This is a genomic window from Thauera sp. AutoDN2, from assembly GCF_051280715.1.
Classification (GTDB): domain Bacteria; phylum Pseudomonadota; class Gammaproteobacteria; order Burkholderiales; family Rhodocyclaceae; genus Thauera.
Genome location: NZ_JBNCAR010000024.1, coordinates 1 through 56,939, shown reverse-complemented (window position 1 = coordinate 56,939; position 56,939 = coordinate 1). Strand labels below are relative to the sequence as shown.

Annotated in this window: 43 protein-coding genes and 1 pseudogene; 21 read left to right on the top strand and 23 right to left on the bottom strand. The window is 65.5% G+C overall.

Translation table 11 applies throughout. From position 1 onward, the window contains the following. Positions 1-97: 97 nt before the first annotated feature. Positions 98-610: pseudogene (locus tag ACPT9U_RS12960) on the bottom strand (methyl-accepting chemotaxis protein); the annotation flags it as partial. A gap of 260 nt (positions 611-870) precedes the next feature. Between ACPT9U_RS12960 and ACPT9U_RS12955 the strand changes: the two are divergent. Next, complete coding sequence (locus ACPT9U_RS12955; protein WP_418365273.1) at positions 871-1,323, top strand: c-type cytochrome; 453 nt, start codon at positions 871-873, stop codon at positions 1,321-1,323. A gap of 125 nt (positions 1,324-1,448) precedes the next feature. On the opposite strand, the gene ACPT9U_RS12950 is transcribed toward ACPT9U_RS12955, so the two are convergent. The 6 genes from ACPT9U_RS12950 to earP all read right to left on the bottom strand — a co-directional run bounded on the left by ACPT9U_RS12950 (position 1,449) and on the right by earP (position 11,688). After that, on the bottom strand, positions 1,449-2,135 hold the full coding sequence (locus ACPT9U_RS12950; RefSeq protein ID WP_435751235.1) for a cytochrome b/b6 domain-containing protein: 687 nt from the start codon (positions 2,133-2,135) through the stop codon (positions 1,449-1,451). A gap of 114 nt (positions 2,136-2,249) precedes the next feature. Next, positions 2,250-7,931 (bottom strand): excinuclease ABC subunit UvrA, encoded by a 5,682-nt coding sequence (uvrA, locus tag ACPT9U_RS12945; protein WP_435751234.1) that lies wholly within the window; start codon positions 7,929-7,931, stop codon positions 2,250-2,252. Positions 7,932-8,031: 100 nt separating this feature from the next. Continuing rightward, positions 8,032-9,201: a glutaredoxin family protein gene (locus ACPT9U_RS12940; protein ID WP_435751233.1), complete on the bottom strand. Its 1,170-nt coding sequence runs from the start codon at positions 9,199-9,201 to the stop codon at positions 8,032-8,034. Beyond that, a complete protein-coding gene (locus tag ACPT9U_RS12935; RefSeq protein WP_435751232.1) occupies positions 9,201-9,731 on the bottom strand; it encodes a hypothetical protein in 531 nt (176 codons plus the stop codon). The genes ACPT9U_RS12940 and ACPT9U_RS12935 overlap by 1 nt, the downstream gene beginning before the upstream one ends. 146 nt (positions 9,732-9,877) lie before the next feature. After that, positions 9,878-10,435, bottom strand: coding sequence for an elongation factor P (efp, locus tag ACPT9U_RS12930; RefSeq protein ID WP_418365277.1), 558 nt, complete (start codon positions 10,433-10,435; stop codon positions 9,878-9,880). Between the two features lie 65 nt (positions 10,436-10,500). After that, positions 10,501-11,688, bottom strand: a complete 1,188-nt coding sequence (gene earP / locus ACPT9U_RS12925) for an elongation factor P maturation arginine rhamnosyltransferase EarP (protein WP_435751231.1) — start codon at positions 11,686-11,688, stop codon at positions 10,501-10,503. A 355-nt stretch (positions 11,689-12,043) separates the two neighbouring features. Between earP and ACPT9U_RS12920 the strand changes: the two genes are divergently transcribed. Continuing rightward, positions 12,044-13,006 (top strand): hypothetical protein, encoded by a 963-nt coding sequence (locus tag ACPT9U_RS12920; protein WP_435751230.1) that lies wholly within the window; start codon positions 12,044-12,046, stop codon positions 13,004-13,006. Between the two features lie 13 nt (positions 13,007-13,019). Here the strand turns inward: ACPT9U_RS12920 and ACPT9U_RS12915 are convergent, their stop codons facing one another. Further along, positions 13,020-13,754 carry a 16S rRNA pseudouridine(516) synthase gene (locus ACPT9U_RS12915; RefSeq protein WP_435751229.1) on the bottom strand — a complete coding sequence of 245 codons (735 nt, stop codon included), beginning with the start codon at positions 13,752-13,754 and terminating at the stop codon, positions 13,020-13,022. A 60-nt stretch (positions 13,755-13,814) separates the two neighbouring features. Between ACPT9U_RS12915 and ACPT9U_RS12910 the strand changes: the two genes are divergently transcribed. The 6 genes from ACPT9U_RS12910 (at position 13,815) to ACPT9U_RS12885 (ending at position 18,626) form a co-directional block, all read left to right on the top strand. Next, complete coding sequence (locus tag ACPT9U_RS12910) at positions 13,815-14,282, top strand: SRPBCC family protein (protein WP_418365281.1); 468 nt, start codon at positions 13,815-13,817, stop codon at positions 14,280-14,282. Positions 14,283-14,329: 47 nt separating this feature from the next. Beyond that, positions 14,330-15,328 (top strand): recombination-associated protein RdgC, encoded by a 999-nt coding sequence (locus tag ACPT9U_RS12905; protein WP_435751228.1) that lies wholly within the window; start codon positions 14,330-14,332, stop codon positions 15,326-15,328. A 352-nt stretch (positions 15,329-15,680) separates the two neighbouring features. Then, a complete protein-coding gene (locus ACPT9U_RS12900; RefSeq protein ID WP_418365283.1) occupies positions 15,681-16,124 on the top strand; it encodes an NfeD family protein in 444 nt (147 codons plus the stop codon). Positions 16,125-16,151: 27 nt separating this feature from the next. Further along, the gene (locus ACPT9U_RS12895; protein WP_435751226.1) at positions 16,152-17,015 is read left to right on the top strand and encodes an SPFH domain-containing protein; all 864 of its coding nucleotides are present in this window, start codon (positions 16,152-16,154) and stop codon (positions 17,013-17,015) included. Positions 17,016-17,087: 72 nt separating this feature from the next. Further along, positions 17,088-17,468: a hypothetical protein gene (locus tag ACPT9U_RS12890; protein ID WP_435751225.1), complete on the top strand. Its 381-nt coding sequence runs from the start codon at positions 17,088-17,090 to the stop codon at positions 17,466-17,468. A 354-nt stretch (positions 17,469-17,822) separates the two neighbouring features. Next, positions 17,823-18,626 carry a nidogen-like domain-containing protein gene (locus tag ACPT9U_RS12885; protein WP_435751224.1) on the top strand — a complete coding sequence of 268 codons (804 nt, stop codon included), beginning with the start codon at positions 17,823-17,825 and terminating at the stop codon, positions 18,624-18,626. Between the two features lie 51 nt (positions 18,627-18,677). Here the strand turns inward: ACPT9U_RS12885 and ACPT9U_RS12880 are convergent, their stop codons facing one another. From ACPT9U_RS12880 to ACPT9U_RS12870, 3 genes are all read right to left on the bottom strand, one after another. Continuing rightward, a complete protein-coding gene (locus ACPT9U_RS12880; protein ID WP_435751223.1) occupies positions 18,678-20,285 on the bottom strand; it encodes a peptide chain release factor 3 in 1,608 nt (535 codons plus the stop codon). Between the two features lie 132 nt (positions 20,286-20,417). Continuing rightward, positions 20,418-20,642, bottom strand: coding sequence for a glycine zipper 2TM domain-containing protein (locus tag ACPT9U_RS12875; RefSeq protein ID WP_418365288.1), 225 nt, complete (start codon positions 20,640-20,642; stop codon positions 20,418-20,420). Positions 20,643-20,833: 191 nt separating this feature from the next. After that, complete coding sequence (locus ACPT9U_RS12870; RefSeq protein ID WP_435751222.1) at positions 20,834-22,216, bottom strand: class II fumarate hydratase; 1,383 nt, start codon at positions 22,214-22,216, stop codon at positions 20,834-20,836. 172 nt (positions 22,217-22,388) lie between these two features. Here ACPT9U_RS12870 and ACPT9U_RS12865 point away from each other — a divergent pair, with 172 nt between their 5' ends. The 5 genes from ACPT9U_RS12865 (at position 22,389) to ACPT9U_RS12845 (ending at position 28,278) form a co-directional block, all read left to right on the top strand. Beyond that, the gene (locus ACPT9U_RS12865) at positions 22,389-23,540 is read left to right on the top strand and encodes a glycerate kinase (RefSeq protein WP_418365290.1); all 1,152 of its coding nucleotides are present in this window, start codon (positions 22,389-22,391) and stop codon (positions 23,538-23,540) included. A 26-nt stretch (positions 23,541-23,566) separates the two neighbouring features. Continuing rightward, the gene (ppc, locus tag ACPT9U_RS12860; RefSeq protein ID WP_435751221.1) at positions 23,567-26,341 is read left to right on the top strand and encodes a phosphoenolpyruvate carboxylase; all 2,775 of its coding nucleotides are present in this window, start codon (positions 23,567-23,569) and stop codon (positions 26,339-26,341) included. Positions 26,342-26,443: 102 nt separating this feature from the next. Further along, the gene (locus tag ACPT9U_RS12855; RefSeq protein WP_435751220.1) at positions 26,444-27,379 is read left to right on the top strand and encodes an AEC family transporter; all 936 of its coding nucleotides are present in this window, start codon (positions 26,444-26,446) and stop codon (positions 27,377-27,379) included. 51 nt (positions 27,380-27,430) lie between these two features. Then, positions 27,431-27,613 carry a hypothetical protein gene (locus tag ACPT9U_RS12850; RefSeq protein WP_435751219.1) on the top strand — a complete coding sequence of 61 codons (183 nt, stop codon included), beginning with the start codon at positions 27,431-27,433 and terminating at the stop codon, positions 27,611-27,613. A 305-nt stretch (positions 27,614-27,918) separates the two neighbouring features. Next, on the top strand, positions 27,919-28,278 hold the full coding sequence (locus tag ACPT9U_RS12845) for a hypothetical protein (protein ID WP_418365301.1): 360 nt from the start codon (positions 27,919-27,921) through the stop codon (positions 28,276-28,278). Between the two features lie 7 nt (positions 28,279-28,285). Here the strand turns inward: ACPT9U_RS12845 and ACPT9U_RS12840 are convergent, their stop codons facing one another. The 4 genes from ACPT9U_RS12840 to mscK form a co-directional block, all read right to left on the bottom strand. Continuing rightward, the gene (locus ACPT9U_RS12840; RefSeq protein WP_435751217.1) at positions 28,286-30,139 is read right to left on the bottom strand and encodes a putative bifunctional diguanylate cyclase/phosphodiesterase; all 1,854 of its coding nucleotides are present in this window, start codon (positions 30,137-30,139) and stop codon (positions 28,286-28,288) included. Then, complete coding sequence (locus ACPT9U_RS12835; RefSeq protein WP_435751216.1) at positions 30,136-30,705, bottom strand: YfiR family protein; 570 nt, start codon at positions 30,703-30,705, stop codon at positions 30,136-30,138. Before ACPT9U_RS12835 ends, ACPT9U_RS12840 begins: the two co-directional genes overlap by 4 nt. Continuing rightward, positions 30,693-32,702: a TonB-dependent receptor plug domain-containing protein gene (locus tag ACPT9U_RS12830; protein WP_418365304.1), complete on the bottom strand. Its 2,010-nt coding sequence runs from the start codon at positions 32,700-32,702 to the stop codon at positions 30,693-30,695. The genes ACPT9U_RS12835 and ACPT9U_RS12830 overlap by 13 nt, the downstream gene beginning before the upstream one ends. Before the next feature lie 132 nt (positions 32,703-32,834). After that, on the bottom strand, positions 32,835-36,161 hold the full coding sequence (gene mscK / locus ACPT9U_RS12825) for a mechanosensitive channel MscK (protein WP_435751215.1): 3,327 nt from the start codon (positions 36,159-36,161) through the stop codon (positions 32,835-32,837). A gap of 177 nt (positions 36,162-36,338) precedes the next feature. Here mscK and ACPT9U_RS12820 point away from each other — a divergent pair, with 177 nt between their 5' ends. The 5 genes from ACPT9U_RS12820 (at position 36,339) to ACPT9U_RS12800 (ending at position 42,488) form a co-directional block, all read left to right on the top strand. Next, complete coding sequence (locus ACPT9U_RS12820; RefSeq protein WP_435751214.1) at positions 36,339-37,550, top strand: YbfB/YjiJ family MFS transporter; 1,212 nt, start codon at positions 36,339-36,341, stop codon at positions 37,548-37,550. 163 nt (positions 37,551-37,713) lie between these two features. Further along, the gene (locus ACPT9U_RS12815; protein ID WP_418365307.1) at positions 37,714-39,954 is read left to right on the top strand and encodes an NADP-dependent isocitrate dehydrogenase; all 2,241 of its coding nucleotides are present in this window, start codon (positions 37,714-37,716) and stop codon (positions 39,952-39,954) included. A 259-nt stretch (positions 39,955-40,213) separates the two neighbouring features. After that, positions 40,214-41,140 carry a 1,4-dihydroxy-2-naphthoate octaprenyltransferase gene (menA, locus tag ACPT9U_RS12810; protein WP_418365308.1) on the top strand — a complete coding sequence of 309 codons (927 nt, stop codon included), beginning with the start codon at positions 40,214-40,216 and terminating at the stop codon, positions 41,138-41,140. Continuing rightward, positions 41,141-42,034 carry a bile acid:sodium symporter family protein gene (locus ACPT9U_RS12805; RefSeq protein ID WP_418365309.1) on the top strand — a complete coding sequence of 298 codons (894 nt, stop codon included), beginning with the start codon at positions 41,141-41,143 and terminating at the stop codon, positions 42,032-42,034. An 88-nt stretch (positions 42,035-42,122) separates the two neighbouring features. Next, positions 42,123-42,488: a hypothetical protein gene (locus tag ACPT9U_RS12800; protein WP_418365310.1), complete on the top strand. Its 366-nt coding sequence runs from the start codon at positions 42,123-42,125 to the stop codon at positions 42,486-42,488. Positions 42,489-42,545: 57 nt separating this feature from the next. Here the strand turns inward: ACPT9U_RS12800 and ACPT9U_RS12795 are convergent, their stop codons facing one another. Continuing rightward, complete coding sequence (locus ACPT9U_RS12795; RefSeq protein WP_435751213.1) at positions 42,546-43,874, bottom strand: ferredoxin reductase family protein; 1,329 nt, start codon at positions 43,872-43,874, stop codon at positions 42,546-42,548. 208 nt (positions 43,875-44,082) lie between these two features. Here ACPT9U_RS12795 and ACPT9U_RS12790 point away from each other — a divergent pair, with 208 nt between their 5' ends. Then, the gene (locus ACPT9U_RS12790; protein WP_418365312.1) at positions 44,083-44,856 is read left to right on the top strand and encodes a polyprenyl synthetase family protein; all 774 of its coding nucleotides are present in this window, start codon (positions 44,083-44,085) and stop codon (positions 44,854-44,856) included. 77 nt (positions 44,857-44,933) lie between these two features. Here the strand turns inward: ACPT9U_RS12790 and gpmI are convergent, their stop codons facing one another. Both gpmI and ACPT9U_RS12780 read right to left on the bottom strand, forming a co-directional pair. Further along, positions 44,934-46,574 (bottom strand): 2,3-bisphosphoglycerate-independent phosphoglycerate mutase, encoded by a 1,641-nt coding sequence (gene gpmI / locus ACPT9U_RS12785; protein ID WP_435751212.1) that lies wholly within the window; start codon positions 46,572-46,574, stop codon positions 44,934-44,936. Positions 46,575-46,667: 93 nt separating this feature from the next. Further along, positions 46,668-46,892 (bottom strand): hypothetical protein, encoded by a 225-nt coding sequence (locus ACPT9U_RS12780; protein ID WP_418365314.1) that lies wholly within the window; start codon positions 46,890-46,892, stop codon positions 46,668-46,670. A gap of 221 nt (positions 46,893-47,113) precedes the next feature. On the opposite strand from ACPT9U_RS12780, the gene katG reads away from it, so the two are divergent. Next, a complete protein-coding gene (gene katG, locus ACPT9U_RS12775; RefSeq protein WP_435751211.1) occupies positions 47,114-49,288 on the top strand; it encodes a catalase/peroxidase HPI in 2,175 nt (724 codons plus the stop codon). A gap of 107 nt (positions 49,289-49,395) precedes the next feature. Here the strand turns inward: katG and ACPT9U_RS12770 are convergent, their stop codons facing one another. Next, positions 49,396-50,658 (bottom strand): OprD family porin, encoded by a 1,263-nt coding sequence (locus ACPT9U_RS12770; RefSeq protein ID WP_418365316.1) that lies wholly within the window; start codon positions 50,656-50,658, stop codon positions 49,396-49,398. 291 nt (positions 50,659-50,949) lie between these two features. On the opposite strand from ACPT9U_RS12770, the gene ACPT9U_RS12765 reads away from it, so the two are divergent. Beyond that, on the top strand, positions 50,950-52,560 hold the full coding sequence (locus ACPT9U_RS12765; protein WP_418365317.1) for a GGDEF domain-containing response regulator: 1,611 nt from the start codon (positions 50,950-50,952) through the stop codon (positions 52,558-52,560). 144 nt (positions 52,561-52,704) lie between these two features. On the opposite strand, the gene ACPT9U_RS12760 is transcribed toward ACPT9U_RS12765, so the two are convergent. From ACPT9U_RS12760 to ACPT9U_RS12745, 4 genes are all read right to left on the bottom strand, one after another. Beyond that, complete coding sequence (locus ACPT9U_RS12760; protein ID WP_418365322.1) at positions 52,705-53,337, bottom strand: RluA family pseudouridine synthase; 633 nt, start codon at positions 53,335-53,337, stop codon at positions 52,705-52,707. A 676-nt stretch (positions 53,338-54,013) separates the two neighbouring features. Next, positions 54,014-54,463, bottom strand: coding sequence for a MaoC family dehydratase (locus ACPT9U_RS12755; protein ID WP_418365318.1), 450 nt, complete (start codon positions 54,461-54,463; stop codon positions 54,014-54,016). 286 nt (positions 54,464-54,749) lie between these two features. After that, the gene (locus ACPT9U_RS12750) at positions 54,750-55,526 is read right to left on the bottom strand and encodes an SDR family NAD(P)-dependent oxidoreductase (protein ID WP_004257394.1); all 777 of its coding nucleotides are present in this window, start codon (positions 55,524-55,526) and stop codon (positions 54,750-54,752) included. A 16-nt stretch (positions 55,527-55,542) separates the two neighbouring features. After that, a complete protein-coding gene (locus tag ACPT9U_RS12745; protein ID WP_435751210.1) occupies positions 55,543-56,814 on the bottom strand; it encodes a TRAP transporter large permease in 1,272 nt (423 codons plus the stop codon). Positions 56,815-56,939: the final 125 nt, after the last annotated feature.

Sequence of the window (56,939 nt, the reverse complement as noted above, 5' to 3'; positions counted from 1 at the left end):
ACTACACAATTTATGACGTTGTGAACAGAGGCCTCGCAAGGTCATGAAAGTTAACGGGATTTTAGATGAGGCTATGCGAAGTAGGTGCGATTGCCCTGGTTCCTTCGCTGGTCTGGTGACAGAGGATACAGTCCTTGCCCAGCCAGTTCTTCGATGCAAGCGAGGGAATGACGACGCGCAGATGCTCGCCATGCTCGGCGCTGTGTTCTACACGCAAGGTACTGCGGCCTTCACTCAGGGCGGAGCGCTCGTCGGCATCGACCGCTACCGCGCCGCCGCCCCCGTCGCCATACACCTTGCTCACGGCCTCGCCACGCAACACGGTCAGATCGCGCACCACCGAGAGCTCCTTGATCTGGTCAAGGAAGACGTCGCGCTGCCCTACGGTGCCGGTGATCATCATTCCGGTCAGCCCGGCCATGGTCATCTCGTTGACCGCCGCAGCGAAGTCCTTCGCCTGATCGATCGCCGTCTCGCGGTTCACCTTCGTTTCCCAGGCGATCATGCTGCCGAAGGCGAGCACCATCATCAGCCAGATGACTCCGGTGAGCCGAAGCCAGATCGGCGTCGAGGAGACACGCTTTGTCGAGTTTTGCTGTCCGACGTTCATTTGGGAACCTTACCTTTCCTGATCGATCAACATCCGCTTCAACGACCGAAATGCAGGATGCTTTAGGCCGAAAAAGCAATATTCTGGCGAGTAAGCATGACCCACATCAATGAATTTTGATATAAGGTTCTCGTGATATGAGCCATACGTATGCAGTACAGCCCCGGACCAGAGGCATCCCTTGCAGCGCGAACGCATGTTCGGGCGGCATATCGCGGCACCACTGAAGACTTCTCCAGCAACGAACCAGGAGGTTCCACATGAAAAAAGCAATCGCTCTCGGCATCATCTCCCTGTCCCTCGCGACCGCCGCTTCGGCCCAGGTCAAACCTGAGGACCAGATCAAGTACCGTCAGGCCGGCTATAGCTTCATGAGCTGGAACATGGGCAAGATCAAGGCCAATCTCGAGGGCGAATACAATGCCCAGCAGGTTCAAGCCGCAGCCGCGGCCATCGCCGGCATCGCCGGTTCGGGCATGGGTGCGCTGTACGGCCCGGGCACCGAAAAGGACATCGGTAACGTGAAGACCCGCGTCAAGCCCGAATTCTTCGAGAACATGCAGGACGTCGGCAAGATCGCCACCGAGTTCAACACCAACGCCGCCGCGCTCGCGACGGCCGCAGCCAGCGGCGACAAGGCCGCGGTGCAGAAGGCTTTCGCCGACACCGGCAGCAGCTGCAAGGCCTGTCACGACAAGTACCGCATGGAGTGATCCTGCACACGCCGACGCGGGCACGAGCCTCGTCGGCGTACACGAAAAAGCCACCCCGCGTCAGGGGTGGCTTTTTCGTTGACCGCAGCGGTCGGGCAGCTTGCTGGCAGGCCCGCCTCGCGTCCTTACCACGCCGCGGGCGGCGGCGGGGGCGGCGGCTCGATGAAGCTGCCGGTGGCGAAGTAAAGCACAGCTGCGGTGAGCGCGAGGGCGACAATGAAGGCCACCGTGCCACCGCCACGGGCGGGCTCGTGCGCCGGATCGGCGACTTCCTTCACGCCCGTGATCATCGGCTTGACGAGGTCGTCCTTCTTCACCAGCGCGTAGAACATCACCGCGCCGACATGCAGCGCGACGAAGACGATGATCACCCAGTAGTTCTGCCTGTGCAGACCCGAGAGCTGGTCGCTGGTCGCGGAACTCACCAGGTCGCGCAGCGGGCCGGAGAAGGCGATCTCGTCGTTCGAGAACAGGCCGGTAACCGCCTGGAAGATCATGATCGCAAGCAGCGCAAACACCGACAGCGCGCCGAGCGGATTATGGCCGGGCCGGTTCCACTGGCCGCGCAGGTAACTGCCGATGCGGCCGGGCGTGGGCACGAAATCCGCAAAGCGCGCGTAGGTGGAGCCAACGATGCCCCACACGATGCGGAAGGCGAGCAGGCCGGTGATCGCCACGCCAGCGCGCCCATGCCATTCGATCATGCTGCCACCCATCTGGCCGGTGACGTAGGCGGCGACCACGAGCACGACCAGCAGCCAGTGGAATAGTCGGGTGGGCAGGTCCCAGATGCGGATCTTGCGTGTGTTCATTGCTTTCTTCCCTTCATCGATACCGGTTCGGCGGCCAAGCCCGCTCCCACGGAAGAAGCGGCGCCCATGACGAACCATGACCAGGACATCATGCCATGGTTCCGCTGCACTGCATCATCCGGCCTTGCGCTGGGCCAGGAACTCGCGCAGATGGCATCCGGTATGCGATTCCGGCGTTGCCATCGCCACCTCCGGCGGGCCCTCGGCCACCACGCGGCCGCCACCGTCACCGCCTTCCGGGCCTAGGTCGATCAGCCAATCGGCCTCGGCCATCACGTCGAGATCGTGCTCGATCACCAGCACGGTGTGGCCGGCGTCGGTCAGGCGGTGCAGCACGCGGATCAGCTTGTCCACGTCAGCCATGTGCAGGCCCACGGTAGGCTCGTCAAGCACGTACAGGCTGTGCTTGTCGGCCGGCAGCGGCACGCCACCAGTGTCCTCGGCGTCGCCCGGGCGGCGGCGCACCTTGGCGAGTTCGGTGACGAGCTTGATGCGCTGCGCCTCGCCACCCGACAGCGTCGGGCTGGGCTGGCCCAATGTCAGGTAGCCGAGGCCGACGTCCTGCAGCAGCTGCAGCGGGTGAGCGATGGCGGGGTGGGCGGAGAAGAAATTCACCGCCTCGTCCACTGGCATCGCCAGCACTTCGGCGACCGTCCTGTCCTTCCAGCGCACCGACAGCGTCTCCGGGTTGAAGCGCGCGCCGCCGCAGGCCTCGCAGGGTGTCTTCACGTCGGGCAGGAAGCTCATCTCGACGGTGGTCTGGCCAGCGCCGTCACACACCGGGCAACGGCCGGCGCCGGTGTTGAAGGAGAAGCGCGAGGCGTTCCAGCCGCGGGTGCGGGCATCGAAGGTGTCGGCGAAGAGCTTGCGGATCGCGTCCCAGAAACCAACGTAGGTCGCCGGGCAGGAGCGCGGCGTCTTGCCGATCGGGGTCTGGTCGACTTCCAGCACGCGGCCGACCTGCTGCCAGCCGTGGAGGCCCTTGCAGCCGACCAGCGCCTGGTCGACCTCCTCCGGCTGCGCCTGGCCGCGTCGGCGGGCGCGGGTGGCCTCGGGGTCGCCGAGGCGGGCGCGCAGGTTGGCGTGGATGACGTCGCGCGCCAGGCTGGACTTGCCCGAGCCGGACACGCCCGTCACCACGATGAGGCGCGCGAGCGGGATGCGCACCGAAATATCGCGCAGGTTGTGCAGGTTGGCACCTTCGATGCGGATCGCGGGGTGGTCGTCCGCCACCGCGTGGCGCGGTCGCAGCGGATGCTGCAGCGGGTGACGGAAGCATTCGCCGGTGGCGGATTCGGGCGCGGCCAGCAGGTCGTCGATGCGGCCTTCGGCCACCACCCGGCCGCCGCGCACGCCGGCGCCGGGGCCGAGGTCGATGACATGGTCGGCGCGGCGGATGGTGTCCTCGTCGTGCTCCACGACCAGCAGCGTATTGCCGCGGTCGCGCAGCGCTTCCAGGGTGTCGAGCAGCAGGCGGTTGTCGCGTGGGTGCAGGCCGATCGTCGGCTCGTCGAGGATGTAGCACACGCCGCGCAGGTTGGAGCCGAGCTGCGCCGCCAGGCGGATGCGCTGCGCCTCTCCCCCGGACAGCGTAGGCGCGGCGCGGTCCAGCGCCAGGTAGCCGAGGCCGACGTGCTGCAGGAAGGCCAGCCGCCCGCGGATCTCGCTGACGAGGTCGCGCGCGATATCGGTTTCACGCTCGTTCAGTGCCAGATCGGCGAAGAAGCCGGCAGCCTTGTCCACGGGTTGGGCCGCGAGCTGGTGCAGGCCGAGGTCGCGGAAGCGCACCGCGCGCGCCACCGGATTGAGGCGCGCGCCGTCGCAGGCGGGGCAGGGCTCGTCGCTGACGATGACCTCTTCCGCATCGCCGAGGTCGAGCGCGTCGGGGTCCTCGATGCGCGCCGCCGTCTTCAGCCCGGTGCCGTAGCACTTGGGGCACCAGCCATGCTTGGCGTTGTACGAGAACAGGCGCGGATCGGGCTCGGTGAAGCCGGTGCCGCAGTTGGGGCAGGCGCGCAGCGTGGAGAAGGTGACCGGCACCGCGCCGAGCTTGCCGATCTCGAGCACCTTGATCACGCCCTTGCCGATGTCCAGCGCCTGGCGCACGAACTCGCGCAGCGTGGCCTCGTTCTCCGGCTGCACCACCACCATGCCGGTGGGCAGCTCGATGTTGTGCTCCTTGTAGCGGTCCAGCCGCGGCCACTTGGCGGTGGGCAGGTATTCGCCATCGACGCGCAGCTGCGCGTGGCCCTTGCCGCGCGCCCACTTGGCGAGGTCGGTGTACAGGCCCTTGCGGTTGACCACCAGCGGCGCCAGCACTTCGATGGACGCGCCACGCAGCTCGCGCTGGACCTGGGCGACGATGGCCTCGAAGCTCTGCGGCGTCACCGGCACGTCGCAGTCGGGGCAGAACTGCGTGCCCAGCTTCACGTACATCAGGCGCAGGAAGGGGTGGATCTCGGTCAGCGTCGCCACCGTGCTCTTGCGCCCGCCGCGACTGGTGCGCTGCTCGATCGCCACCGTGGGCGGGATGCCGAACAGGCCGTCGACGTCGGGTCGGCTGGCCGGCTGGACGAACTGGCGCGCGTAGGCGTTGAGCGACTCCAGGTAACGGCGCTGCCCCTCGCCGAACACGATGTCGAAGGCCAGCGTGGACTTGCCCGAGCCGGACAGGCCGGTGATCACGGTGAACTGGTCGCGCGGAATCTGCAGACTGACGTTCTTCAGGTTATGCTCGCGTGCATGGCGGATCTCTATCGCCGGTGCAGCAACCGGGCGATATTCCACCCGCGGCTCGGCGGCGACCCGCGGCGCCGTGCGCGTCTTCTCCAGTTCCGCCGCGTAGTCCCGCAATGCCCTGCCGGTATGCGAGCTTTCATGCCCGCGCACGACCTCCGGCGTCCCCTCGATCACCACCGCGCCGCCGCCTTCACCCCCTTCCGGGCCGAGGTCGATGATCCAGTCGGATGCAGCGATCACGTCGAGGTTATGCTCGATGACGATCAGTGAATGGCCGGCCTGCAGCAGCTTGTCGAATGCCCCCAGCAGCTTGGCGACGTCCTCGAAGTGCAGGCCGGTGGTGGGTTCGTCGAACAGGAACAGCAGACCGGGTTCGGGCGCGTTTTCGGCGTTGCCAACAGATTTGCCAACAAAGTTATCCACAGCCCTGGCTTTGCGTACAGGCTTCCTCTGTGCCGCCTCGGCGAGATGGCCGGCAAGCTTCAGACGCTGCGCTTCGCCACCCGACAGCGTCGGCACGGGCTGGCCGAGGCGCAGATAGTCGAGACCGACATCCGCCAGCGGCGCCAGGGCGGCGAGCACCTTCGGGTGTTCGCGGAACACGTCCAGCGCCTCATGCACCGTCAGTTCCAGAATATCCGCGACAGAACGCCCATTCCATTGCAGTTCAAGGACTTCCGGGCGGTAGCGCTTGCCGTCACAGTCCGGACAGCGTAGCCAGACGTCGGACAGGAACTGCATCTCGACATGTTCGAAGCCCGAGCCGGTGCAGGTCGGACAGCGGCCGTGGCCGGCATTGAAGCTGAAAGTACCGGGGGAGTAACCCCGCTGCTTCGCCTCCGGCAAGGCGGCGAACAGATTGCGAATCGGGTCCCAGGCACCGACGTAGCTGACCGGGTTGGAACGCGAACTCTTGCCGATCGGCGACTGGTCGACCATGACCACACCGCGCAACTTATCCACACCTTCGAGGCGGTCGAAATCGCCCGGTGATTCGGATGCCTCGCCGAAATGCTTGGCCAGCGCCGGAAACAGCACGTCCTGGATCAAGGTCGATTTGCCCGAACCGGACACGCCGGTCAGGCAGGTCAGGCGCTGCAGCGGGAAGCCGACGGTCAGGTCGCGCAGGTTGTGCTGGCGCGCGCCGACCAGAGTCATGCGCGGCGTGGCGTCATCGACCGGCCGCGGCGGACGATCGACGTCGATGCGCTTCCTGCCCGCCAGCCAGGGGCCGGTCACCGAGTCCGGGTTGGCGGCGATCTCGGCCGGCGTGCCGCGCGCGACGATGTTGCCGCCACGCTCTCCCGGGCCGGGGCCAATCTCGAGCAGTTCGTCAGCGGCGACCATCACCTGCGGGTCGTGCTCCACCACCACCAGCGTGTTGCCGGCATCGCGCAGCCGTGTCATCACGCCGAGGATGCGGCCGATGTCGCGCGGGTGCAGGCCGATCGAGGGCTCGTCGAGCACGAACAGGGTGTTCACCAGCGAGGTGCCGAGCGCGGTGGTCAGGTTGATGCGCTGCACCTCGCCACCCGACAAGGTGCGCGACTGGCGATCGAGCGTCAGGTAGCCGAGGCCGACGTCGGCAAGATAGTTCAGCCGGCTGCGGATCTCGCCCAGCACCAACTCGGTGGCTTCGTCAGACACGCCAGGGATGTGCAGCGCGGCGACGGCGTCGCGGATGCGATCGACCGGCATTGCCATCAGCTCGTGGATCGCGAGACCTTTGTCACCCACCGGCAACCGCCACAGCAGCGCATCCGGCTTCAGCCGCGCGCCGTGGCAGGCCGGGCATTCCGTGTAGCTGCGGTAGCGCGACAGCAGCACGCGGATGTGCATCTTGTAGGCCTTGGTCTCCAGCCAGTCGAAGAAGTGGCGCACGCCGTACCAGTAGCGCGGCCACGAGCTGTCCCAGTTCTTCCACTTCGGGTCGCCCTCGAACAGCCACTGACGATGTTCCGGCGGCAGGTCGCGCACCGGTATGTCCATGGCGACGCCGTACTTCTTCGCCATCTTCTGGAGGTCGGCCTGGCACTCGCGGTAGCTCTCGGTCTGCCAGGGCTTCACCGCGCCTTCGGCCAGCGTCTTCGACTCGTCCGGTACCACCAGGCCGAAGTCCACCCCGATCACGCGCCCGAAGCCGCGGCAGGTCTCGCAGGCGCCGATCGGCGAATTGAAGGAGAACAGGCCGGGCGTGGCGTCCGAGTAATGGATGTCGCAGTCGGCGCAATGCAGGCCGGACGAATAGCGCCACACCGCCTCGCCCGGTGTCCCCGTCCCGTTCCTTGTTTCCGACTTCACGCCCTCGCCCGAGGCATACACCGACAGCCGGCCATGACCGCGATGCAGGGCCGACTCCAGCGCCTCGGCCAGACGCGCATCCTCGGCGTTCGACGCGCGAAAGCGGTCCTGCACCACCTGCAGCACATCCTGCCCCTCGGGGCCGCCACCGGCGATGCGTTCCTGGATGCGGGTGTAGCCCTGCGCGTTGAGCAGGCCGGTCACCTCCGCCTCGCTGAAGTTGGACGGCACCGGCACCGGAAAGCACACCACCAGGCGCGGGTCGCCTTCCGCCTGAGCGCGCGCGCACAGATCGGCGGCGATGCTGACCGCTGAATCGCGGCGTACCGGCTTGCCGCAGCAACGGCAATGCAGGTGCGCGGCGCGCGCATACAACAGTTTGAAGTGGTCGGCGAGCTCGGTCATCGTGCCCACCGTCGAGCGTGAGGTGCGCACCGGGTTTGTCTGGTCGATCGCGATCGCCGGCGGCACACCCTCGATGCGATCGACCTGCGGCTTGTCCATGCGGTCGAGGAACTGGCGCGCGTAGGGCGAGAAGGTCTCGACGTAGCGCCGCTGGCCCTCGGCATAAAGCGTGTCGAATACCAGCGAGGACTTCCCCGAACCGGACACGCCGGTCACCACCGTCAGGCGGTTCAGCGGCAGGTCGAGCGACAGGTTGCGCAGGTTGTTCTGGCGCGCACCGCGGATGCGGATGGCGTCGGCGATCGGGGCGGGGGCATCGACCGGGGTATAGCGGGTGACGGAGGCAGACATGGGAGGCAAGGCTCGGACACAAGACGCCATTCTAGGCGCGGACCGGCATCCGACTCATGTCCAGGGGTGAAAGGTTCCCCTGCGGGCAACGATCCGGGGCCTACATCAGCCACTGCGGGCGCACCAGCATCGTCAGCCCGAGCGCCAGCATCACCGCACCGGACAGCAGCTTCAGAATGCGCCCGCCGCGCTCGGTGAGCTTGCCGCTGCCCAGCGCCAGCACCGCGGAACCGACCATCAGCGCATCGTCGGCGAGGTAGGCGAGGATGTAGAGGCCGAGGTAGCCGTAATGCGCCAGCGCAGACAGGTCATGCTGGGTGAGCACCGCGGTATAGATCGCCGGCAGCCCTGCGGTGCACAGCAGCTCGACGAAGTTCACCACCACCGCCAGCACCGCCACCGCGGCGAGCGAGGCGGGCAGCGACTCGGCCTTCAGGATCGCGCGTGCCCGCGCATAGAGGCCGGGCTTCGCCGACTCGGGGATCGACAGCGACACGCCGCGGCCGAACGCCACGAAATCCTTCACGTTGATGAAACCGATCACCATTGCCAGCCCGGCCAGGCCGATGCGCAGCGCATCGGTCATGCCGACGAACAGGAAGACATTGAGCCACGCCGCCATGAAGGCGTAATACACCGCACCGCTCGCGAGCACGAAGGTGCCGGCCACCAGGGCCATGCGCCGCCTGTCCTTCAGCCGTACCAGCAGCGAGAGCAGGAACAGCAGCACCCACATCGCACAGGGATTGAAGCCATCGAGCAGGCCGAGCGCGAGCGTGAACAGTGGCAGTCCTAGTTCGCTGACGCTCAGGGTGCCGAACAGCGCAGATTCGAACCGGTCGCGCGGTGGCGGCGGCAAGGCCTCGATCAGCCGCTCCAGTTCCGAGCCCGTGTGCGCCGCGTCGTCGAATCCGACCAGTACCTGCGTGCCATACACGAAGGTCGGCACCCCGGGCGGCCAGGCACCGACGGCCTGACTGATCGCGACGAGGACGTCACGCGCAGCGGGATCGCGATCGACCTGGCGTAACACGATGCGAAGATCGGGGCGGATGCGCTGGAGTTCGTCCAGATAAGTCTTCGCGTCGGCGCAATGCGGACAGCCATCGCGAACGAAAACCTGAAGCTCTCCTGGCGGTGGAAGCACCAGCGGCGAAGCAGCTTCTGCATCGCCGCTCGCCCAGACAGGCAAGGGAAAAAACAGGGCGAGAAAGACCAGCACGCGTCCGAGCGCTGCCGCCATCCCCACTTGCCGCATCGCGGCGGACATCACTCCTCCGAACTGCCCTTTTCGGCCTCTGCCTCCGGCAAGGTACGCTCCTCTACCGGCGCCGGTTCACCCAACTCCCCGTCGGGCCTGGGACGTACGCTCTCGATCGCCCCCTTGCCGACTTCCCTCAGACGCTGCGCAGCATCGCGCGTAGCCTCTGCGATGCGGTGAGCCGCCTGCTCGGCAGCCTCCTTCGCATCGCGTACCGTCTGAGCACCGGTGGCGGACTCGCCCTCACCTGCAGGTCCGCTGTCACGAATCGCCCCCTCGGCTGACTCGACGACCGCCTGCACGGTGGCTGCACCCGCCTCGCCAGCTTTGCGCGCAGCCTCGCCAGCCTTCTGCAGCGCCTCACGAGCGGCATCCGCCGCCTTCTGGCGGGCCGCCGCCGCATCCTCCCGCGCCGCTTCCGCAGCAGGGGCCTCGGGCGTGGCTTCCTTGACGGGCGCAGGCGCCTGTTGCGGTTCGGCCGAACAGGCTGCAAGAATCGCCAGCGACAGAATGGGAACGAGCAGGGACAGCGGTTTCATGAGCATTGTCAGACGGAGCAGGAAGCGGCGAATGGGGTGAGCTTACCGAATCCCGACAGCAAAACAATGCGCAGATTTCACGCTGCAACATCCAGAAAGCAAATGGGCCCTTGCGGGCCCATTGCAGCGATCGACGTAAGGCGCGCTTACTTGACGCGGTTCTTGTACTCGTCGGTGCGGGTGTCGATCTCGATCTTGTCGCCGATCTCTACGAAGGCCGGCACCGGCAGCTCGAAACCGGTGGAGATGCGGGCCGGCTTCATGACCTTGCCCGAGGTGTCGCCCTTGACGGCGGGCTCGGTGTAGACGACCTCGCGTACCACACTGTTGGGGAGTTCGACCGAGATCGCCTTGCCGTTGTAGAACACGACTTCGCACTGCAGACCGTCCTCGAGGTACTTGAGGGCGTCGGTCATGTTGTCGGCTTCGACCTCGTACTGCTCGTAGTCGGCGTCCATGAACACGTACATCGGATCTGCGAAGTACGAGTAGGTGACTTCCTTGCGCTCCAGCACCACGACCTCGAACTTGTCGTCCGCCTTGTACACCGACTCGGACGGAGCGCCCGTGAGCAGGTTCTTGAGCTTCATCTTCACGACCGCAGCGTTGCGGCCGGATTTGTTGTATTCGGCCTTCTGCACCACGAGCGGGTCGCTGCCCACCATGATGACGTTGCCCGAGCGGAGTTCCTGAGCGGTTTTCATGCTGTTTCCCGAATTGATCGCTGCGGCGAGCGGCCGCATGTGCTTGAAAAATTTAGCCCGCGATTCTACCGCGGGCTTTGGCGGATGTGGGAGCAGAATTTTGTCAAGTTGTCTGCGAGGTCGGGGAGGGCGGCCTGCGCGACACACCAGCTCCGCGCGTGTTCGGAGAGCACCGGGAGGGCCTCGGCAAATGCGGGCCAGGCGCGTGCGGGTCGAATACCTTCACCCGGGCAAGCGTTCCAGGCGCGCCAGAACGCTGCATGTGCGTCAGCGGTTGCCGCAGGCAGACCTGGCCGATGGAGCGCAAGGAAGGCATCGAGCTTCTCATGATGCACGGCATCGGCCTGCGGGTAGATCTGCCAGACGAAGGGACGAGCCGCCCACTGCGCGCGCACGAAGGAGTCCTCGCCGCGCACGAAGTTGAGATCGCTCGCCCAGAGCAGCCGATCGTAGCCATCCTGATCCGTGAAGGGGAGTACATGGACATCCAGACTACCGCGCCGGATGTGCGCGCCTGCTTCTGGAGCGGGACAGCCCAGCCCGGCAGCGACATCCGCCAGAACACGTGAGACGGGCACCAGCAAGCTGATGCGGCGCGCTCCGGTGGTCCAGCAGCTGATGAGTTCCCCCAGGCCCGGCTGCTCGTAGGCGAAGAGCGACACCCGCAGGGTCTGCGGGTCAGTATCCACACCACGCTCCCGCAGCCAGGCGAGTCGGCCCACTGGATCCTTCACGAACGCATCGCGGCGCTGTAGCAAGCTGGGCTCGCGCAGCAGCCCCCCCACGCGAGGATCGAACCCCGGGAAGAAGAAGTGTTTCACCAGCGGCAGTCGCGGATGAGGCGAAGCCATGCCGTGACACCCGACGACCCAAGCCTCGGCAGAGAGATACTCGAGATTGATCCACACCGGCGGACTGCTCTGCGCAGCCATGATCTCGAGTTGGGACACCGGCAGCTCGCAGGCGAAGGCCTCCACCACGACCCTGCCGGGCGCCAGGGGCGAGAACGATGCCCCCCAACCGCGCACCTCCACCCCGTCGATCACGCTGCCTGCCCGCGGATCGACGTCCGCTGCGGGCGGGCAGATCTGCTGCAGGACCGCCCAGTCATCGACCCAGAGCCTCACCCCGCCGAGCCTGCGCGCGGCCAGATCGCGAGCCAGCCGCCAGCACACGCCGATATCCCCAAAGTTATCCACAACCTGGCAGAAAATCTCCCATTCCGGGCGGGGTGACGCAGCAGCAACAGTCATATCTTGAACAATCCTGGGAGCGAGCGCTTGAAAGCTTGTGGACAAGCGGCCAAAAACGACATCTAGCAAAATTCATCGACAATTCCCCCACAGCCGTCCAAAGCCTTTCCCACCGACTTCCTCCAGGGGTTAAATGCAGGTGAAACAAGGTGTGCAGATACTTATCCACAGATTTTTGGGTACTGTTAACTTTATTGTTGTTTAAATCAATAAATAAACAGAAGAACAAACTGCGCTCGCCGTAAGGCGCGGGCGGGCTCATGTACTTGCGGGTAAAATCGTTCGCAGAAGCGGGCACTCGGTCCGCAAACATCTAGCCTGCAACGAAACCGTTGCCGGGAAGGAGAGGTTTACCGTGGCAAGACGACATGCCCTACCACTGGTACTGCTGTTGATCGCACCGCTCACGAGCCTGGCGGAACAGCATGCCAATACCGTCAGTCCGCAAGCCGCTGAGGAGGAATGGATTCTGGATACCACGCGGACCCAGGTCAGAGGGTTCTCGCTGTGGCTGGGAGAAACGGTGAACGACTGGTTCGGCGATCGCCCCTTCGAAGATGGCGGCCGGGTCACCAACGGACGCCTGGGTCTGCGTAATCTCTGGCGGCAGGACGAAGGCTGGGATACCAACGTGCGTTTCCGGGCCCGCTTCGATTTGCCCAACCTGCGCGAAAAGGCATACGTCTTCATCGGGCGGCAGAACGAGGACGAGCTCGTGACCGACCAGGCTGAAGCATTCACACGCGAACAGTTGCTGCTCGAGGAGCGCAGGCGGGAAGATCAGACCGGCTTTGCAGGGTTGGGGCTTGCGTTGCGCAGGGACGTCGATTTGCGGGCAGGCGTGCGCGGCGGGCTGAAGTTTTACACCCAGGCACGCTACCGCAAGCAGTGGGCCGTGTCGGAACAGGATCGCATCGAGTTCCGTGAGACGATTTTCTGGAATACCTCGCACAAATTCGGTTCCACGACCGCACTCGATTACGAGCACGCCTTCACGCCGACGCTCTCACTGCACTGGCAGAACGCAGCAACCATCTCCCAGAAGACCGACGGTTTCGCCTGGGGAAGCAGCCTGGGTCTGTTCCGTCGCTTTGGTGACGACCGCCTGCTTTCGGGCGAACTGGTGGCGACCGGTGAAACGGGTGCCCAGGAAGCCGTCGGCGAATACGGTGTGCGGATGAAGTGGACGCAACCGGTTTATCGCGAATGGCTGATCGGCGAGCTCATCGTCGGCCATTACTGGCCGCAGTACGATGAAGAAAACCGCGAGCGCGACAAATCCTGGGCGGTCGGCATGAACCTGGAGATGCGCTTCTAGGTGCCTCCAGTCTTCAAGCGTAGTCGGCGAGGCGGGCGAGGTCGTCCGCCTCCAGCCATCGCCACTGCCCTGGCGCAAGCCCGGCAGGCAGGTCCAGCCCTCCCACCCGGCTTCTGTGCAGGGCCTCCACACGATTTCCGGCAGCGCCGACCATGCGTTTGACCTGGTGGTACTTGCCTTCACAGAGGGTCAGGCGCAGCGTGTTCGGGCTGGTGAGCTCGCAGGCCGCTGCGGCGATCGGCGCAGGCTCGTCATGCAGTTCGACGCCGCCGAGCAGGCAATCTGCAAAGGCCTGCTCGACCGCATGCTTCAGGGTGACTTCGTAGACCTTGGGCGTGCGCTTCTTGCCCGAACTCCAGTGGTGGATGAACTGCCCGTCGTCGGAGAGCAGCAACAGCCCGGTGGTGTCCTGGTCTAGGCGGCCTACGCACTGTACGCCGCGTTCCTGCAGTTGCGGCGGCAGCAGGGTGAAGACCGAAGGGTGGAAGGTCGGCTTGGCCGAACACTCATAGCCGGCCGGCTTGTGGAGGACGACATAGGCTCGGGCGCGGAAGCGCCAGTCCTGTTCGCCGACGCGGAATGCGAGACCGGACGAGCCATCGGTGCTGCCGGCATCGAATTCGGCATACGGATCTTCACAGGCTTCGCCGGCGACGCTGACGTAACCGGCACGGATGAGGGCACGGCATTCCTTGCGGCTGCCGAAGCCCTGGGCATGGAGGAGGCGTTCGAGTTGCATGGCACGCATGTTATCCCGGGTGCAGGCATCCGCGGGTAAACTGCCGCCCTGCCCGCTCAGGAGACCGCCTTGAAATTCGAACACCTGATCGAGGTCAATGATCTCGCCAACCCGCTGCAGATGCAGCTCACACGCGAAGAGCTGTGGTTCGGCCTGTTGTGCCGCGCAGAGGATGCGTGCATCTTCCTGCCCGGCCTGGAGGCCTGCCACATCATCGAGCGCAGCGAAGACCGCCTCGTGCGCGACCTGCACTTCGGCAGCGCCATCATCCGCGATTGTGTCACCTTCGATCCGCTGCACTGGATGCGCTTCGAATCCGAAGCCAATGAGGAACACCCCGGCGGCAGTCTGGTGATCACCATCGAGGAACCCGAGCCCGGCGCCTTCTTCCTGCGTTTCGCCTACCAGACCTCGTTGCCGGAAGGCGGTGAGGAGGGGCGTTACGCGCAATTCGTGCGCTCGGCGTACCACCAGTCCGACCTCGATACCGTGCGCGTGATCCGGATGATCGCCCAATCCCGCGGGCAGGCGCAGTAGCGTCTGGCCCGGACCCGAAACTCCATCAACAGGAAACACCTCCCGACATGTGGTTCAAGAATCTGCAGATCTATCGCCTTCCCGTCCCGTGGGACATGAGCGCCGAGCGCCTCGAGGAGCAGCTCGCAAAGAAGCCCTTTCACCCCTGCGGCAGCCAGGACATGGAGAGTCGTGGCTGGTTGTCGCCACTCGGTAACGAGGTGCTGGTGCACGCCATCGGCGGTCAGTTCCTGATCTGCCTGGGCTTCGAGCACCGCCTGCTGCCCTCTGCGGTGGTCAAGCAGGAAGCAGATGAGCGCGCCGAAGAGCTGGCCGAGCAGCAGGGCTACAAGCTCGGCCGCAAGCAGATGAAGGAGCTGCGCGAACAAGTGACGCAGGAACTGCTGCCGCGCGCCTTCACCCGCCGCCGCCGCATGTTCGCCTGGATCGATCCGATCAACGGATGGTTGTTCGTCGATGCCGCCAGCCAGAGCAAGGCTGAGGACGTGCTCGAACAACTGCGCCACACGCTCGACAGCCTGCCCCTGACCCTGCTGCGTACCGAGTTGTCGCCGACGTCGGCAATGGCCGGCTGGCTGGCCGGCAGTGAGCCGCCAGAGGGCTTCACGATCGACCAGGACTGCGAGCTGCGTTCGGTGGCCGAAGACAAGGCCGCAGTGCGCTACGTGCGGCATCCGCTCGAGGGTGAGGAGGTCAAGGGCCACCTCGAAGCCGGCAAGCTGCCCACCCGACTTGCGCTGACCTTCGACGACCGCATCAGCTTCGTGCTGACCGAGAAGCTCGAGATCAAGCGCCTCGATTTCCTCGACATCGTGCGTGACCAGATTGGCGATGGCGACAAGGATGACGCCGAGGCGCTGTTCAACGCAGAGTTTGCGCTGATGACCGGCGAACTCGCCCATCTGCTTCCTGCCGTGGTGGCTGCACTGGGCGGCGAGATCGCTGCGACAGCACAGGAAGGCCACATGCCTAGCGCTGAACTGCCCCGCCTGCAGGCCCTGAAACCTGTCGAACAAGCGGTTGAGACAGACGATCCTCCGTTCTGAGCACAGCGGTTGGGATAGCGAACAGACGACCTGGCAGCGCGCCGGGTGGTTTGCTTCTGGGTGTACACAATATTTAAAGATTTAAAAGATCATAAAGACAGTACACCCCGTTTTTCTGTGGATAACCGTATTTTCATCATATCGATCAACGATTTGAGTCTCTCGAAAAGCGGTTGAAAACCCCCTCGTCCACGGCAGGATGCTTTGTTGATGAAAATTCTGCTTGGGCGGTTTCAGTGACTTGTCCACAATTCGCTGCCCTGCTTCACCACAGCTTTCCCACTGCGCAGTGCGATGCTTGCAAGCCAACTGTCGCTCCAGCTGCGTTAAAGTCTGACCCATGGATAATGCGATGACTCTTGAATGGTGGCACTGGGAGATTGCCGGCCTCGCGCTGGTGCTGCTCGAGCTTGCCCTGCCCTCCTTCTTCATCATCTGGTTCGGGCTCGGCGCGATGCTCGCCGGCTTGGTCTTGCTTGCCGTGCCCGACCTGGCTTTGTCGAAGCAGATCGCAGCGTGGGTCATCGCGTCGATGGCGATGACGGTCCTGTGGTTCAGCGTGGCGCGGCGAGCGCGCTTCAAGACCCTGATCGGCACGGCGGCGGGCGAAGTGATCGGCGAGATCGGCCTGCTGGTGAATGCGGTTGCGCCCTTTGAGCGCGGCAAGGTGCGCTTTCAGCGTCCGGTGTTGGGTGCCGACGAGTGGGCCTGCGTGTCCGAGACCGCGATTGCGGCCGGTGAGCGGGTGCGGGTGGTGAGCGTGGAAGGCAGTTACGTCAAGGTGGCGAAAGCCTGATCGAAACAGTCCGGAGGAAACGGGTTCATGAATGAAAGTCTCGCCATCGCGATCGCCATCCTGGTGTTCGTTGTCATCACCATCGCAAAAGGCGTGCGCCTGGTCGCCCAGGGCGAAGAGTGGGTGGTCGAACGTCTTGGCAAGTATCACGCCACGCTAGGGCCGGGCCTCAACATCCTCATCCCCTATCTCGACAAGGTGGCTTACAAGCTGGTGACCAAGGACATCATCCTCGACGTGCAGGAGCAGGAGGTCATTACCCGCGACAACGCGGTGATCCTGACGAACGCGATTGCCTTCGTTAAGGTCACCGACCCGGTCAAGGCGGTATATGGCGTGACCGACTTCTCGGAGGCGATCCGCAACCTGATCATGACCACACTGCGCTCGATCGTCGGCGAGATGGAGCTCGACGAGGCGCTTTCCTCGCGCGACAAGATCAAGGCGCGGTTGCGCGAGAGCATCGCCGACGAGGCGGTCGATTGGGGCCTGACGGTGAAATCGGTCGAGATCCAGGACATCAAGCCCTCGCAGTCGATGCAGAAGGCGATGGAACTGCAGGCCGCGGCCGAGCGCGAGCGCAAGGCCGCGGTGACCAAGGCTGAGGGCGCCAAGCAGGCGGCGATTCTCGAGGCCGAGGCGCGGCTGGAATCCGCCAAACGAGACGCCAATGCGCAGGTGATGCTGGCCGAGGCCTCGGCCGAGTCGATCCGCCGCGTCTCGGCCGGCATCGGCGACCAGGCCGGGCCGATGATGTATCTGCTCGGCGAGAAGTACATCGCCGCGCTGGAGAAGCTCGGCGAATCGGGCAGTTCCAAGCTCGTGGTGATGCCCGCCGACCTGCAGGAGACGCTGCGCGGCCTGGTCGGCAGGCTCGGCGCACGCGGCTGAACCTTCGCTCGCATCCGGCCTCACAGACTCGCATTCAATCGCAAGCCCCAAAGCAAGATAAGGAAGATCACGATGACCAAGCCCGCAAGCCTCGTGCGTACCCTGCTCGCCACCCTCGCCTTTGCCGCCGCATCCGGTAGCGCCATGGCGCAGAGTTTCATGACCGACAAGGTCGAGGTCGAGAAGCTGCTGACCGGCGCCACCTTCATCGGCGTGTATCTGCGCACCGAAACCGCCTACACGCTCAAGTTCGGTACCGACGGTACGCTTGCCGACACAACCGGTGCCAAGGCACGCTGGTGGGTGGACGAGCAGGGCCGCTACTGCCGCGAATGGCTGGACGGCAAGCTTAAGGGCAACACCGGCTGCATGAACGTCGAGCTCGAGGACGGCCAGGTGGCGCTGTACTCGGACGGCAAGAAGGTGGTCGAAGGCATCATTGCTGGGGAGTGATCCGGGTCAGGTGTCCGTAGGGTGTGGCGACTAGCCCACGCAACTGCGGATCGCCTGTGCCGCGATCGGTAGCCATACCCTCGAGATCTGCGCGCGCATCGCAATGATCGCGCGCGTGGCCGAACGCATGGCGGCTCGGTGAAGCCCCGGCGTTCATGCAGGCCGCAAGGCTTGGTGTCGGAACTTTTTACACAAAGGCCGGCATGGATGCGATGGATGGTGTGATTTCCATGTAAAACAATAGCCTGCATTTTTGGCATGAAGTTTGCTTCATATGAGTAAAAGAAGCTCCGATAGGGGCTTTGTGGATTCAGATAACCATCCATTCATTTACTCATTGCAGGGACCACCAACATGACCAACCCAATGAAGAAGCTTTCCATCGTGCTGCTGATTGCGCTTGGCACTACGACTGCACATGCCGCAGCCATCCACGATTCCAGCCTCTTCACCAACACGCTCGCCGCCAATGACGATGGATCAACTGGTCTGGTGTCGATCGGTTTCAGCCTGAACTTCTACGGAAACGCATACAGCAGCCTGTATGTGAATAACAACGGCAACACCACCTTCACTGGTCCTTTGGGAACCTACACCCCGTTCGGCATCACCGGCGTCAGCACGCCCATGCTGGCGCCCTTTTTTGCCGACGTTGATACCCGTGGCACGGGCAGCGGACTCGTCCAGTACGGCCAGAGCACCCTTGGGGGTCGTAACGTGTTCGGTGTGAACTGGATTGATGTGGGCTACTACGGTGCCCGCACGGACAAGCTCAACAGTTTCCAGTTGATCATCACCGAGCGCTCCGACATTGCGCTGGGCGACTTCGATTTCGAGTTCAACTACGACACGATCCAGTGGGAGACCGGTGAGGCCAGCGGTGGCGTCAATGGTCTCGGTGGCACCTCGGCCGCAGCGGGCTGGACCAACGGAAGCGGTGCTTCGTTCCAGTTTGCCGGCTCGCTTGTGAATGGTGCGTTGCTGGATGGTGGTCCGAATGCGCTGGTCAGCGGGTCGCTCAATTCGCAGACCGCAGGGCAGTATCTCTTCTCGGTGCGGAGCGGCCAGGTGGTGAACCCCGTTCCGGAACCCGCCACGCTGGCACTGCTGGGCCTCGGCCTGGCGGGTCTGGCTGCGCGCCGTCGCAAGGTGGCTTGAGCCTCCGAGGCCTTCAGGAAAACGACGGCAGCTTTGGCTGCCGTCGTGCTTTCAGCCCAGCACTTCGCCGTGCTCGCGCGTGGCGTGGAAGGTGACCTTGGGCCATTTCTCGGCCGTCACTTCCAGGTTGTAGCGGCTGGTGGCCAGATACACCGGGTTGCCGTCGATGTCCTTGCCCAGGCGCAGCGCCTGCTCGCGCTCGAAGTTGCGCCGCGTGACGTCGTCCGGGAAGGTAAGCCAGCGCGCGGTGTGGATGTCGGCGGGCTCGAAGATCGCATCGACCTTGTACTCGTCCTTCAGGCGTTGCGCCACGATCTCGAACTGCAGCACGCCGACCGCGCCGAGCAGCATCTGGCCGCCCTCGAGCTCGAAGACCTGGATCGCGCCTTCTTCGCCCAGCTCCTGCAGCCCTTTCTGCAACTGCTTTGACTTGAGCGGATCGCGCAGGCGTGCGGCGCGGAACATTTCAGGCGAGAAGTAGGGGATGCCCTTGAAACCGAGGTTCTCGCCTTCGGTCAGGGTGTCGCCGATCTGCAGCTGGCCGTGGTTGTGGATGCCGACGATGTCGCCCGCGACACCGTCTTCCATGATCACACGCTCGTTGGCCATGAAGGTAAGCACATTGGCGAGCTTCATTTCGCGGCCGGCGCGCACGTGCTTCACCTTCATGCCCGCGCTGTAGCGGCCCGAGCAGATGCGGAAGAAGGCGATGCGGTCGCGGTGCTTCGGGTCCATGTTGGCCTGGATCTTGAACACGAAGCCGGTGAAGGCCGGCTCGGCCGGCTGCACCATGCGGCTGCCAGCATCGCGCGCCTGCGGCGGCGGCGCCCAGTCGATCAGCGACTGCAGGATCTCCTGCACGCCGAAGTTGTTGATACCCGAGCCGAAGAACACCGGGCTCTGCTTGCCGGCGAGGAAGTCGTCGAGGTCGAAGGGCGGCGAGGCGCCGTCGATCAGCTCGACATCTTCGCGCAGCTGACCGATCTCCAGCGGGAAGCGCTTGTCGAGCTCCGGGTTGTCCAGGCCCTTGATGATTTCGCCGTCACTGCGCCGTTCCTGGCCTGGGGTGAAGGTCAGCACCTGCTGCTGCAGCAGGTGATACACGCCGCGGAAGGCCTTGCCCATGCCCAGCGGCCAGGTCACCGGCGCGCAGGTGATCTTCAGCACGTCCTCGATCTCGGTGAGCAGCTCGAAGGGCTCGCGCACCTCGCGGTCGAGCTTGTTCACGAAGGTGATGATCGGCGTGTTGCGCAGGCGGCACACGTTGAGCAGCTTGATCGTCTGCGCCTCGACGCCCTTGGCGGCATCGATCACCATCACCGCGGCGTCCACCGCGGTGAGCACGCGGTAGGTGTCTTCCGAGAAATCCTCGTGGCCCGGGGTGTCGAGCAGGTTGATGGTGTGCCCCTGGTATTCGAACTGCATCACCGAGCTGGTCACCGAGATGCCGCGCTGCTTCTCTACTTCCATCCAGTCCGAGGTGGCGTGGCGGGCGGACTTGCGCGCCTTCACCGTGCCGGCGAGCTGGATCGCGCCGCCGAACAGCAGCAGCTTCTCGGTGAGCGTGGTCTTGCCCGCGTCGGGGTGGGAGATGATGGCGAAGGTGCGGCGCTTTTCGACGTCGCGCAGCAGCTCGGGCGGGAAGGGCGTGGTGGTCATCGGGGCTCGTCGGCAAAAACAAAACCGCCCGCCCGAGGTCGGGCGTGGCGGGACGAGCGGGATTCTATCAAGGAATCAGGAGGATGCCGTGCGTTGCCGGCGGCATCCCCGGGATGGCTACCGCGCTCCGGCTTACTTCTGCTTGCCGATCTGGTCGCCGATGACGCCACCGATGGCAGCACCGCCCACGGTGCCGAGGATGCCACCGTTGCTGATCACGGCGCCGGCCACACCGCCTACCGCAGCACCTGTGGTGGCGCTCTTCTCGCGCGAGGACATGTTGTCCCAGGTTGCACAGCCAGTGAGCGCGAACGTGATGAGCAGGGCGGGGATGAGGGTACGGGTACGGGTCTTCATGGTGGCCTCCTTGTCGGGCTGTGGGGCGGCTGCAGTTGTGGAACGGAGGGGATTCGATGATCACTTCGCATTGCACGCCACGCCTGCCGGATGCGTGGAGTATGAGCGCGACTCGGGGATGAAGATCCCGTGGCGAGGTGTCGAATTGTTTCTCCGCCTTGCACGCGTCCAGACCCATCCCGGTGCAGATATCAGCCGCCCAGCATGTCCTCGGGTCGCACCCAGGCGTCGAACTGCTCGGCCGTGACGTGGCCAAGCGCGATTGCCGCCGCACGCAGGGTGCTGCCTTCGGCATAGGCCTTCTTTGCGATCTCTGCGGCCTTGTCGTAGCCGATGTGCGGGTTGAGCGCGGTGGCGAGCATCAGGCTGCGCTCTAGCTTCGCTGCCATGTTCTTCTCATCTGGCATCAAGCCGGCCACGCAGTGGCGCTGGAAGTTGCGGCAGCCGTCGGTGAGCAGGTGGATGGATTGCATCAGGTTGTAGGCGATCACCGGCTTGAACACGTTCAGTTGCAGATGTCCCTGGCTGGCCGCGAAGCCAATGGTGGCGTCGTTGCCGAGTACCTGGCAGGCGAGCATGGACAACGCCTCGCATTGGGTCGGGTTGACCTTCCCGGGCATGATCGAGCTACCGGGTTCGTTGGCAGGCAGTTGCACTTCAGCGAGGCCGGTACGCGGCCCGGAGCCAAGCAGGCGCAGGTCGTTGGCGAGCTTCATCAGCGTGACCGCGAGCGTCTTCAGGGCGCCAGACAGCGCCACCAGGGGTTCGTGCCCCGCAAGCGCGGCGAACTTGTTGGGTGCGCTGACCAGGGGCAGGCCGGTGAGCGCGGCGAGCTCCGCGGCGATGGCATTGGCAAAGCCCGGTGGGGCATTGAGTCCGGTGCCAACCGCGGTACCGCCCTGGGCGAGCGCATGCACGGCTGGCAGACTGGCCTCGATCGCATGCGTCGCGATGTCGAGCTGCGCGACGAAGGCCGACAGTTCCTGCCCGAAGGTGAGCGGCGTGGCATCCATCATGTGCGTGCGCCCGGTCTTGATGAGGCCGGCGTGACGCTCGGCCTGGGCAGTGAGCCCTTGTGCGAGCTCGGCGACTGCGGGCAGCAGGTCCTCATGCACCGCGCGCGCTGTGGCGATGTGCATCGCGGTCGGAAAGCAGTCGTTGGAGCTCTGGCTGCGATTGACGTGGTCGTTGGGGTGCACTGGCGCCTTGCCGCCGCGACCGCGGCCGGCGAGCTCGTTGGCACGGCCGGCGATGACCTCGTTAACATTCATGTTGGTCTGCGTACCACTGCCGGTCTGCCACACCACGAGCGGAAACTGCTCGTCGTGGTGGCCGGCAAGGATCTCGTCCGCAGCGCTTTCGATCAGCGTTGCGATCTCGGGCGGCAGTGCGCCGCTACGCGCATGCACGCGTGCGGCCGCCTTCTTGATCAGCGCCAGGGCGTGGATGATCGCGATCGGCATGCGTTCGCCGCCGATCGGAAAGTTGAGCAGCGAGCGCTGCGTCTGCGCTCCCCAGTAGGCACGGCCATCGACCTCCACTGGGCCGAGACTGTCGGTTTCGATGCGGTGCATGGCGAGCGTCCTCAATCGGATGAGTGGTCTGGTGGCCTTGCGCTGATGTGACGATTCTGCGCCTGCCCTTGTTCCGCCGCACGCTGCGCGGCAGCATGTGGCTGCTCCGTCGTAAGCTGGCGGCCTGGTTCGCGCACGGCATGAGGATTGCCCCGCACTGGAGACTCCTGGCATGAAGATCGTCATTGCCCCCGATTCGTACAAGGAAAGCCTGTCCGCCCTGCAGGTCGCGCAGGCGGTGGAGGCCGGCTTTCGAGAGGTTTTCCCTGAAGCCGAATACGTGCTCGTACCAGTAGCCGATGGCGGTGAGGGGACGGTGGAAGCAATGGTGGCTGCGACTGAAGGTCAGCTGTGCAGCGCGGCGGTGACGGCACCGCTGGGCGATACGGTCCAGGCGCGCTACGGGCTTACCGGCGATGGCATGACCGCGGTGATCGAGATGGCGGCTGCGAGCGGCCTCACCCTGGTGCCGCCGGCGGATCGCAATCCGCTCGTCACCAGCTCGCGTGGCACCGGCGAGCTGATCCGCGCTGCGCTCGACGCCGGCGCGCGGCGCTTCATCCTCGGCATCGGCGGTAGCGCCACCAACGACGGCGGTGCCGGCATGGTGCAGGCGCTGGGCGCGCGCTTGCTCGATGCGCAGGGGCGCGAGATCGGCCCGGGCGGTGGTGCACTCGCCGCACTGGACCGCATCGACGTTTCGGCCCTTGATCCGCGCCTGGCCGCGTCGCACATCGAGGTCGCCTGTGACGTGGACAACCCGCTCACCGGCGTGCGCGGCGCCTCGGCGGTGTTCGGCCCGCAGAAAGGCGCCACGCCAGGGATGGTGGCGGTATTGGATGAGAACCTCGCCCGCTTCGCCCGCATCGTCGAGCGCGATCTCTGCGTCACGGTGGACCCGGTGCCGGGTGCGGGCGCGGCGGGTGGCATGGGGGCGGCGATGCTGGCCTTTTTTGGTGCTACGCTTCGGCCGGGCATCGAGATCGTGACCGCCGCGGTCGGGCTCGACGCCCATGTCCGTGATGCCGACCTGGTGATCACCGGAGAGGGGCGTATCGACTTCCAGACCGTGCACGGCAAGACGCCGATCGGTGTGGCACGTGTGGCCAAGCGTCATGGCCGGCCGGTGATCGGCATCGCGGGCTCGCTCGGCAGTGGGGTGGACGCGGTGTACGCGCATGGGATCGACGCCGTGTTCAGCGTGCTCGCGCGGCCCTGCACCTTGGACGAAGCCCTGTACGATGCAGCGGAAAACCTGCGCGTGGCGGCCCGCAACCTGGCGGCCAGCCTGCGCATAGGCGCCTCGATCGGGGTGCCGCGATGAAACCTGTCCCCGACATGGAGAACACGATGAACCAAGACACCCTGCTCGCCAAGGACCACCCGCTGCGCGAGGACATCCGCCTGCTGGGGCGCCTGCTCGGGGATAGTGTGCGCGAACAGGAAGGCGAGGCGGTGTTCGACTGCATCGAGCAGATCCGTCAGTGTTCGGTGCGTTTTCGACGCGACGACGATATTGCCGCCCGCCGCGAGCTGGAGGGTATGCTCGACGCCCTGTCGCGCGAGCAGACCATCCAGGTGGTGCGCGCCTTCAGCTATTTTTCGCATCTGGCCAACATCGCTGAGGACCAGCACCACATCCGGCGTAGCCGTGCGCATCTGATCGCCGGCTCGGCACCGCGCGAAGGCAGCCTGGCGCGTGCCGTGCAGCATGCCTTCGAGGCCGGTACGGCCAACGCCGGGGTGCTGGTGGATTTCTTCGATAGTGCGCTGGTTTCGCCGGTGCTCACCGCCCATCCCACCGAGGTACAGCGCAAGAGCATCCTCAACTGCGAAACCGTGGTCGCGCGTCTGCTCGATGAGCGTGACCGCATGCAACTTACCCCGGAGGAGGCCGAGGCCAACCACGAGGCGCTCAAGCGCGCGGTGCTCACGCTGTGGCAGACGCGCATGCTGCGCACCGCCAAGCTGTCGGTCATCGACGAGGTCAACAACGGTCTGTCCTACTTCCAGACCACCTTCCTGCGCGAGCTGCCACGCTTGTACGCCGGGCTGGAGGATCGCCTGGCCAAGGCCGATCCGATGCTCGGCAGCCCCGAGCTCGACGCCTTCCTGCAGGTGGGGAGCTGGATCGGGGGCGATCGCGACGGAAACCCCTTCGTCACTGCCGAGGTGCTGGAGAAGGCGCTTGCCATGCACTGCGAGGTGGCGCTCGGCTATTACCTGGACGAGCTGCATATCCTCGGCTCGCAGCTCTCGCTCGGGATTGGTCTGGTGTCGGCCTCGGATGCGTTGCTCGCGCTCGCCGAGGCCTCGCCCGACCGCTCGCCGCATCGCAGTGACGAGCCCTACCGGCGCGCCATCTCCGGCATCTACGCACGCCTGGCCGCCACCCATCTGGCACTGCTCGGCCACGCGCCTGTGCGCCATGCGGTGGCCGATGCTGCGCCCTACGCCAGCGCGGCGGCGCTGACCGAGGACCTCGACACCCTGCACCGCTCGCTGGTGGCCAATGGTTCGGCGGCGCTGGCACGCGGGCGGCTGCGCCACCTGCGCCGCGCGGTGAAGGTCTTCGGCTTCCACCTCGCGCCGCTCGACTTGCGTCAGAACTCGGACGTGCACGAGCGCGTGGTCGCCGAGCTGCTCGAAGTCGCGCGGCCGGGCAGCGCCTATGCCGCGCTCGACGAGGCGGGGCGCTGCGCGCTGCTGCTCGAGGAGCTCGATACCGCGCGCCCGCTCGCCTCGCCGCACGTGCGTTACTCGGACGAGACCGAGGGCGAGCTGGCGATCTTCCGCGCCGCCCGCCAGGCGCACCTGCGCTACGGTACGGCCGCGATCCGCAACTGCATCATTTCCAAGACCGACGACGTCTCCGACCTGCTCGAGCTGGCGGTGCTGCTGAAGGAGGCCGGCATCCTGCGTCCGCTGGAGAACGCGCTCGACGTGAACATCGTGCCGCTGTTCGAGACCATCGGCGACCTCGAGAACGCTGCCGGCGTGATGGCGCGCATCTTCTCGATCCCGCGCTATCGCGGCCTGCTCGCTGCGCGCGACCACACGCAGGAGGTCATGCTCGGCTACTCGGACAGCAACAAGGACGGTGGCTTCCTCACCTCGGGCTGGTCGCTATACAAGGCCGAGGGCGAGCTGGTCGAGGCCTTCGCCGCGCACGGTGTGCGCCTGCGCCTGTTCCACGGCCGCGGCGGTTCGGTGGGCCGCGGCGGCGGCCCGAGCTACCAGGCCATCCTCGCCCAGCCCGAGGGGGCGGTGCAGGGGCAGATCCGCCTCACCGAGCAGGGTGAGGTGATTGGCGCCAAGTATGGAAACCCGGAAGTCGGCCGGCGCAACCTCGAGGTGCTGGTCGCCGCCACGCTTGAGACCAGCCTCCGCCCGGCCAGCGCCGCGCCCACGCCGCAGGCTTTTCTCGATGCCATGCAGACCCTGTCGGATGCCGCCTTCACGGCCTACCGCGGACTGGTCTACGACACCGAGGGCTTCGAACGCTACTTCTGGGCGTCGACAGTGATCAGCGAGATCGCCGCGCTCAACATCGGCAGCCGGCCCGCCTCGCGCAAGAAGACCACCGCGATCGAGGATCTGCGCGCAATCCCATGGGTGTTCAGCTGGTCGCAGTGCCGTGTGATGCTGCCGGGCTGGTACGGCTTCGGCAGCGCGGTGAAGGACTTCCTCGCCGCACATCCGGACGACGGCCTCGCGCTGCTGCAGCGCATGAACGCCGAATGGCCCTTCTTCCAGACCCTGCTGTCGAACATGGACATGGTGCTGGCCAAGACCGACCTCGCGATCGCCAGCCGCTACGCCGAGCTGGTGAAGGACGTGGTGCTGCGCGAGGCGATCTTCGGTCGCATCCGTGGCGAACACCAGGCCACGGTCGAGGCCGTGCTGCGGATCACGGGTCAGGCCGAGCTGCTCGACGGCAACCCGCTGCTCAAGCGCTCGATCCGCAACCGCTTCCCGTATCTGGACCCGCTCAACCACGTGCAGGTCGAGCTGCTGGGCCGCCACCGCGAGGCGGCCGAGGCAGGCGGCGCCGACGAGCGCATCCGGCTCGGGATCCACCTGTCGATCAACGGCATCGCCGCGGGCCTGCGCAACAGCGGGTGATGCGAAAGCGGGCGGGACGCGAGCGGGCATTGGCGAGTGCTCGTGCCCTCCGCGTCATGGGGCCCGGCACCTGCGTCGGGCTCGTGTGTTTCCTGGAACATCATGGACATCATCTTCGGCATCATCCTGCCGGTCTTCGGCACGCTCGCCCTGGGCTACCTGGCGGCGCGCTTCGGTGCGTTCGACGAGGCGGCCAACCGCGGGCTGTCGCTGTTCGTGTTCAACTTCGCGCTGCCGCTGATGCTGTTTCGCGCGATCGCACAGACCGAGCTGCCCGATGCCATGCCCTGGGGCTACCTGCTGTCGTACTACATCGGCGCCTTCGGCGTGTATGCGCTGGCCATGCTGGGTGGGCGGGTGCTGTTCGGGCGCCGCATGGACGAGCAGGCGGTGTTCGGGCTGGGAGCGGGGTTCTCCAACACGGGCATGCTCGGCATCCCGCTCGTGATGACCGCCTACGGCCCGTCCGCGGCGCTGCCCCTGTTCGTGATGATCGCCTGCCACAGCCTGCTGATGCTGCCGCCGACCACCGCCCTGATCGAGGCCGCGCAGGGCAAGGGCGAAGGGCGCGGCGCGATGTTGCTGAAGCTGGCCAAGAGCGTGCTCGGCACGCCCATCATCTGGGGCTTGAGCTGCGGGCTGGCGTTCGCGCTGCTCGGCATGGAGCTTCCCGGGCCGGTGGATGCGGTGGCCAAGGGCCTGGGCAGCGCGGCGACGCCCTGCGCGCTGTTCGCGCTCGGCGCTTCGCTGACGCGCTACAGCCTGGGCGGCAACCTGCGCGAGCCGGCGCTGCTGGTGGCGCTGAAGACCGTGATCCATCCGCTCATCGTGTGGCTGCTCGCCACCCAGGTGTTCGACGTGCCGCCACTTTGGGTGGCGACCGGCGTGCTGCTGGCGGCGCTGCCGGCGGGCATCACGCCCTACCTGTTCGCGCAGCGCTACGGGGCCGGGCAGTCCACCGTGGCCTCGGCGGTGTTCCTGTCCACGGTAGTCTCGGTGGCAACGCTGTCGGCGCTGCTGTTCGTCCTGCGCCCCTGATACGCGTGTCTGCGGCGTGATGACGCAGGCCGGCGTGGGGCGGTCGGCCGGATGGCCGCGCTGCAGCGTCTGCGCGCGCGCAGTGCGCAGTGCGCGGTGCGCAGCCCGCAGCACGAAGTGCTGCGCCCGCTCGAATCACAGGCCGGCACGCGCAACGTGTCGCGCGGCACCGCCACGACCGCTTGGTGGCTCAACAGCCGCTTCCAGTCCTTCGCCTTCTGGCGACACCCCTGAGGAAGGCGCAGGCAACAGGTGCCCGATGCCCTTAACGCAGAAGGTGGGGCTCAGCTCGCGCTTACCGTCGTGAGGACCACGGATCCCCGGCCGGACTGCTTGGCGATCCTGCACGTTGCATCCGGTTCGGAAGGGGTCTTGCAGGAAGGGGGTCTTGCATTTGGTGACCGCGATCGGCATGTACCTGGGCGACAATGTTGCCGATCTGCCCGCACCTGCCGATGTGCGGGATCTTTTCCGTCGCGTGTGGCTCTGACCACAGCGATGCGGTGCGGATGGCCCGCGCTGCTCAATCAGGATTTGTTATGCACAAGGATCCCCGTTTTTCCGGCCTCTACCTGAACCTGGACCGCGGCGGTGCGCAGGCCCCCTCGCTGTGGCAGAAGATCGTCGGCGGTGTGGCGGCGCTGGGCGTGTTTGCGCTCGCGCTGACCTTTTCGGTGGCCCTGTTCGCGGTGGTGATCACCGTCGGTGTGGTGGTGTGGGGCTACCTGTGGTGGAAGACGCGTGCCGTGCGCAAGGCGATGCGCGAGCACATGGAGGCGACGCGCCAGGCGCAGGGCTCCGGTGCGCCGCACGAGGCTGCGACGCTGGTCATCGAGGGCGAAGTGATTCGTGAGGTGCCGGAAGACGAGGCTGGGCCGGCATCCGGTCGTCGCGGCTGAGTGGGCGTCAGGCGCCGAAGTAGCGTTCGGTGAACGCTGCGGCCGGCAGGGCGGGGTCGAACAGCCAGCCTTGTGCGAAATTGCATCCGCGCGCCGCGAGGAAGTCGCGCTGCACTTCCGTTTCCACGCCTTCCGCGACCGTGTTCAGGTCCAGCGCGTGCGCCATGGCCAGGATGGCCTGCGTGATTCCCACCAGGTCGGGGTCGTCGGGGAGGTTCTGCACGAAGCTGCGGTCGATCTTGAGCGCCGAGATGGGCAGGCTCTTCAGATAGCTCAGCGAGGAATAGCCGGTGCCGAAGTCGTCCAGGCTCATCCTCACCCCCAGCGTGTCGATTGCGGCCAGGGCCGCGAAGCTCGATTCGGCCTGGCGCATCAGCGCGCTTTCGGTGATCTCCAGTTCGAGGTGGCAGGCGTCGAGACCGTGGCGTTCCAGCGCGGAACGGATCTGCTGCGGCAGATCGGGGTCCTCGAGCTGCCGCGTCGATAGGTTCACCGCCATCAGGAAGTCGGGCGCGTGAGGCAACCATGCGGCGGTCTGGCGACAGGCTTCTTCCAGCACCCAGGTGCCCAGGTGGCCGATCAATCCGGCAGCCTCGGCGATCGGGATGAAGCGGTCCGGAGGCACTTTGCCGAATTCTGCGCTGTGCCAGCGCAGCAGGGCCTCGGCGCCGGTCAGGCGTCCGGTTCCAAGGCAGAACTGGGGCTGGTAGTGCACCTCGAGCTCGTTCCGTTCCATCGCCTGACGCAGGCCGTTTTCCAGGTCAATCCGTTCGTGCACCTGCGCATCGAGCAGGGGTGAAAAGAAGTGCAGGCTGTTTCGCCCGGCACTCTTGGCCGCGTACAGTGCGGCGTCGGCTGCGCGCAACAGTTGGCCGGGTGTCTCTCCGTCCGCGGGGAACAGCGCGATACCGATGCTGGTCCCGATGGAGACGGTCCGCTCGCCGAGGACGTAGCGGTCCGAGATGGCCTGCAGGATGTGCCGTGCCGCCTTGGCGGCCGCTTCGGCGCCGGTGCTGGGGAGGATGGCAATGAATTCGTCGCCGCCCAGCCTGCACAGGGTGTCGCTTTGGCGCACGGCCTTGCCCAGGCGCTCGCTCACCTGCCGGAGGAGTTCGTCGCCAGCGGTGTGGCCCAGGCCTTCGTTGATGAGCTTGAAGTTGTCGAGGTCGCAGAGCAGCAGGGCAAGTGGTTGGGTGCTCGCGTGGGCATCTTCGGTGGCGCGGCGAAGACGGCTGTTGAAGGATCTGCGGTTCGGCAGGCCGGTCAGTTCGTCGAACTTGGTGCGCGTCTCCAGCTGACGTTCGGCTGTGGTGGCCCGGCGCCGCAACTGTGCGGTGAGGAAGGCAGCGATGCCCAGCGCGCCGAGGGCCACGCTGCCGACGGTGATCAGGTAGAGGCCGACCTTCTTGATCAGCGCCGCGTTGTTGGCGACCAGGTGAATGGTGCCGATGGTGGCGTTCTCGAAGCGCAGGTCGAGGCGGGTCGAGGGCACGATGAAGGGCACGTTCGGCGCACGTGCGCCCAGGAAGGCGGGTGCCTGCCCCGAGGCCGTGCCGTGGGCGAACCGCCGCGGGGTGCCGTCCTCGTCCATTCGGTAGAGCGCGGCCTCCTCGATGTTCGCTGCACGAGTGATCGACACCAGGTTGCTGTGTGCGGCCTCCTCGTCGTCGAAGATCAGCGCCGGGATGCTCGCCTCGCCGAGCAATCTCGCCTGTGCCTGAAGACTGTCGATCAGGCTGTCCCGCTCCTTGGCGTACTCCAGGGCGGCCAGAACCAGGACCAGGATCAGCAAAGACAGGGCTGCCGCCAGAAGCTGGAAGCGGCTGGCTGCTGCGTGGTCGCGGGGTTCGCGGTGGGTCATTGCACGCTGCGCGCCAGTTGCAGCACCTGGGCGGGGAGCTTGAGGCCGGCCTGGCGCAGGGGTTCGAGATTGACCTGAAAGGCCACGCGGTTGTTGTCGCGCGCCAGTCCGATCATGGACCCGGTATGCGGTGGCGTGGAGATGGTGAGTACCGGCCGCCCCGCGAGACGGTGCAGCCGCTCGGTGAGGAGCGGAATGTCGACCTGGTCGAAATGGACCACTGCGCAGTCGTCCAGTTGCGCAAGGATGCCGCGACGCTGGATCTGCAAGGTGTGCTCGCCGACCTTGCGGCCGTGGTAGTCCAGATAGGCGTTGGCCAGTTCAAGATTCTCGGTGATGGTGCACACCGTGAGCGGCGCACTGCTCGCGATGGAGGCCGGCCAGGCGGTGAAGCGGATCAGGTTGAACACGAGCGCGGCCTGCAGGCTCGATTCCTTGGCCGTGGGTGCCGCCGCGCCCGCCGTGCTGGCGAGGCTGAGTGCGAAGCTCGCGCCCAGCACCAGCAGCCAGCGTGCAGATGCGGTGGGTCGACGCCGTACGGCGGGCGCGTGCATCAGAACGCCCATGTCAGCCCGAGCTCGAGCTTGCGCCCGGGCCGTGGCAGGGCTTCGTGCCCGAATTCTTCGCTTACGGGGTCGTGCAGGCTGCGATCGAAGAGGTTGTCGATGCGCATGCGCAACTGTGCCCCGGCGAGGACCGGACGTACAGAGACGATGGCTGCATTCGCCCAGAACTGGCTGCCGACCTCGCTGGCAGCCGTCTTGCGGGCGGAGACGAAGCGGCCTTCCAGCGTGGCGTGCCAGTGGGCGGACAGCGGCAGGGTGAGGTCAGCCTTGGCGACGTGGCGTGGCGCGTGCAGCAGGCGGCTGCCGGTATCGGGGTCGCGCGCCTGTTGCCAGCTCCAGGAGGCGGCGAAGCGTGTGCCGTCCTCCCAGCGGGTCTGGGTCGAGAGCATCGCGCCGCGCAGCTCGGCCTTGCCGCGGTTGCGGTAGACGAGCAGGCCATCTGCTGGATCGGCCTCCTGCACGATCAGGTCGGTGATGCGTTTGTGGAACAGACTGCCATTCCAGTCCCAGCCGTGGGCGTCGCTGTGTTCGAGGACGATCTCGAAGGAGCGGATGCGTTCCGGATTGAGCGCCGGGTTGGCCTTCATCGTCAGCTCGCCGTCATGGTAGTGCTGCTCGTAGGGCGACGGGGCGCGATAGGCCGTGCCGAACAGGTACTTCAGCGCGGTGGAGGGCCCCAGCAGCTGGATCAGGCCCAGCCGCGGATTGAGGCTGGTGCCGAAGCTGCTGTAGTGGTCCAGGCGCAGGCCGGTGTTGAGAAGCCAGTTGTCGCTGCGCCACTCGTCCTGGACGTAGAGTCCGGCCTGGTGGTTGCTGCGCCGGTCGTCGAGCAGGATCTGGTCCTGGGCACCGAGGGTGCGGTTGCGTTGGCGCAAGACGGGATGGGCCCGATACTCGGCGCCGTAGAGCAAGGTGTGGCTGGCGAAGCGGATGTCGGTCGCCTGCAGTTCCGCGCCCCACCAGCGGGTGGTGGTTTCGTCGCGGCCAAGCTCGGTGTCGTAGGCCCAGTCGCCACGGTATTCGGTGCCCCCCAGGTCGAGCCGTGTCGCCAGCGTCAGGCCGGGCAGCCACTCGTGGCGGTGGTTCAGGCCGAGTGTCCACAACGCCTCGGTGGCGCGGGTGCGGGGGTCGCCGAACACGGTGTCGTAGGGTGCGCCTGCGTAGCCCTTGCGGCGAGACGCATGGGTGAAGGTCAGCGCGAACTCGTCCCAGGCGTGGCGTAGCGTGAGGCGGTGCCCACGCGGTGCCTCGACGCCCGAGGCCGCGCCGTAGCGTGCGCTGCCGATGTCGGAGAGCGTGATGTCGTCGCCGTCGCTGCGCCATGCGCTGACAGACACCAGCAGCTCGTGGCGGTCACTGGCATGACCGTGACGCAGGGCGATGCTGCGTCCGCGCTGGTCGGCGAAGGCCGTGTCCAATGTCGTGCCCTGCATCGGACGGGCACTCGTGGTGACGAGGTTGATGACGCCGAGGAAGGCGTTACTGCCGTAGGCCGACGAGCCCGGGCCGGGGATGAACTCGACGCGCTCGAGCAGGGCCAGGTCGACCGGTCCGTCCTCGCCGATCTGCGCCTGTCCGTAGGCAGGGTCGTTCAGCGGGATGCCGTCGAGCAGCAGCTTGAACTTGGTGTTGTAATCCCCCGGTTGCTGGAAGCCGTGGATGCCCGCGAACGAATACACCCGGTCGCTTGCCATGAACAGCCCGGGTACGGCGTCCAGCAACTCCGCCAGCGTGCGCCAGCCATGGTCGCGGATCTGTTCGCGCGTGATGACCGTGGCCGCCGAGGGCGCTTCCCGGCTGGGCTGCACGAAGCGGGACGCGCCGCTGATCTCGACGTCGAGCAACTGCTCGAAGGACAGTTCCGCAAGATGCCCGGCCGCATGGGCCGTGCCGCCGGCACACAGCATGCACAGGGTGAGGGCAAGCCGACGCGGTGTGGTGAGCAGTCCCGGTTTGCGGGCAGAGACGCGGATGGAAGTGCGGGCGCTGGCAGGCATGATCGTGATTATCGGCATCGGGCGTGAGCGTCCGGAAGCGGAATTCTAGCCTTTACCTGCGAAACTGCCATTTTTCGGTGGCCGTGTGGCACGGGGTGTGGGGTCCGGCAAGCGCGGTGGCGCATTCGTCGCTCAAACGGGATCGCCCGCAGCCGCTTGTGCGAGCGTGTGCAGCCGGGCTTCCTTGCCGTCGATGCTGCGGATGTGAACATCGACCTGATTGAATGCGATTTCGATGTCGTGCGCACGGAAAAGGCGGTCGATTTCGCGGTTGATCTCGTCGATTGCGGCATTACGGTCGCCAAGTTCGCGGACATGTACGCGCAGTTCGTGATCGAGCGTGCTGGCGCCAAAGCTGAGGAAGAAGACCAGCGGCTCCGGCTCCTTGAGCACGCGCGCGTTCTCGTCTGCAATCTGCAGCAGTAGCTTGCGGGTGAGTTCGAGGTCCGAGCCGTAGGCGACGCCCAGCTTCACCGTGATGCGTGTAACCGTGTCGGTCAGCGACCAGTTGGTGAGCTGGCCGGTGATGAAGGCCTTGTTGGGAACGATCATCTCCTTGCGGTCGAAGTCGGTGATCGTGGTGGCGCGGATCTGGATGCGGGTGACGGTGCCCGAAACGTTGCCGATGGTAACGACATCGCCAATGCGCACGGGGCGTTCGAACAGGATGATCAGGCCGGACACGAAGTTCGCGAAGATCTCCTGCAGGCCGAAGCCCAGGCCCACCGACAGCGCCGCCACCAGCCACTGCAGCTTGTCCCAGCTCACCCCGAGCGTGCCGAGCGTGCTCACGATGCCTGTGCCAATGATGATGTAGGAGAGCAGGGTGGTGATTGCATAGGCGCTGCCCTGCGCCAGCTTGAGGCGGGACAGCACCAGCACTTCCAGCAGGCCGGGGAGGTTGGTCGCGAGCATGAAGGCGATCGCTGCAATCACGAGTGCGCCGAGCAGATCGGCAAGGCTGATCGGGACGGTGGCGGCAGTGTCACCGCTGCCGCTGGCGTACTCGTAGAGGGTGATGTTCTCGAGATAGGTAAACACCGTGAGCAGGTCGGACCAGACCCAGTACAAGGCCACGGCCAGAGCCCCCAGCAGCGCGAGGTGGAGCAGGCGCAGGGATTGCTGGTTGATCTGTGCCAACTCCAGCCGGGGTGTTTCGACCTGTGGATCCGTGGCACCGTCGGCCTCGCCCCGCCCTTCGCGCTCTGCTGCCTCGCGGCGGGCCACCGCGCGCTGGTAGTCGAGGCGCCGAGCCGCCACGGCGAGGGCGCGGACCAGCATGGCCTCGAGCACGCGCCACAGGATCAGCACCGACAAGGTGTCGATCAGGCGCTCGGTGAGCTTGAGCGTGGTGTAGTAGTAGCCCATGGCCAGCGCGCCGATGAGCGCGAGTGGCATCAGCACCAGGGCGATGCCGATCAGCACATGCAGTGGCGAGGGGCGCCTGCCCAGGCTGGCGTGCAGCATGCCCCGCCCGAGGAGCCAGGCCATGAAGGCGTAGCCGATGAACAGGATCACGATGCCGAGCACGTCCTGGCCGAGCATGTCGGGCTGCTGCTCGGCGATCGCCACCACCGCGACTACGGCAAGCACCACGATGCCGAGCTTGCGCAGGTTGTGATGCAGGCTGCGCACGCCGTCGGCAGGCCACTGGAAGTGGCGTTCGGCTACGCCGTCCGGAATCAGGATGCGGTAGGCGGTATAGAACACCAGCCATGCCTGGGCCATCTCGATCAGTGCGGTCCCCAGGCTGGCGTTCTGGCCGCGGGCGTCCATCTGCAGGGCGAGTCCGGCGAGCCACAGCAGCAGGCTGCCGGGCAGGGCGAGCAGCAGCGTGAACAGGACTGCGAGCGGGGTGTGCAGCTGACTGTCGCGTCGGACGTACCCGATGTCCGCATGCAGGCCGTCGAGCTTGTCGCGCAGCCAGCGCCGGCGCGAGAGCAGTCCGAGGCTGATCAGCAGCACCGGCAGGAAAAGCAGCGGTCGCGCCTGCAGGCCGGCCCAGATCTCGCGACCGATCGAGGCCCACGGGATGGCGGACAGCTGTGCTGAAAGACGCTGGGGTGCGGCCTGCAGCCAGTCGAGTCCGAGCGCACGGTTGCTCGGGATCCAGAACATCTGCTCGTCGAGGGTCGAGCGCAGGCGGTCGGCGCTTTCTTGCAGCTGGCGCTCGTTGAGCTGGAGGGCGATGGACTCGCTGAGCACGGCGTTGAGCTGGCGGTTGAGCTGGTCGAACAGCTCCACGCGGGTCGTGAGCAGCGACACCAGGGTCATGCGTACCGATTCGTCGGCCTGACTGGCGGGCGCTTCGGCGAGCAGGCGTTCGGCGTAGGCGGCCGGGCGAGCATGCTGTTCGCGCTGCTTGTTGAGCTCGAACTGGTAGAGGCGGATGTCGGCGATCTGGTCGGCCAGTGCCTTGTCCACGCTGGGCCTGGGTAGCTCGCGCTTCTGTTCGAGCAGGATGCGCGACAGCAGCAGGCTGCCTTGCAGCACGTTGATCTGCTCGTCGATGAGGCTAGCGCTGCGGTTCAGGTTGTCGAGCTGCTGGCGGACCGCGAGATTGCGCTGGGTGAGGGTGTTGAGTTGGTTGGTGGCGCGCAGCAGGTAGCCGGAGAGTTGCTGGTTGGCGGCGGCTTCCCGCGCGATCAGGCTGTCCGTCGTCTTGTTCTCCTCGCCCTCGCGCGCCACCGCGTCGGCCGTTTCGGTGGCCTGCGCAGTGCGACGGGCGTTGATCGCCGCCTGCAGCGCCTGGATGCGCGTGTCGAGAAGGGCGATGCGGGCGGCGGCCAGATCCTGGCGTGCCTGGCCGAGGTCGAGCAACAGGCTGTTGCCTGTGAGCTCCTCGCGACGCAGCGTGATCTGGGCGTTCAGGGTGTGCCATTCCGCGGCCATGGCCGATGCGCGCTCGGGGCTGAGCGGGCGGCCTTCGCGACCGGGTTCGTGTTGCGTGGCGAGCGCGGTTTCGATCTCGCGCATGCGGATCTGTCCCGTGCCGATCTCGGTCTGTGCGCGCTCGGGGCTGGTGCGTGCGCCGATCAGCAGTGCATTGGCCTCATCCAGGCGCTGTCGCCAGGTGCCCAGCGCCTCGTTCGCCGCGGTCAGCTGCACCTCGAGCTCGGTCGTGGTGGTGGCGTCCGGGATGTCGGTGCCGCCCGGCGCGGTGCCTTGCAGGCTGGCGAGCTCGGCCCGCGCGCGCTCGATGTTCCGAGGGGCACCTTCCAGAGTCTTCTTCAGGGTCTCCAGCCGGGTGCGGTGCTCCTCGGCCTTTACGAGCGCAGCGAGCGCCTGCTCCAGTGCCTGCTGTGCGGCGCGCTGTTCGGCTTCGGCCAGCTTGCGCTCGGCCAGCCCGTCCAGGCGTGCGCGCAGGTCCCCTGCTGCCGGTGCCGCCGGCTGTTGGGCAAGCGCATGCTGGGCCAGAAACGGGAGCAACAGCAGGGCGAAGAGGCGGAACAGGTGCATGGTCGGGGCTTGGGAGGGGGCGCATCGGGCCGCGCCCGCAGGGCTTCGGCAAGCTGGAATTCTAGCCTGCCGTGACTCCGCGCCGGGTACCGCGCCGGGAGGTGAGGGCGAAGAATTCGCTTGTAAGCCGCCCGCCCAGCGTCTAACTTGACGCCTCCCGGAGGAGACATAACGAGAATGGACGAACAGATCCAGCGTCTGAAGGTGCTCGGTGCGGGCATCTTCAGCCTTGTGCTTGCGCTTGGCGTGGCACGCTTCGCATACACCCCGCTGCTGCCGCTGATGCAGGCCCAGGCCGGACTGGGCCTGGCCGAGGGCGGCTGGCTGGCCGCGATCAACTATGCGGGCTATCTCAGCGGCGCCTTGATTGCGGCCTCGATCAGCAATCTGATCCTGAAGGACCGCCTGTTCCGCGTCGGCATGGTGATGGCGGTGCTGACGACCGTGATGATGGGGCTGAGCACCGATTTCTGGGTGTGGGCGGTATCGCGCTACCTGGCCGGCTTGTCGAGCGCGGCGGCGATGCTGCTGGGCACGGGCCTCATCCTCAACTGGCTGATCCGCCACAACCACCGCAGCGAGCTTGGCATCCACTTCGCCGGCATCGGGCTCGGCATCGCGGGCTGTTCGCTTGCGGTGGCGCTGATGAGCCTGGGGCTGGACTGGCGTGCGCAATGGTTCGCCTTCACTGCCATCGCCTGCGTGCTGCTGGTGCCGGCACTGTCGTGGTTGCCTGCGCCCGACACCAGTGGGCTGACCCGCAGCGGTGCGCCCATGCACGACCGGCCGCCCAGTACGTTGTTCATGCGTTTGTTCATGGCTTCGTACTTCTGCGCCGGTGTGGGCTACGTGGTCAGTGCGACCTTCATCGTCGCCATTGTCAACCAGCTTCCCGGACTTGAGGGCAAGGGTAGCTGGAGTTTTCTCGCGATTGGCCTGGCGGCGGCGCCGGCCTGCATCGTGTGGGACTTCATCGCACGCCGCACCGGTGAGCTCAACGCGCTGATCCTGGCTGCGGTGCTGCAGATCGTCGGCATCCTGCTACCCGTAGTGGTGGGCGGGCTGGTCGGCAGCATCGCGGGCGCGTTGCTGTTCGGCGGCACCTTCATCGGCATGGTGAGCCTGGTGCTGACCATGGCCGGGCGGTATTACCCGACGCGCCCCGCGAAGATGATGGGGAAGATGACCATCTCCTATGGCATCGCGCAGATCCTGGGGCCGGCGGTCACTGGCTGGCTCGGCGCGGTGTCGGGCAGCTACGCCGGTGGCCTGTACTTCGCGGCGGGCGCCATGGTGGTGGGCACCTTCCTGCTGGTGATGCTGAAAGGCGTCGAGCGTCGCGATGCGAGCGCCGCCGCGCTCGCACGTACCCCCGGCGGGGCGAGCTGAATCCGGGCACATTTCGCAATGTGAACGAAGGTTTCGATGTAGGGAAGGGCGATAAGTGGTATTTTTCCGGGCGACTGCGATCGTGCGGACCTGGCGCCGCACCGGCGACAGGGGGTCGCCATCGGGTAGTCGGGACAAGATCTAAAACATCTAGGGGAAACCAATGTCTGCAGGGAAATCCAAGATCATCTACACGCTCACGGACGAGGCGCCGCTGCTCGCGACCTGCGCCTTCCTTCCGGTCATCCGCACCTTCACCGGCCCTGCAGGCGTCGAGATCGAGAAGGCCGACATTTCGGTGTCCGCCCGCGTGCTCGCCGAGTTCCCCGAATACCTGAGCGAAGCGCAGCGGGTGCCCGACACGCTCGGTGAACTGGGCCGCCTGACCCTCGAGCCCGACACCAACATCATCAAGCTGCCGAACATCAGCGCCTCGGTCGCACAGCTCAAGGCCTGCATCAAGGAGCTCCAGGAAAAGGGCTACAAGATTCCGGATTTCCCCGAGGATCCGAAGACCGACGAGGAAAAGGACACCCGCGCCCGCTACGGGCGTTGCCTCGGCTCGGCGGTGAACCCGGTGCTGCGCGAGGGTAACTCCGATCGCCGCGCGCCCGCCGCGGTCAAGAACTTCGCCAAGAAGCACCCGCACTCCATGGGTGAATGGAAGCAGTGGTCGCAGACCCACGTCTCGCACATGCACCATGGCGACTTCTACCATGGCGAGAAGTCGATGACGCTGGACAAGGCGCGTGACGTGAAGATGGAACTGATCACCCGGTCGGGCAAGACCATCGTGCTCAAGCCCAAGGTCGCACTGCAGGACGGCGAGATCATCGACTCGATGTTCATGAGCAAGCAGGCGCTGTGCGAGTTCTACGAGAAGGAACTTGACGACTGCCGCGAGGCGGGCATCCTGTTCTCGCTGCACGTGAAGGCGACGATGATGAAGGTTTCGCACCCGATCGTCTTCGGCCACTGCGTCAAGATCTACTACAAGGACGCCTTCGCCAAGCACGGCAAGCTGTTCGACGAGCTGGGCATCAACGTCAACAACGGCATGGTCGACCTCTACGAGAAGATCAAGACCCTGCCCGAGTCCAAGCACGACGAGATCATCCGCGACCTGCACGCCTGCCACGAGCACCGGCCCGAACTGGCCATGGTCGACTCGGCCAAGGGCATCACCAACTTCCATTCGCCCAACGACATCATCGTCGACGCCTCCATGCCGGCGATGATCCGCCAGGGCGGCAAGATGTGGGGCGCCGACGGCAAGCAGTACGACGCCAAGGCGGTCATGCCGGAGTCCACCTTCGCCCGCATCTACCAGGAGATGATCAACTTCTGCAAATGGCATGGCAACTTCGACCCGCGCACGATGGGCACGGTGCCGAACGTCGGCCTGATGGCGCAGAAGGCCGAGGAATACGGCTCGCACGACAAGACCTTCGAGATCCCCGAGGCGGGTGTGGCCAACATCACCGACCTGGCCACCGGCGAAGTGCTGCTGAGCCAGGACGTCGAGGAAGGCGACATCTGGCGTATGTGCCAGGTCAAGGACGCGCCGATTCGCGACTGGGTCAAGCTCGCCGTCACCCGCGCGCGCAACTCGGGCATGCCGGCGATCTTCTGGCTTGACCCCTACCGCCCGCACGAGAACGAGCTGATCAAGAAGGTGAAGACCTACCTCAAGGATCACGACACGACTGGCCTCGACATCCAGATCATGTCGCAGGTACGTGCGATGCGCTTCACGCTCGAGCGTGTGGCCCGCGGCCTGGATACCATCTCGGTCACCGGCAACATCCTGCGCGACTACCTGACCGACCTGTTCCCGATCATGGAACTGGGCACCTCGGCCAAGATGCTGTCGATCGTGCCGCTGATGAACGGTGGCGGCATGTACGAAACCGGCGCCGGCGGCTCGGCGCCCAAGCACGTGCAACAGCTCACCCAGGAGAACCACCTGCGCTGGGATTCGCTCGGCGAGTTCCTCGCCCTGGCGGTGTCGCTGGAGGATCTTGGGATCAAGACCGGCAACGCCCGCGCCAAGCTGCTCGCGAAGACCCTGGACGAGGCTACCGGCCGTCTGCTCGACGAGAACAAGTCGCCCTCGCCCAAGACGGGTCAGCTCGACAACCGCGGCAGCCAGTACTACCTCGCCCGCTTCTGGGCCGAGCGCCTGGCGAGCCAGACCGAGGACGCCGAACTGGCGGGCACGTTCGCGCCGCTCGCCAAGGCGCTTGCCGACAATGAGCAGAAGATCGTTGCCGAGTTCACCGAAGTTCAGGGCAAGGCCGCAGATATCGGCGGCTACTACAAGGTCGACGTGGAGAAGTGCGAGGCAGTGATGCGCCCGAGCGCCACGTTCAACGCCATCATTGCAGCTGCACGCGCCGCCTGAGGCGGATGATGCAGTGCCGGCCCGCCTTGGCGGGGGCCGGCAAGCCGGGAAGGGGCAGATCGACCCGAGGGTCTTCTGCCCCTTCCTGCGTTCACGATTACCGGGCCGTGGCGCGGGTGCGCCCGGCCGCTGTGCGATAATCCGGCGCAAATCCGAACCAAGCTTCCCCGATGAGAGAGATCGCGTACCTTGCGGCCGCAAGGTCGTTCGCACCCTGTCGTGCCCTCGCATGCCGCCCTGCCCCGCGCAGGAGCTGCTCGTGAATACGCATCCCCCTGCCGTCCGCCCGGGTGCGCTGAGGGTTTGGTGGACAGCGATCCGTCCGCGCACGCTCGGCATGGCGGTGGCCCCGGTGGCGCTGGGCACGGCGCTCGCCGTCGCGCGCGGCAGCGCGCTTGACGGGATGGTGTTGCTCGCGACCCTGGCCTGCGCGCTGTTGATCCAGATCGGCACCAATCTGTACAACGATGCCGTGGATTTCGAGCGTGGCACCGACCGGCCCGAGCGCAGGGGACCTTTGCGGGTCACGCTCGCGGGCTGGGCGAGTGCGGCCGAGGTCAAGCACGGTGCCCTGCTCTGTCTGCTGGTGGCCCTTGGCCTTGGTGCCTGGCTCAGCGCCGTCGGCGGCGTGATGATTCTCGCCATCGGCCTCGCCGCGTTGCTCGCCGGCTGGGCGTATTCGGGCGGGCCGTGGCCGATCTCGCACTCGCCGTTAGGCGAGATCTTCGTGCTGCTGTTCTTCGGTGTGCTCGCCGTACTCGGCAGCGACTGGCTGCAATCGCGCACCGTCGATGTGCGCGACGTGCTCGCGGGGATCGCGGTCGGCGCGCCGGCTGCAGCGGTGCTGCTGGTGAACAACTTCCGCGACCTCGACAGCGACCTGCGCGCCGGCCGCCGCACGCTGGCTGCCGTCCTGGGCCTGCAGCACGCGTGGAAGGGCTACGCAGTGCTGATGCTGGCCACACCGGTGATGCTGCTGGCGCTGGCGCTGGCGGGCCTGCCCGGTGCCCTGCTTGCGCTGCTGACTGCGCCGGCGCTGCCCGAACTGGTACGTCGCTTCCGTGCTGCGGCTGACGGCGCAGCCTTCAATGGCGTGCTTGTTGACAGCGCGCGAACCGGCACCCGGGCTGGCGTGCTCGCCGCGGTGGGTATCTCCTTGCTGAACTGCTTTCCTCCCCTTGCGTAAATGAATCTCGACTTCCTGCTGCCAGCGGCGCTGGCCTTCATCATGTTCTCGGTCGGGCTGGCGCTGCAGGCGGGCGATTTTGGTCGAGTGTTCGTGCAACCGAAGGCCTTGCTCGTGGGCCTGCTCGGCCAGCTCGTGCTCGTTCCGCTCGCCGCGCTGGCGGTGGTGATGCTGTTCGAACTGCCGCCCGTGCTCGGCATCGGCCTGATGATCCTGTCCGCCTGTCCGGGCGGCGCAAGCTCGGGCTTCCTCACCCATCTGGCGCGCGGCAATGCGGCCCTGTCCCTGACCCTGACGGTGATCAGCAGTCTTGCGGCGCTGGTGAGCTTCCCGCTGCTCGTCAAGGGGGTGCTGGCCTGGCTCGGCGGAGGGTTGCTCGGCGAGGGCGCGGCGCAGCTGACCGAGCTGCCGGTGGGGAAGCTCATCGGCAGCGTGCTGGTGGTGACGACGCTGCCGATCGTGGCCGGAATGCTGCTGCGCCACAAGGCGCCCGGCTTCACCGCGCGCAGTGAAAAGACGATTGGCCGGCTGGCGACGCTGTTCTTCGCAGTGATCGTTGCAGCGACCTTCTTTACCCACAAGGACACCATCCTCGCCAACCTGCATGCAGTGGGCCCGGCCACGCTGGCGCTCAATTTCCTCGCCATGGGCTGCGCCTATGGGCTGGTGGTGCTGGTGGGCGCTGCGCGCCGCGATGCGGTGGCGGTGGCGATGGAGTGTGGCCTGCAGAATGCCGGCCTGGCGATTTTCGTCGCCATCGTACTCCTGCGCCAGCCCGAGCTGGCGGTGGCGGGCGTGGTCTATGCGCTCACGATGAACTTCGGCGCGATCGGGCTGATGCTCGTCTCCCGCCGCGCCCTGCCCGCGACCGTGCTCGCGCAGGGCTTGAAATGATCCGCCCGGGCGCAGAAGCTAGCGCCCTGATGTCGCTTGTCCTTGCCGGGCCGATGGCGCGGCATCCGTTCCTCCTGGAGAAATTGTCATGAAGCCTCTCAAGTCTGCCCTGTTCGGCCTGTCGCTGATGTTCGCGGGGGCCGCGCAGGCCGGGTTCCCGCCGTGCACGGCCGAGGATTTCGAGCTGTTCTCGCTCTACGACGCCGCTGCAATGAACAGCACGGTGCCGGCGCAGCAACTGCGGACCATCTTCGCCGAGCAGTACGGCATGACCGTTGGCGAGCTCAACCAGCTGCATTCGCGCTGCAACTACGCCCTCTCGGCCCGCTTCACCACCCAGGAGGAGTGGAACGTGTTCTACCGGGAGTCGCTGGGCAAGCTCAAGGCGTTCTGCACCAAGGACATGAAGCCGGTCTACTGCGAGGAGGCGATGGCCGCGCACGGCCCGCAGTAAGAGCATGGCCTGCGGCAGGCTCCAGGGCGCTGTTGCGGGGGCGATTGGCGTGCGCCATCAGCGCATCTCGAACAGCTCCTGATGGAAGCGCTCCGGCGCCAGGCCGCGCGCACCAAGCGCTTCGCGCAAGGTGTTTCCGAACCCTGCCGGCCCGCAGAACCACACGCCTGCCTGTGCCCAGGCCGGCACGCTGCGGCAGATGCGTTCGGCGTCCAGGCGGCCGTCGTGCGCGGTGACGAGTACATGCAGCTTCACCCGGGCCTGGGCGGCGAGTTCGCGCAGGCGGGCGATGAAACCCTCGTCCGGCGCCGCGGTGCTGTAGAACAGATCGACCGGCTTGTCGCCACCCTGCGCGGCCAGCGCCTGCAGGCGGGCGATAAAGGGGGTGATGCCGATGCCGCCGGCCACCCAGATCTGGTGTGCTTGCGTGCCGGTGAAGTCGAAGCGTCCGTAAGGCCCCTCGACCCGAACCGGGTCGCCGGCCCTCAGCGTGGCGGGCAGGCTGCGGGTGTAATCGCCCAAGGGCTTGATCAGGAACGTCATGTGGCCGTCGCCCTGCCAGGCGGATGAGATGGTGAAGGGGTGCGGTCCTTCTCGCTCATCGAAGGTTACGAACGCGAACTGGCCGGTCTGGTGCCCGGGCCAGGAGGAGTCGATCTGCAGAGCGACTTCGAGGACCTGGTTGCCGGGGTGCTGCATGACGCGCTCTACCGTGCCCAGCGCGCGGTGCGAGCGGCCGATGCGCCCGGTCAGCGAGAGCACGGCGGCGTAGCTGCCGGCCGCCATCAGCAAGGCCATGACGCCGCCGAGCGGGGTGCTCCAGTAGGCGAAGGGCAAGAGCACCACGCCATGCAGGACGAGGGCCAGATACACCGCGGCCATCACGCGGTGAGTCTGGAAGAAGCGGCGATAGGGAAAGCGCTTGATCAGCGCGATCGCCGCGAGCACGATGAAGGCATAGAAGGCCCATTCACCGATGGTTTCCGCCAGCCCGCGCTGTTCCTGGAAGAACCGGAAGAGCTCCACCGTCTGCTCTGGACGCGGGCCGCGCTGGGGGCGTTCCAGCAGACCCCAGCCTACGGCCCATTTGGGCCCCTGCGCCCATAGCCAGTGGAGGCCGCTGATCGACAGGCCGGCGATGCCCAGCCACTTGTGCAGCCGATATGCCTTGTCCATGCCGCCGAGCAGAGGCTCCAGTGCCACTGGGCGCAGCGCGAGGATCATGGCAATGCTCATGACACCCATGGCGAGCACCCCGCTGTAGTGGACGGCGATGCTGCGGACGGCGAAGAAGGACCCGCCCTCGAGCGTGAGCGGATCGGCCCAAAGCCAAAGCAGGCTGAGGAGGACGAGGATGGTGGCGAGCGTGTGTTTGATTCGTTTCATGATGGGCTCCTGCAGAACGCGTGACCGATCGAGACGGGTTCGTTCACGGAGAATTGTGCGCCACAGCATGTATCGGGCGTGTATGGGTTTGTAGGCGGTTCCGAGCGTGGTCTTTGCGCCCGGTGGCTGGTCAGCACGGCGGTGCGGCTATAGACTCGCGGGCGAACCGCAAACGGCCGAAATCCGCGGCCCCAAAGGCTGTCTGAACATGCTCCAGTTACCCGATCCCCTTCCCGACTGGCTCCAGAGCGACATGGAGCGGGTTGATGCGCGCATTCGCGCCCAGTTCAACAGCGATGTGGTGCTGATCCGCCAGGTCGTCGACCTGATCCTGCATGGCAGCGAGCGGGTGCGTCCGGCGCTGGTGGTGGCCGCCGCGCGCGGGCTGGGGTATGCCGGCGAGCGGCAGTATGCGCTGGCTGCGGCGGTGGAACTGATCCAGATTTCGCTCGCGCTGCATGATGGCGTCACCGAGGCGAGCGGGGGCGGCGCGGATGCGCACAGTGAGGGCGCATTGTTTGGCAATGCGGGCAACATCCTGCTGGGTGACCTGCTCTACACGGGAGCGTTTCGCATGATCGTGGATCTCGACGACATGGCCGTCATGCGTGTGCTTTCGGATGCGACCAACCGGATTGCGGAGGGTGAGGTGATGTACCGGGTGGCGCGTGACACGGGTGGGTGTGATGCGGATCACTGTCTGGACATCGTGCGCCGCCGTCGGGCCACGCTGTTCGAGGCCGGCGTGCAGTGCATGGCAATGCTGCACGGCGCCGATGCCGCAAGCTGCAGTGCGCTGGCGGCCTTTGGCCACCATGTGGGTACGGCCCACAGCCTGCTCGCCGAGGCCGAGGATGCACGGCGCTTCGGCGTCGACGACCCGCTCGGGTGTGCGGCGCGCGAAACAGAGGCTGCGCGGGCGGTGCTCTCGGCCGCTGAGCCCGCGCTGGCGGGCGGGGATGCGCTGAACCTCTTCGTCTGATCGGCGCTGGCGACCGGCGTTGAGCCGGTCGTGGCGCGGTGTGGCGACGAGGTGCAGCGGCGTCTCTGCCGCCGGAGTTACTTCACGACCAGCAGACTTTCATCCCATTTCTGGTGCTTTTCCAGCCCGAGCAGGTTCGCCACCGTGGCGGCGATGTTCGACAGGCCGGCGGTTTCCGTGTGCGCGAGGCCCAGCCTGCCGCCGCTGACGTTGTCGTAGAGGATCAGCGGCACCGGGTTGAGGGTGTGTGCGGTCTTCGCCTTGTAGCTGCCGTCCTGGTTCAGCGCGGGCTGCTTCGTCTTCTTGTCGAGTTCGAACATCTCGTCGGCATTGCCGTGGTCGGCGGTGATCAGCGCCACGCCGCCGGCGGTGTCGATCGCCTGTAGCAGGCGCGCCAGTGCCAGGTCCACCGCCTCGATTGCCATGGTCGCTGCGCGGAAGTTACCGGTGTGGCCCACCATATCGCCGTTGGCGTAGTTGCAGCGGAGCACCTTGTACTGGCCCGACTGCAGCGCGGCGATCATCGCGTCGGTGATCTCGGCGGCCTTCATCCACGGGCGCTGCTCGAAGGGCACGACGTCGCTGGGGACTTCCTGCCAGGTCTCGCCGTCGAATTTGTTCGACCGGTTGCCGTTCCAGAAATAGGTGACGTGGCCGAACTTCTGCGTCTCGGAGCAGGCGAACTGCGCCAGGCCCGACTTGCTGAACCATTCACCCGAGGTGTCCTTGATCGCCGGCGGGGCGACCAGGAAGCGCTTGGGCAACTGCAGGTCGCCGTCGTACTGCAGCATGCCGGCGTAGGTCACGCGTGGGGCGCGCACGCGGTCGAACTCGGTGAAATCCTCTTCCACGAAGGCGCGGGTGATCTCGATCGCGCGATCGCCGCGGAAGTTGTAGAACACGACCGAGTCGCCGTCCTCGATGGTACCGATCGGCTTGCCGTTTTCAGCAACGACGAACTCGGGCAGATCCTGGTCGATGGTGCCAGGGTGCTTCGTGCGCAGGCCGTGCACCGCCTCGGCGGCGTTGGCGAACTGCGGGCCTTCGCCCAGCACATGGGTGCGCCAGCCGCGCGCCACCATCGGCCAGTTGGCGTCGTAGCGGTCCATGGTGATGGTCTGGCGGCCGCCGCCGGAGGCGATGCGGGCGTCGAAGCCGGCGGTGCTCACGTCCTGCAGGAAGGCCTCGAAGGGTACGACGTAGTCGAGCGCGCTGGTCTCGGGCACGTCGCGGCCGTCGAGCAGGGCGTGAATGCGCACGGTGGGCATGCCCTCTTCCTTGGCGCGCAGCACCATCGCCTTGAGGTGGTCGATGTGGCTGTGCACGTTGCCGTCGGAGAACAGGCCGATGAAGTGGAGGACGCCTCGGCCTTCTTTGGCGCCGGTGACGATCTGCTGCCAGGCCTCTCCCTGCCAGATTGCGCCTTCGGCGATGGCGTTGGCGACCAGGGCTGCGCCCTGCGCATAGACCTGGCCGGCGCCGATGGCGTTGTGGCCGACCTCGGAGTTGCCCATGTCGTCGTCGGACGGCATGCCCACCGCGGTGCCGTGCGCGCGCAGCGTGATGTTGGGGTATTGCGCGAACAGGCGGTCGAGGGTGGGCTTGCGCGCCGCGTCGATGGCGCTGCCGGTCGGGTTCGTCGGAATGCCGTAGCCATCCATGACGACGACGACGACGGGGCCTTTCACGCCGGCGAAGGCGGGGAACGTTTGCAGCATGCTTGCTTCCTGAAGGATGAATCCGCGGCCCTGCCGTACATTGCGGCCAGCGGGCGAGTACGGCATTTTCCTTCAAAAACAGCCTTCGGGGGGCTATCGGGCCGATTGCTGCAGGGCTGATTGCCAGGCTGAAATCAGGGCGTCGCGGTGGGCGGACAGTTGTGCCACGCCCACACCGAGCACCGGGCCGGAGATGGTGTGCTTGGAGAAGGTGGCGCTGAGTGGAGCCTTGCAGCCCGGAACCTGCACGGCGACCGCGCCCTGGCCTTGCCGCGGCGGAAAGGTGGAGTCGGCGGTATGTGCTTCTTGTGGAAGCATTTTGATACGCAAAAACTTTTAAGGAGTATTTTACGATAGCCTGAATAAATCATCGCAATTGCTTCACTCCTGCGCGATGTTTGCTACGCTGAGTCCGTGGGCAATGAATCTGCCCCACAGGATGGGGCAGCAGTCGCTGAGAGCCGGCGCGACAGGGCACGCGTCGCTGCACGGCCGTCATTCAGGATCAAGGTCAAGCAAATCCACAGAAGGAGAACGAGATGAGTGGAAACGGCACGAGTACCGCGGGCAAGTGCCCGGTCATGCATGGTGGCAACACGGCCGCCGGCAACTCGGTGATGGAGTGGTGGCCCAAGGCGCTGAACCTGGACATCCTCCACCAGCACGACACCAAGACCAACCCGCTGGGGCCGGACTTCAACTACCGCGAGGAACTGAAGAAGCTCGACGTCGACGCGCTGAAGAACGACCTCAAGGCCCTGATGACGGACAGCCAGGAATGGTGGCCGGCCGACTGGGGCCACTACGGCGGCCTGATGATCCGCATGGCCTGGCATGCTGCCGGCACCTACCGCGTGGCCGACGGCCGTGGTGGCGGCGGCACCGGCAACCAGCGCTTCGCGCCGCTCAACTCCTGGCCGGACAACGGCAACCTCGACAAGGCCCGCCGCCTGCTGTGGCCGATCAAGCGGAAGTACGGCAACAAGGTCAGCTGGGCTGACCTCATCATCCTCGCCGGCAACATGGCTTACGAGTCGATGGGCTTCAAGACCTTCGGCTTCGCGTTCGGCCGTGAGGACATCTGGCATCCCGAGAAGGACATCTACTGGGGCTCGGAGAAGGAATGGCTTGCCCCGAGCGGCAGCGAGGGCTCGCGCTACTCCGGTCAGCGCGACCTGGAGAACCCGCTTGCCGCGGTGATGATGGGCCTGATCTACGTGAACCCGGAAGGTGTCGACGGCAAGCCCGACCCGTTCAAGACGGCCCAGGACATGCGCGTGACCTTTGCCCGCATGGCGATGAACGACGAGGAAACCGTCGCGCTCACCGCTGGCGGTCACACGGTCGGCAAGGCGCACGGCAACGGTAGCGCGGCCAATCTCGGCCCGGCACCGGAAGGCGCCGATCTTGAAGAGCAGGGTTTCGGCTGGATGAACCACACGACCCGCGGCATCGGCCGCAACACGGTGACCAGCGGCATCGAGGGCGCGTGGACGTCGAAGCCGACCAAGTGGGACAACGGCTACTTCGACATGCTGTTCAAGCATGACTGGTGGCTGCAGAAGTCGCCCGCCGGTGCCTGGCAGTGGGAGCCGGTCCACATCGCCGAGGAAGACATGCCGGTCGACGTCGAGGATCCGTCGATCCGCTGCAAGCCGATGATGACTGACGCCGACATGGCGCTGAAGTTCGACCCCGAGTACCGCAAGATCGCCGAGCGCTTCCGCGACGATCAGGCCTACTTCGAGGAAGTCTTCGCCCGTGCGTGGTTCAAGCTGACCCACCGCGACATGGGCCCGAAGACGCGCTACATCGGCCCCGACGTGCCTTCTGAGGACCTGATCTGGCAGGATCCGGTGCCGGCCGGCCGCAAGGACTACGACGTTGCCGCGGTGAAGGCGAAGATCGCCGCCGCCGGGCTGTCGGTGAGCGACATGGTTGCCACCGCCTGGGACAGTGCCCGCACCTTCCGCGGCTCTGACTACCGCGGCGGTGCCAACGGGGCGCGTATTCGCCTTGCGCCGCAGAAGGACTGGGAAGGCAACGAGCCGACCCGCCTGGCCAAGGTGCTGGCGGCGTACGAGAAGATCGCCGCCGAGACCGGTGCCAGCGTGGCGGACGTGATCGTGCTGGGCGGCAACGTCGGCCTGGAGCAGGCGATCAAGGCCGCGGGCTTCAGCGTCGAGGTGCCGTTCGCCCCGGGTCGTGGTGATGCTACGCAGGCGCAGACCGACGTCGAGTCCTTCGAAGTGCTCGAGCCGCTGCATGACGGCTTCCGCAACTGGCAGAAGAAGGACTATGTGGTCCAGCCCGAGGAGATGCTGCTCGACCGCGCCCAGTTGCTCGGCCTGACGGCCCCGGAGATGACGGTGCTGATCGGTGGCATGCGCGTGCTGGGTACCAATCACGGCGGTAGCCAGCATGGCGTCTTCACCGACCGGGTCGGTGTGCTGAGCAACGACTTCTTCGTCCATCTGACCGACATGTCCTACAGCTGGAAGCCCACCGGGCGTAACAGCTACGACATCGTCGAGCGCAAGAGCGGCGCGAAGAAGTGGACCGCGACCCGCGTCGATCTGGTGTTCGGCTCCAACGCCATCCTGCGCGCCTACGCTGAGGTGTATGCGCAGGACGACAGCAAGGAAAAGTTCGTGCGTGACTTCGTTGTCGCGTGGACGAAGGTCATGAATGCCGACCGCTTCGATCTTGGCTGAGTAGTTCGGGTTTTCGGCTGGCGGGTTTGAAAACGCCCGCTGGCCGCGGTGAAAGGCCAACAAAACGGGAGCCTCGGCTCCCGTTTTTTTCGCCTGTGCGTTGCGGATCAGAACACGTTGAACGGGTAGTCGACGAACACGCGGACTTCCTTGCCGCTGTTGTTATAGCCGATCGCATCGCTCGAAACGCGCAGCGAGGAGGTGCGCAGGCGCAGGCTCAGGTCCTTGGCGGCGCCGCTCTGCACGGTGTAGGAGACCTGATTGAAGAACTCGTGTTCCTTGCCATCGGTGGTGGTGCCGACGTCGATGTCGCTGCCGCGGACATAGGCGACGCGGTACTTCAGGCCGGGGAGACCGTACTGGGCGAAGTCCACCGAGTAGGCGAGTTGCCACGACCGCTCGTCCTTGGCGTTGAAGTCGGACCAGTAGGAGTTCGCCAGCCAGATCGAGCCGCCGCCGTTGCCGGTGCCGCCCGCGTTCTGGTACCAGCCATAGTCGTAGCCGACATCGCCGGTGCTGCGCTGATAGGCCAGCGTGAACGCATGCGGGCCGGTGGCGTAGGTTGCGGCCAGGCTCCAGATGCGGTTCTTGTCTTTGCTGACGTCGTACTCGGTGCGGTAGCCGTTGAAGTCGAAGTTCAGCGTGTTGCTGGCGATCGGCAGCGTGTAGTTCAGGTTGAGATACTGGCGCTTGAACGAGTTCGCGCGCACGACGTTGTCGACGTCGGAGGCGTAGAGCGCAGCGCTCAGGGCGTCGCTGAAGGCGTAGCTTGCGCCGATCACGTCGATGCCCTTCAGGCCGCCGCTGTCACGACCCTCGTCGCTCTTGCGCGACTGGGCGTGGAAGGTGCCGGCAACGAATTCGAGGCCTTCGATCTCGTTCGAGGTCAACATGGTGCCGGTGAAGCTCTCCGGCAGCAGGCGCGAGTCGTCGTGGTTGAGCACGGGCAGGCTCGGGCGCAGGTCGCCGTAGGCGAGCACCGTGCTGGACAGGCGCACCTTCAGCGAGGCGCCACCTTTTGCGACGTCGTGCTCCGGGTTGCCATTGCTGTCCTGGATGAAGAAGTCGATGCCGCCATTGCCACTGCGACGGCGGGTGCTGTCCAGGCGCAGGCCGTAGGCAGCGAACGCGTCGACGCCGAAGCCGACGGTGCCCTGGGTGAAGCCCGACTCGAAGTTGGCGACGATGCCCTGGCCCCATTCGGCGCTGTCCTGGCGGCCGTCGCTGTAGTCGCGATTGATGTAAGCGTTCCGCAACAGCACGTTCAGCGCGCTGTCTTCAACGAAACCCTTCGCATCGGCCTGTCCGGCCATGACCGGCGTTGCGGTCGCGAGGCCGAGGGCGATCAGGGCTGCCAACTTCTTCGACATCATCTTGTCCTTTGTACTGGAATTGTTTTGTAAACAGGGGGTAGCGCCATGGGCTGGCGCGTTCGGGGCGCGGATTCTCTCATCGCCCGGGACCTTCTGGACGGTTTGTGGCGTGTTTGCATCATTTGCTCCGGGATGTGCCCCGTTGGTCGTGTGGCGAGGGCTGCGGTCTTGCCATCGTTCGGACACAGGTTGCTCACCGGGTTGCGAAGGCATCCGATTGGAATATTCAGGCCTTGTGTTGCGCTCCCGGGAAGGGGAGAATGCCCGATCGCACACGCGGAGCCCGTCATGTCCAGTCTGCCGCCCAGTTCTGTCGAGGACCGTCTTCATGCGCTTCGGAGGCGCTGGGATCGGTATGTCGAGGACGGGCGATTCGAGCAGTTCATCGAGTTTGCGGTGGCGATCAACAGCCTCGCCGAGCACTTCAGCCGTATTCGTCTGCCTGGGCTCGTGCGGCTATGCGAGGGGCTGGAGAACGCCGCGCTTGCGCGACTCGGCGACCAGTCCTCACATCCCTTGCCGCAGCAGGACATCGCGTCCCTGCAGCGTCAGCTCGACACCCTGCTGGGTTCGGTGAACACCTCGCGGACGCCGGTGCCGGCGTGCCGGGCCAAACCGGATGCGCCTGCACGGAAGGAGATCGACTGGGTGAAGCCCAGGTCGGTTTGGATCGTGGCAGATCCCAATGGACGCGAGCTCGGTGAAGGCTTGAGTCGCCAGTTGCAGTTCTTTGGCTTCAAGGTGGCGCTGATCGGCTGGGAGAGCGATTTCCCCGGGACGGAGGGGCCGCTTGCGGTGTTGTTCGTGCCCAGCCACGCCGTGGCGCAACCACAGGAACTTGAGCGCATCGAGGCCGTGCGCACGGCCTGCCCGGCGAGCCAGTTGTTTTACCTTGGTGTACGCTCTGACATCGATCCGATCGTGGTGCTGATGCGCGCAGGCATCGATGTCGCGATCCCTGCCGAGGAGCAGTCGTCCGCCGTACTCAGCCGGATTCTTGATCTGGTGCAGGCGCATGAGCAGGTAAGGCACAGGGTGCTCGTGGTGGAGGATTCCCGCGTGGCCACCGCCCTGATCCAGCGCACGCTGGCCGAGCACGGTATCGACAGCCAGGCGATCGGCGATCCGGGCACGCTGCTGGAGGTGCTGGAGCAGTACCGCCCGGACCTCATCCTGATGGACATGTACATGCCGCGCTTCAATGGCGTCGAGGCCACGCGGGTGCTGCGCCAGATGTCTGCGTATCAGTCGATCCCGATCGTGTATCTGTCCGGGGAGTCCAATGTTGGCATGCAGGTCGAGGCGCTGCGACTCGGTGGCGACCAGTTCCTGATCAAGCCCTTCAACCCGGTGCTGCTGGCTGCTGTGGTGAAGACGAAGATCGCGCGCTTCCGCGAAACGCAGCGTTCCAGCCAGGTCGACGGGCTGACCGGTCTGCTCAACCATACCGCAGCGAAGGCGCGCCTGCAGGCGATGGTCGCCAGCGCCGCCGAGCCGACCCGAATCACGGTGGCGATGATCGACATTGATCATTTCAAGTCGATCAACGATACCTATGGACATCCGGTTGGCGATCAGGTGATCCGCGGTTTGGCGTGGCTGCTGAAGGGACGTCTGCGCGCCACTGATCTGATCGGTCGTTATGGCGGCGAAGAGTTCATCGTGGCCTTGCCGGGTGCTGACACCGAGGTGGCAAGAACCGTGATCGACCGGATCCGGGGCGATTTCGCGGTGCTCCCGCATGCACATTCCGGAGGCTCCCTCTACGCCACGTTCAGCGCCGGAATTTCGGTGTATCCCGAGATCAGCGCGGCCTCGGCGCTCACCGAGGCAGCCGATGGAGCCCTCCTCAACGCGAAGCGCCTAGGGCGCAACCGGGTCGAACTCGCGTTTGCCTGAGAAGGGGGCGGGGCCTGGCAGGTTCGCAGAAGCGGTCTGGGGCCGGTCTCTAGACAGCAGCGCGTAAAGCGTTGAGAGCGTACGAGAACAGCGTGGGGTGTGTCGCACGTGGGCCCCCTGCGCCCCCCTGTCGATGCGGGATGCTCAGAACGGCACGGGGCTCTCGAACTTCAGGGGTATCCGAGTGCGCGGATGGATGAAGGCGATGCGCGTGGCGTGCAGATGCATGCGTGCGAAATGCGCGGCTTGGTCCGGTGGTGCGTACAGCGGATCGCCGAGGATCGGGTGGCCGAGCGCCTGCAGATGAACGCGCAACTGGTGTGCACGCCCTGTCACCGGTTTCAGCGCCACACGCGTGCGTGCTTCGGCGCCCTTGCCCACGCGCGCCAGTACCCGGTAGCGCGTGAGCGAGCGCCTGCCGTGTAGCGGGTCGATGACCTGGCGTGGGCGGTGTGCGGCGTCCTCGCCCAGCGGCAGGTCGATCTCCCCTGCGTCGTGTGCCAGATGCCCCTGAACGACCGCCAGGTACTCCTTGCCCACCATGCGCTGCTCGAACGCAAGGCTCATGCGGCGCAGCATCTCAAGGCCGCGTGCGAACAGCACCAGCCCCGAGGTGGCCGCGTCCAGGCGATGCACGATCAGCGCGTCCGGGTGGAGGGCCTGGACACGCGCTGCGAGGCAGTCCTGACGGTCGGCACCGCGTGCGGGCACCGAGAGCAGGCCGGCGGGCTTGTCTACGACGAGGAGGTCGGGGTCGAGGTGGAGGACGGTGGGGATGGCTACGCTCGGCTGGAGGGACTATTGTAGCGAAGGGCATAAATTGGCAGGTCGCCCCCTTCATCTACAGGCGTTCCACCGAGTTTGCCCTTCAATTGTTGGCAGAGATGTCGGCATAAATTGGCAAGCCGACTTCTTAGCCAGTTGAGATCAAGAAAAGTGTTTAAAAATATATGGTTATGAGTATATCTGAGAGGGTCAGGATTGCAAGCCGTTCCGCCGGCTGCGACCAATCGCAGCACGGAAGGGGTCCCGACCACGTGCCGTAGGTGATCGCCAATGCAACAGGCGACATGTTCGCGAGCACCGTCAGCAAGCTATTCACATGGGCGCCTTTTGCGGAAAGCGCTTTGCTGGACCACCTTAGCCTCACCCGTGCGGCAGCGCCGTCTTCGTACCAAGACTATCCGCCCAAGTCTGCACTGCCAGGTGGTCGATGATGAGGCCTGCGTCGACGTCAGCCAGCGCCTATCGGGCCGGGCGGGCGTGCGTCTCCTCTTGGGAGAAGCGCCTGCTTGATGATCCAGTTGCGCGAACGTCCGAGCCTCGAGGGCATGTGATGCACCTTGTCTGCCAGCGGCCCGGCACCTGCACTTTCGTCCTGGGTGTCGGTGAACGAATATCTGCATGCCATTTGGTGTTCACCGTAAGCGGCTTGAGCTGCTTGGCAGAGACGTCACGACACACGACGCCTGAGAAGGTGATTAACCAGGAAGGTCAAAACTACTTCGTTCTGCTGGTTTCTCGCTTGATACTTGAGTTTTGCAATCCCACGGTCAGGTTTCGACGACGATGGACGAACCTCAAGCACTTCGACCTCTGTGCGTAGGGTATCGCCGGGCCTAACAGGCGCGAGCCACCTGAGCTCGTCAATTCCCGGAGACCCGATACTGGAATCAAGAAAGACTCCGCTTTGTATGAATAAGCGGAAGCAGTAGGCGACACTCTGGAACCCGCTGGCGATGAGGCCACCGTAGGGGGATTGCGCGGCCTCTACGACGTCCAAGTGAAACGGCTGAGGGTCATACTTCAGTGCGAAGTCGATGATGTCGCCCTCTGTGAGCGTTACACCATTGGTCTTGAAGGTCTGACCGGCCTGCAGATCGTCGAGGTAGCGGGTGTTCATTCAGGAATGTCTCTCGGTGTTTGCTGTTGAGATTTCGGCGACCGTGATAGTCCCATGCACTGAGTACGGACGCAGCGCTACTGCTACGCCTTGTCCGTCGGCGCACGACGTTACGACGCGCCTTGGCCCCTTCGGGGTGACAAGTGGGAGCGCACATCTTTCGTGGAGGCAACTGCAGGCGAATCCGTGCTGAATCCCGTCGACTTCTCGCTCCTACCCGGTGTCATCGAGCCCGAAGATTGGCCTGTAGCGTATCGATTCCGGGCGTCGAAACAATTTCCACGGGTCAGACGCGTAACCTGCCTGTCTGTGTCATGCCGGCGGCCACATAGCCTCCGTCCACGGTGAGCGTCTCTCCGTTAACGTAAGAGGCGGCAGGGGACGCAATGTAGACGATCGCCTCAGCGATATCCTGGGGAGTGCCACGGCGCTTCGTGGGGACCATAGCAAGAATGTTTTCCCAGGTCTCATCACTGTAGGTACCCAATGTCATCGGGGTCTCGATTGCTCCCGGAGCAATCGCGTTCGCGGTCACTCCGAGAGGGCCGAGTTCCAGCGCAAACTGCCGGGTGAGGCCAATGATGGCAGCCTTTGATGTGCCGTAGGCCGTGCGCCCCACCCCTGCTCGTAGCCCCGAGACAGAGGTGATGTTAACAATACGTCCATAGCCTCGTTCGGCCATGCCTTGCGCAGCGCGCTGGCTTGCCAGGAAGGTTCCGGTGACATTGACGCGCATCACCCTCTCCCAACTTTCCGGAGAAAAGCTGAGGAGTGGCTCGACCAAGAGCAGTCCAGCGCTGTTTACAAGGACATCCACATTCCCGAACTCTGCCTCCGTTCGATCGAACCCCGACAGTATCGACGCCGCATCTCCAACATCGAGCGCGATACCGATTGCCTCACCACCCGCCGTCGTGATCTCCCGAGCAACTTCGATGGCACTCTCGAGCCTCAAGTCAGTGACGACGACGCGCGCGCCTCGTTGAGCGAGTGCAAGCGCAGCGGCCCGCCCGATCCCCGACCCACCGCCCGTGATGAGTGCCGTGCCATAGTTCTCGCGCATGAGCTTCTCCCTTTCCTCAGCGTCCCATCATCGTTTCGGGCAACCAGGTCGTGATCGCGGGAAATGCGAACAGGATGGCCACGGTGAACATCTCCATTGCCACGAACCACTGCGCGCCACGGAATACGTCTGCCAAGGATGTGCTTCGGTCGATCCCTGCGATGACAAAGCAATTCAAGCCTACCGGAGGTGTCATCAGCCCGATCTCGCACATCTTGACGCATAAGATTCCGAACCAAATCGGGTCAAAGCCAAGCCCTGAAACCGTGGGGAACACGATCGGCAGGGTGATTACCATCATCGAGAACGCATCGAGGAACATCCCCAGTGGGACATAGGCCAGCAGCAGAACCGCGACAATCAAGGAAGGAGAGATGCCGCTTTCAACAATCACCTCTGCAATCGCCTGCGGTATTTGAACTAGGGTCAGGAAATAGCTGAATATCCCGGCACCGATCATCGTGAAGAGGATCATCACCGTGGTGGTCGCGGTACTGCGAAAGCTATCCAGGAGCCGCGTGCCCAGCGATGCACGGGCGACGCGTGAGAACAGCAGCATCACGAGGGCGGCGAGCGCCCCGATTGCACCCGCTTCAGTCGGGGTGATGAGGCCAACGTAGATTCCGCCAAGTACGAGTACGAAAAGCACGACTACCTGCCAGGCTTGTCCCGTTGCACGAACTCGCTCGCCCCACGGCGAACGCGGGCTGCGCGCCTCTTGGTTCATGCCACGGCGGCCGATCACCGCAATGCCGGCCATGAAAACGAGCGTGGTCAGAATCCCCGGTACAAAACCGGCGATCAACATCTTGCCTGCGGACACTTCCGTAAGCGCGGCATAGAAAATCAGAAGAACCGAAGGCGGAATCAGTACGCCTAGAACACCGCCCGCTGCGACCGAGCCTGCAGCGAGGCGGGGGTCGTAACCCGCCTTCTTCATCTCAGGGATCGCGACCGCGCCAACCGTGGCGGCCGTGGCGACCGATGATCCCGATGTGGCCGCAAAGCCTGCCGAAGTAAGGATCCCGGCCATGGCAAGACCGCCCGGCAAATGCCCAACCCACTTGCGTGCGACATTGAACAGTCGCTTACCGACTTGCGCGTGATGAGCGAAGGCCCCCATCAGGATGAAGAGGGGAATGACCGTGAGTGAATAGCTTGCAGTGGTGGAGAATGGAAGCGATTTGAGGCGGTTGAGAAGGAAATCGAGGTTCTCAACCATGACGATACCGAAGGCGCCTGATAGAGCGAGGGCCGCAAATACGGGGGTGCCGAGTGCAAGAAGCACAAAGATCAGCCCTACGGCGATACATGTGTAAGCGCTCCACGAACCCCATCTTCCCCGGGCTCGCTACGCCGTGATCAACTGCTCAGCCTTGAGATTCCAGGGCAGGAGGGCCTCGAAGTGTTCGA

Coding starts and splice junctions, on each gene's coding strand:
- ACPT9U_RS12895 (WP_435751226.1), top strand. CDS start 16,152: ATGAATGAAAGTCTCGCCATCGCGATCGCCATCCTGGTGTTCGTTGTC.
- ACPT9U_RS12835 (WP_435751216.1), bottom strand. CDS start 30,705: ATGGGCGTTCTGATGCACGCGCCCGCCGTACGGCGTCGACCCACCGCA.
- ACPT9U_RS12820 (WP_435751214.1), top strand. CDS start 36,339: ATGGACGAACAGATCCAGCGTCTGAAGGTGCTCGGTGCGGGCATCTTC.
- ACPT9U_RS12950 (WP_435751235.1), bottom strand. CDS start 2,135: ATGAACACACGCAAGATCCGCATCTGGGACCTGCCCACCCGACTATTC.
- ACPT9U_RS12915 (WP_435751229.1), bottom strand. CDS start 13,754: ATGCGTGCCATGCAACTCGAACGCCTCCTCCATGCCCAGGGCTTCGGC.
- ACPT9U_RS12855 (WP_435751220.1), top strand. CDS start 26,444: ATGGACATCATCTTCGGCATCATCCTGCCGGTCTTCGGCACGCTCGCC.
- ACPT9U_RS12935 (WP_435751232.1), bottom strand. CDS start 9,731: ATGAAACCGCTGTCCCTGCTCGTTCCCATTCTGTCGCTGGCGATTCTT.
- ACPT9U_RS12905 (WP_435751228.1), top strand. CDS start 14,330: ATGTGGTTCAAGAATCTGCAGATCTATCGCCTTCCCGTCCCGTGGGAC.
- ACPT9U_RS12765 (WP_418365317.1), top strand. CDS start 50,950: ATGTCCAGTCTGCCGCCCAGTTCTGTCGAGGACCGTCTTCATGCGCTT.
- ACPT9U_RS12875 (WP_418365288.1), bottom strand. CDS start 20,642: ATGAAGACCCGTACCCGTACCCTCATCCCCGCCCTGCTCATCACGTTC.
- ACPT9U_RS12830 (WP_418365304.1), bottom strand. CDS start 32,702: ATGCCTGCCAGCGCCCGCACTTCCATCCGCGTCTCTGCCCGCAAACCG.
- gpmI (WP_435751212.1), bottom strand. CDS start 46,574: ATGCTGCAAACGTTCCCCGCCTTCGCCGGCGTGAAAGGCCCCGTCGTC.
- efp (WP_418365277.1), bottom strand. CDS start 10,435: ATGAAAACCGCTCAGGAACTCCGCTCGGGCAACGTCATCATGGTGGGC.
- katG (WP_435751211.1), top strand. CDS start 47,114: ATGAGTGGAAACGGCACGAGTACCGCGGGCAAGTGCCCGGTCATGCAT.
- ACPT9U_RS12885 (WP_435751224.1), top strand. CDS start 17,823: ATGACCAACCCAATGAAGAAGCTTTCCATCGTGCTGCTGATTGCGCTT.
- ACPT9U_RS12755 (WP_418365318.1), bottom strand. CDS start 54,463: ATGAACACCCGCTACCTCGACGATCTGCAGGCCGGTCAGACCTTCAAG.
- ACPT9U_RS12890 (WP_435751225.1), top strand. CDS start 17,088: ATGACCAAGCCCGCAAGCCTCGTGCGTACCCTGCTCGCCACCCTCGCC.
- uvrA (WP_435751234.1), bottom strand. CDS start 7,931: ATGTCTGCCTCCGTCACCCGCTATACCCCGGTCGATGCCCCCGCCCCG.
- ACPT9U_RS12900 (WP_418365283.1), top strand. CDS start 15,681: ATGACTCTTGAATGGTGGCACTGGGAGATTGCCGGCCTCGCGCTGGTG.
- ACPT9U_RS12940 (WP_435751233.1), bottom strand. CDS start 9,201: ATGTCCGCCGCGATGCGGCAAGTGGGGATGGCGGCAGCGCTCGGACGC.
- ACPT9U_RS12790 (WP_418365312.1), top strand. CDS start 44,083: ATGCTCCAGTTACCCGATCCCCTTCCCGACTGGCTCCAGAGCGACATG.
- ACPT9U_RS12865 (WP_418365290.1), top strand. CDS start 22,389: ATGAAGATCGTCATTGCCCCCGATTCGTACAAGGAAAGCCTGTCCGCC.
- ACPT9U_RS12880 (WP_435751223.1), bottom strand. CDS start 20,285: ATGACCACCACGCCCTTCCCGCCCGAGCTGCTGCGCGACGTCGAAAAG.
- ACPT9U_RS12815 (WP_418365307.1), top strand. CDS start 37,714: ATGTCTGCAGGGAAATCCAAGATCATCTACACGCTCACGGACGAGGCG.
- ACPT9U_RS12750 (WP_004257394.1), bottom strand. CDS start 55,526: ATGCGCGAGAACTATGGCACGGCACTCATCACGGGCGGTGGGTCGGGG.
- ACPT9U_RS12850 (WP_435751219.1), top strand. CDS start 27,431: ATGGCCGCGCTGCAGCGTCTGCGCGCGCGCAGTGCGCAGTGCGCGGTG.
- ACPT9U_RS12800 (WP_418365310.1), top strand. CDS start 42,123: ATGAAGCCTCTCAAGTCTGCCCTGTTCGGCCTGTCGCTGATGTTCGCG.
- ACPT9U_RS12770 (WP_418365316.1), bottom strand. CDS start 50,658: ATGTCGAAGAAGTTGGCAGCCCTGATCGCCCTCGGCCTCGCGACCGCA.
- ACPT9U_RS12870 (WP_435751222.1), bottom strand. CDS start 22,216: ATGCACCGCATCGAAACCGACAGTCTCGGCCCAGTGGAGGTCGATGGC.
- ACPT9U_RS12845 (WP_418365301.1), top strand. CDS start 27,919: ATGCACAAGGATCCCCGTTTTTCCGGCCTCTACCTGAACCTGGACCGC.
- ACPT9U_RS12805 (WP_418365309.1), top strand. CDS start 41,141: ATGAATCTCGACTTCCTGCTGCCAGCGGCGCTGGCCTTCATCATGTTC.
- ACPT9U_RS12840 (WP_435751217.1), bottom strand. CDS start 30,139: ATGACCCACCGCGAACCCCGCGACCACGCAGCAGCCAGCCGCTTCCAG.
- ACPT9U_RS12795 (WP_435751213.1), bottom strand. CDS start 43,874: ATGAAACGAATCAAACACACGCTCGCCACCATCCTCGTCCTCCTCAGC.
- earP (WP_435751231.1), bottom strand. CDS start 11,688: ATGACTGTTGCTGCTGCGTCACCCCGCCCGGAATGGGAGATTTTCTGC.
- ACPT9U_RS12780 (WP_418365314.1), bottom strand. CDS start 46,892: ATGCTTCCACAAGAAGCACATACCGCCGACTCCACCTTTCCGCCGCGG.
- mscK (WP_435751215.1), bottom strand. CDS start 36,161: ATGCACCTGTTCCGCCTCTTCGCCCTGCTGTTGCTCCCGTTTCTGGCC.
- ppc (WP_435751221.1), top strand. CDS start 23,567: ATGAACCAAGACACCCTGCTCGCCAAGGACCACCCGCTGCGCGAGGAC.
- ACPT9U_RS12955 (WP_418365273.1), top strand. CDS start 871: ATGAAAAAAGCAATCGCTCTCGGCATCATCTCCCTGTCCCTCGCGACC.